The organism is Gordonia malaquae NBRC 108250, from assembly GCF_000344135.1.
GTDB lineage: Bacteria > Actinomycetota > Actinomycetes > Mycobacteriales > Mycobacteriaceae > Gordonia > Gordonia malaquae.
In genome coordinates this window covers 172241-229911 of the sequence record NZ_BAOP01000002.1, presented here as the reverse complement: position 1 = coordinate 229911, position 57671 = coordinate 172241, and the positions used below count along the sequence as shown (strand labels likewise).

Below are 57671 nucleotides of genomic sequence, written 5' to 3'. Positions count from 1 at the left end.
ACGCGGAGAGCGACGACGGGGACCGGTTCACCGACGAGGACGTCGTCAATCACATGATCTTCGTCCTGATGGCCGCTCACGACACCTCGACCATCACGATGTCGCAGATGGCGTACCACATGGCGAAGCACCCGGAATGGCAACAGCGCGCGCGGGAGGAGTCCCTCGCGCTCGGCGAACACCTCACCTACGACGACCTCGCGTCGATGGAGGCGATCGACCTGATCATGAAGGAGTCGCTGCGGATGTGTCCGCCCGTCCCGGCACAGCCGCGAATGGCGATCAAAGACACGCAGGTGCAAGGCTTCTTCATCCCGAAGGGGACGATGGTCGTGGTTCCACAGATGGCCAACCACCGTCGCCGCGACATCTTCTCGCACCCGGACATGTTCGACCCCGAACGGTTCTCCGCCGATCGCGCCGAGGACAAGGCGCATCGCATGGCGTGGATGCCCTTCGGCGGAGGCGTCCACAAGTGCATCGGCCTGTACTTCGGGCAGATGGAGATCAAGACGATCATGCATCACCTGCTCCGCGGCTACGAGTGGTCCGTTCCGGCCGACTACGTCATGCCGATGGACTACAGCGCCCTCCCGGTTCCGAAGGACAAGCTGCCCGTCACGATGCGGCGTCGTTGATGGCCCAGTCCACGCGTAAACCCCGAGTCACCGCATCGCCGTCCGTCCAAGAGGAGGCGATCCTCGAAGCAGCCGCGGCCGAGTTCACGGCGGTCGGTGTCCGCCGGGCCAACATGGACGAGGTAGCGAGGGTCGCCGGAGTCAGCCGGTCGACGCTGTACCGTCGCTTCCCCAACAAGGACAACCTGCTGCTGGCCGTCGCCAACCGCACATTCGAGAACGGCATGGCGCGGATCGAGCGAGGTGTCGCGGGTCTCGGACCGTCCGACGCCGTCATCGAGGCGTTCGCGACAGGCGCGGACATGGTCGAGAACGATCCGTTGTTGCGCCGCGTGGTTTTCGAGGACGTCGAGATCCGCAGCATCACCGCCACTGTCAGCTCGCTGTTCATCGCGATGATCACCGACCGGGTCGCGACCACACTGCGTCGAGCGGGGGCGACCATGCCCGACGACGACCTCCGCCAAGCCGTCGAACTGCACGTGCGGCTGGTGACGTCGTTCCTCGAGGTCCCAGTCGACGAGCCCGAACGCCGAACACCCGAATACGCGCGGAATCTCGCCGCGAAATTCCTCGCCCCGATGATCTACTGATCGCCTCCAGGAGCTGTTTCCTCATGTCGCTTCTCAATCGCTTCTCTCGTCGTGCCCGCGCCGACGACCGTCTCGCGCAGGTGCGCGCCGGAGTCGCCGGAAAGGTCGTCGCGATCACCGGCGGCGCTCGTGGCATCGGCTTCGAGATCGCAGGTCAGGTCCTCGCCGCCGGTGGACGCGTGGCTCTCGGAGACATCGACGTCGACGCCGTGGGCAAGGCCGCGGCCGATCTCGGAGTGGACGGCATCCCCCTCGACGTCACCGACAGTGCATCGTTCGAAGCGTTCCTCGACACCGTCGAGGAACGCCTCGGGCCGGTGGACGTGCTCATCAACAACGCGGGCATCATGCCCGTCGGTTCGTTCCTCGAATACGACGAGGCGTTGATCCGGCGCACCGTCGAGATCGACCTGATCGGTGTCATCCTCGGCACACGCGCCGCCGGCCGCCGGATGGTGGCACGCGGGCGAGGTCAGGTCCTGAACATCGCGTCCGTCGCCGGCCGCCTCGCCGCACCGGGACTGTCGGTCTACAACGGCGCGAAGTCGGGAGTCATCGAGTTCTCCGAGACCGCGGACGCCGAACTGATGGGTCGAGGCGTCCGAGTGTCGACGGTACTCCCGTCGTTCACCAACACCGGCCTCATCGACGGGCTGCAGACGAACGCGATGGTCCGGTCGGTCGACACCGACGTCGTCGCGCGAGAGGTCCTCGCGTCGATAGCTTCACCGCGCGTGCGCGTGACGGCGCCTCGCTCGCTCGGCTGGGTGGACGCGAACCCGGCCATGCCGATCGGGTTCAAGCGGCGGATGAGCCGTCTGACGAAAACCGACACCATGTTCCTGCATGCCGATCAATCCGCCCGAGCCGAATACAGCGCGCGTATCGGACAAGGCTCGTCCGACGCCGAGTGATCCGTGACGTGCGGGGGATGCGGGACGGTGTCATAGGGTGGCTAGCGTGCCAGACGACGCCCGACCGCTCACCCGACTCCGCGCCACACGGCGCGCGGTCCGCGAGGCCCGTGACGACCTGATCGACGTGGAGGCCGCGGCCGGTCGTCGCATTGGGCTCGGACGGCGCCAGATGGCCGCAATCGTGGTGATCACCGTTGTCGTGGCGGCACTGGTCGGCGTCGCGTCGTGGCGTTTCGCGACCGCATCGGTGCGCTATTCGGACGATGAGTTCGTCGCCGCGACCACCCAGCGGGTGTCCCTGCTGCTGGAGGCGGACAGTTCCGATCCCACGCGAGCCAGGCGAATCCTGTCGGGCGCGACCGGTGAGTTCCACGATTCGTTCGCCCAGTCGGCCGACGCGTACAGCCAGTACATCGAGTCCGCGCGAACTCGAGGATCTGGAGCGGTCGACGGCGTCGCGCTCGCTCGACGCGACGGTGAGTCCGCGTTGATGTTGGTCGCGGCCAGCGTTCGTATCACCACTGCGGACGGGACCGACGACGCGGCGTCCGCGTTTCGGATGCGCGTGCAGATGACTCCGGAGGACGGCGAGTTGAAGATCGCCGGAATCGAGATGCTGTCGTGAGCCTCGTCGAACGGCTGGAAGCGCCGATCACTCGGCGCACCTGGATCGCGATCCTCGCATCTGTTGTGGTGCTCGTCGCCGTGTTCGCCTGGTGCATCGTCGCGCTCGGGTCGCGGTCGGCGGAGGTCTCGACCGGCGAATCGCGCGCCGACCTCGCCGCGCAGGCGCCGACCGCGGTCGCGGCCGTGTTCACAGTTCACCGCGCGACGTGGCGCGACGATCGGGAGGCCGCTTCCGCAGCGCTTGCCGAACCGCTCGCGACAACGCTGCGACCGGCGCTCGCCGACGGTCCGCCGCGCGGAGTCGAGCGCGTCGAGTGGGTGCCCGAGACCACCGCCGTCGTCGATGTCGACGGGGACACGGGGACTGCGCTGCTGACGGTTCGAGTGACTGTGACACCGACGTCGGGCGCTGCGACGTCGGCCCTGAAGTCGGTGCACGCCGACTTCGTTCGCGTCGACGACCAGTGGCGACTGTCCGGATTGGATGACATCGTATGAGCGCGCTCGAACCACAACGCGTCCGCGCTGCACGTGAAGCCCTCGACGTCGCGGTACGCGAAGACCGTCGTGCGCGCATCGCGGCGGCGCCCGCACTGCGAGAACGGGCGCGACGGCAACGCGCAGCGCTGCGGATCGTGATGGTCGCAGCGCTGATCGTGACGCTTGTCGCCGCGAGCGTCGGATTGTGGGCGACGCTGTCGGCCTCGTCGCTCCGTGACACCGCGGTGTCCACGGACGACGCCGTCGACGCGGCATCGAAGGCCGTCGTCACGATGCTGACTCCGGATCCGGCGGATGCGACTGGCTACCTCACCGCGGTCACGGGGGACAGCGCGGGCGCGCAGCGGACCCGCTTCGACCAGAACCACGGCGCGATCGCAGAGTACGTTCGCACTCTCACCGTCCGACCGGAGGGACGAATCGTGTCGGCAGGCGTCGCCGGACGCGACGGCGACGACGTCGACGTGCTCCTCGTCGCGCAGGCCAGCGACCCGACGCTCGTCGGCGGTCAGCATGGACAGCAGCGGGTCACCCTTCGAGTGTCCATGGTCAGAATCGACGGCGACTGGCGTGTCGCAGACACGGAGCGACTGTGACTCGATGGACTGAACTCACGACGTCGGACCGGCGTCGCGTCTCCGCATGGCTCGCCGTCGTGACCGCAGGCCTGGTGGCGGCGATCGTTGTCGGAGTCCTGGGAGTCAGGGCGAACCGGGTGCCTGACGAACCTGATCGAAATGTGTCCTCGGCGGCTGCGTCGGCGGTGACGGAGCTGATGACTTTCGCTCCGACAGACACCCAGCAGCGGCGGGACGACGTCGAAGCAAGGCTCACCGGCGTCCTGGCCGCCGACTATGTGCTGCGAGGTCCCGATGTCGTGTTCCCGTCGGCTGTCGAGTCCGCGGTGACGATGACCGTGGACGTGACCGACGCGGCGACGGTCTCACAGGGCGACCGCTCGGCCCGGGTGCTCGTGTTCGCCGATCAGACGATCGTCGTCGGAAAGCGCGCGGACATCCCGTCGAAGGCGGGCGTATCGCGATGGGCGTGGATGAGGCGTGTGGGTGACCAGTGGCTTCTGGCTAAACTAGAACCTGTTACACCCCAATGATCGTCCCGGGCGGCGCAACAAGTGTGAAGGTGAATCCATGAACGAACCGATCGTGATCGTCGGCGCAGGCCTCGGCGGAATCCGGCTCGCCGAGAATCTCCGCAACGGCGGCTACGACGGCGACGTGGTGCTCCTGGGCCAGGAGTCGCACCCGCCGTACGACCGCCCACCGCTGTCGAAGACCGTCGTCACCGGCGACGACGAACGCGTGGACCTCAAGCCCAGCGAGTTCTACGCCGACAAGAACATCGACCTGCGCACCGGAACCCGCGTCGTCGCGGTTGATCCCGAAGCTCACACCGTGACGGTCGTTCACGACGGCGAGACGAGTGCCGTCTCGTACGGAACGCTCGTGCTGGCGACCGGCCTGGTCGCTCGCCGATTCCCCGGCACCGACGCCGATGTCCGCGGAATCCACGTGATCCGGACGATTGAGGACGCTCTCGCGCTGCGCGCCGACGCGGCATCGGCCACCCGCGCCGCGGTGATCGGCGCAGGCTTCATCGGCTGCGAGGTCGCTGCGAGCCTGCGGAAGCTGGAGCTCCCGGTGACACTCATCGAGCCCGCGCCGACACCGCTCGCCGTCGCCGTTGGCGCGACGATCGGCGAGATGATCACCAGACTGCATCGGGAAGCCGACGTCGACCTTCGGGTCGGAACGGGTGTCGACAATCTGGTCGTCGCCGATGGCGCGGTGTCCGGAGTGGAGCTGTCCGATGGATCGACGGTCGACGCCGACCTGGTGGTCGTCGGCATCGGCGGTTACCCCGACCTCGACTACCTCGACGGATCCGGTCTCGAGCTCGCGCCACGCGAAGCGGGCGGCGGCATCGCCTGCGACGGTGTCGGTCGCGCAGCCGACGACGTCTACGCGCTCGGCGACGCCGCGAACTGGACCGATGCGCATGGTGACCACAAGCGCGTCGAACATTGGAATCACGTCGTCGATCAGGCGGCGATCGTCGCATCCGCACTCCTCGGCCATCCGATCACTCATCAGGCCGTGCCGTACTTCTGGAGTGACCAGTACGGGCTCAAGATCCAGATGCTCGGAGCGCCGCAGAACGACGACGACGTCCACGTGGTCGACGACGACGGGCGTCGCTTCCTCGCGTACTACAGCCGCGACGGAATCCTCACGGGAGTCGTCGGAGCCGGACGGGTCGGAAAGCTCATGAAGACCCGCCCGCATCTGCTGACGCCCACACCCATCGCTGCACTGCTCGGCGAATGACCCTGGGCCCGGACGCGTCAGCTGCCGAGATCGTCTCGGCCGTCACTTCGATGGGTGACGCCGAGAAGGCGGCGTCGGCGCGACGGTTCTTCAAGACGGGGCCCGGCGAGTACGGGGAGGGCGACGAGTTCGTCGGTGTCCGTGTGCCTGACCTGCGGAAGATGTCCCGGACGTTGCGGGGCCTGCCGGCCCCGGTGATAGTCGACCTGCTCGCCTCCGGCATCCACGAGGTGCGTCATCTCGCGCTGTTCACGATGACGCACAACTTCACTGCACGCGGTTCGGACAGAGAGGCATGGGTCCAGGTCTATCGCGACGCAGTGCGGGCCGGCCGAGTGAACAACTGGGACCTTGTCGACTGCTCGGCTGCCGACATCCTGGGTGCGTGGCTGGTCGCGGCGGAGGACCACGGGGAACTGCTCGACTGGGCGGCGTCGGACGACTTGTGGCGACGCCGCGTCGGGATCATCGGAACGTACGCGTTCATCCGCGCTCGACGACCGGACGCGCTGTCAGACGTCGCGCCGCTTGTCATCGGCGACCGGCGCGACCTCGTCCAGAAGGCGTTCGGCTGGATGCTTCGTGAGACCGGCGAACGCATCGACATCGAGATCCTCACGCGATACCTGGACGTGCACGCCCCCGAGTTGGGCCGGACCGCGCTTTCGTACGCGGTCGAGAAGTTCACGCCCGAAGACCGAGCCCACTACCGTTCGCTCAAGTGACGCTGTGAAATGTGTACCTGAGCCGATGGACGCGGCTCGATAGGCCGGTGTGTGTCCGCTCACGTGCACATTTCACGCGAGCTGTGGGAGGCACTGGTCAGTCGACAGGGGCGGCCTCGACGGTGCGGTTCGGTGCGCCCCGGCGAACGAGGAGTGCAAGCACGATCAGCGGGATCTGCAGGGGGAGCCGCGCCCACGCGATCGACTTCATTAAGGCGCTCTTGTCCACCCAGAGCCGGATCATGTTGACGTTCGCCGGGAACACCGCGATGAACAACGCCGCCGCGAGACCGGCCGCGGTCCGGCGGGTACGCGGAATCAGGACAGCCGCGCCGAGGCCGACTTCGGCGACACCGGACGCGTACGTCCACATTCGCTTGTCGCCTGGCACTTCGTCGGGAACGATCTCGTCGAACGGCTTCGGCGCCAGGAAGTGAAGTACTCCGGGCACAAGCAGGATCGCTGACAGGACACGCGTGAGCCGTTCATGGATCATGCGCCCGAGTCTATGCGTTAGAACTCGACGCGGAGCCGGTCGGAGGTCGGTTTCGCCTGGCATCCGAGGATGTAGCCGTCGGCGATGTCATCGGGATCGAGCGCGCCCGAGACCTCCATCTCGACGGTGCCTTCGGTCAGGGTGCAGGCACAGGAACCGCACTCGCCCTCCTGGCAGGAGTACGGCGCGTCGAGCCCGGCCGCGAGCATGACGTCGACGAGTGTGCGCGAGCGCGGCCATGCGAGTTCGTGGGTCTCACCGTCGAGTTCCACCTCGACCTGCGCGGCGTCGGCAGCCTCCTCGGCGCTGACCTCTGCATGCTCGACATCGACGAACGGGTCGCCCGACAGTGAGTTGTACACCTCGGAATGGACGTTGTGGTGGTCGAACTTCGCCTTCGCGAGGCCTCGGTGGACTGCGTCCATGAACGGTGCCGGGCCGCACATGTACGCGGAGTGCGTCTGCGACATCGGTGCGAACAGCGTCGCGAGCTTCTTCTCCGAGGGAAGGCCTTGAACCGTCTCGAGCCAGTGGATCACGGTGAGCCGGCCTGGATGCTTGTCCTGCAGTTCACGCAGTTCAGCGGCGAAGATGACGTCGTTCTCGCTTCGGTTGGCGTAGAAGAACGTGATCGGACCGGTGCCGGTGGCGAGGGCGGTCTTGAGGATCGACATCACCGGGGTGACGCCTGATCCGGCAGCGAGCAGCAGCATCGGCGCATGGATGTTGGACGGCGTGAAGACGCCCGACGGCGGAAGCGCTTCGATCTGGACGCCTGCTGCGAGGTTGTCGCAGATCCAGTTCGACCCGTACCCGTCGACGGTGCGTTTGACGGTCACCTTCGGCAGCTGGTCGTGCTTCGGCGCGGACGACAGCGAGTAGCAACGCGCGACCGATCCGGTCTGATCAGACGGGACGCGGAGGGTGAGGAACTGGCCGGGCAGGTAGTCGGCGAACTTCTCGGCGTGCACGTCCGGGATGTCGAAGACGATGCTGCGCGCGTCGGCGGTCTCGTCGATCACTTCGGCGACGGTGAGGATCGCGCTGCGCGTGCTGTGCGGGGTCAGATCGGTCATGGTGCGCTCTCTGTGCGGAGACGTCCGACCGGCAGTCGGAACTAGAACGTGTTCTACAAAAGAGTATCAGCGGTTGAAAGTGTGTCATAGCCGTTGTTCCGGCCTGTGGGAGTGATCTGATCGGCTGTCCGGGCGGAGCCTACGAACGGAGCGGCTCGGGCGACCGGGTCGTCGTCAGTGATCCGACGCCGTCGACGAGCGCGCGGCCGCCGATCTGGAGGAGTTCGGTGAGGTCCGACGTCGGGTCGATCAGCCACTGGTCGTAGGCGGCGAGCGCTGTGCCGAGGGTCATCCAGGCGATGGTCTGGGGGAGGTGGCCGTCGGCGTCCACGTCAAGGCGGGAGGCGCAGTGCTCGGCGATCACCTGTCGCCAGTCGGCGTACATGATCATCGAGTGCGCCTGGAGGGCTGGGACGCCGAGCAGCAGCGCCATCCGACTGCGGTGCTGCTCGAGCAGGTCGTGGGGCACTTCGTTGAACTGAACGAGGGCGTTGATGAGGCTCTCGCCGAGCGGGGTGTCGACCGGGGTCGCCGCGAGGAGCGCGCGCAGGCCTTGGAGATGTTCGTCGAACTCTCCCCAGGCGAGGGAGTTCTTCGACGGGTAATAGCGGAACAGCGTTCGGCGCGCGATGCCTGCGGCCGACGCGATGTCGTCGACGCTCGTCTCGTCGAATCCGCGAGTTGTGAACAGGTCGATCGCGACAGCGCTCAGGCGTCCCCTGGTGGTCGCCGCGGGGCGACCTCCGAGCGGTCCTGGCCGTCCTGTCGTCATTCCTGAGCCTTTCGCCGGCGGTGTCGTCGCTGGTCACGATGGTACGCCGAAGAAATTCTCGGCAACCACTAGCAATTCTGCACTCAGTGCCACTACGGTGTGAAGCGAACCACACAGAACTACTTCAGGAGGTTGGTTCACATGGCCGAACAGGCAGCCCAGACTCACGACGAGCTCGTCGCCGAGTCGCTGGTGGAAGAAGTGTCCATCGACGGGATGTGCGGCGTCTACTGATGACAACCGCAACGACCACTGTTCCCGGCGGCGCTGCCGCCGGGAACGGTCCCGCCTTCGACACCGCAGCAGCCTGGACGCTCAACCCGAAGGTCGCCCTGCGACCCGAACCGTTCGGCGCCCTGCTGTATCACTTCGGAACGCGCAAGCTGTCGTTCCTCAAGAACCTGACCGTCGTCGACCTGGTCCGAAGCCTCGCCGAGCATCCCAGCGCCGACGCCGCGCTGCAGGCCGCAGGCATCGCCGACGCCGACCGTCCGCTCTACCTTCAGGCACTCTCCGCGCTCGCCGAGTCGGGAATGATCATCGAAGGCCACACCTCAGGAGTGAATCCGTGACCACAATCGAACGGCCCTCAACTCTTCCGACCACGACGCCGCCGCTGAACCTCGCGCCCGCAACGCCCAAGGTCGGACGCCTGGTCGATCAGTTCGAGAAGGGCCTCGACGCCCCGATCTGCCTGACCTGGGAGCTCACCTACGCGTGCAACCTGTCGTGTGTGCACTGCCTGTCGAGTTCGGGCAAGCGTGACCCGCGCGAGCTGAACACCGAGCAGTGCAAGGCGATCATCGACGAACTGCAGCGCATGCAGGTGTTCTACGTGAACATCGGCGGCGGCGAGCCGACGGTGCGCCCGGACTTCTGGGAGCTCGTCGACTACGCGACCAGCCACCAGGTGGGCGTGAAGTTCTCCACCAACGGACTCCGGATCGACGAGAAGGTCGCGCAGCGACTCGCCGCGTCCGACTACGTCGACGTCCAGATCTCCCTCGACGGCGCCACCGCCGAGGTCAACGACGCGGTGCGCGGCAAGGGATCGTTCGACATGGCGGTCCGGGCGCTCGAGAACCTGAAGAACGCCGGTTTCAAAGACGCGAAGATCAGCGTTGTCATGACTCGCCAGAACGTGGCGCAGCTCGATGAGTTCAAAGCGCTCGCCGACAAGTACGACGCGACGTTGCGCATCACGCGCCTGCGTCCGTCCGGTCGTGGCGCGGACGTGTGGGACGACCTGCACCCGTTGCCCGAGCAGCAGCGTGAACTGTACGACTGGCTCGTCGAGCACGGCGACCGCGTCCTCACCGGAGACTCGTTCTTCCACCTCTCGGCCTTCGCCGGTTCCGGCGGAAGCGGCCTGCCCGGACTGAACCTGTGCGGTGCCGGACGCGTCGTCTGCCTCATCGACCCGGTCGGCGACGTCTACGCGTGCCCGTTCGCGATCCACGAGAACTTCCTCGCAGGCAACATCACGACCGACGGCGGGTTCCAGGAGATCTGGCAGCGCAGTGACCTCTTCACTGAGCTCCGCGAGCCGCAGAACGCAGGCGCCTGCACCAAGTGCCAGCACTTCGACGCGTGCCGCGGTGGCTGCATGGCGGCCAAGTTCTTCACCGGACTCCCGCTCGACGGACCGGACCCGGAATGCGTGCAGGGCTACGGCGAAGAACTGCTCGCGGGCGAGCGGTCGAAGCCGACAGCCAACAAGGATCACTCGCGCGGCGTCCCGTTGACGCTGATGACGCGGCCCCCGTCGCGCGACTGCGACGAGAACCCCCTCGCCGGTTTCGCTCCGACGACAGCTACCGGCTGCTCGTCCTGCTGACCGCGCTTCACGAATAGGAACCACAAGCATGTCGAAGTTCTCCGAACTGATGGAGAAGAACCCCTGGCGTCGGAACCCCTGGTTCGAGACTGTCGGTGAGGCCCAGCGCCGCGCGCAGAAGCGTCTGCCCAAGACCGTCTACTCGTCACTGGTGGCCGGAACCCAGGCCGGTATCACCGTCAACGACAACGTCGAGGCGTTCAACGAACTCGGCTTCGCGCCGCACGTCGTCGGTGCGACTCCGGAGCGCGACCTGTCGACCACGGTGATGGGCCAGGAACTGCCGTTCCCCGTGATGATCAGCCCGACCGGTGTGCAGGCCGTCAACCCGGACGGTGAAGTGGCTGTGGCACGCGCCGCAGCAAACCGCGGCACCGCGATGGGTCTGTCGAGCTTCGCCTCCAAGCCCGTCGAGGAGGTCACCGCGGTCAACGACAAGGTGTTCTTCCAGATCTACTGGCTGGGCAGCAAGGAAGACATCCTCGCTCGCGCGAATCGCGCCCGGGAAGCCGGCTGCAAGGGTCTGATCGTCACCACCGACTGGGTGTTCAACGTCGGCCGCGACTGGGGCAGCCCGGAGATCCCCGAGCAGGTCGATCTGCGTGCGGTCGCCAAGCTGGCGCCGGAGATGGTCACCAAGCCGGCCTATGCGATGAGCTGGTTCCGCGACGGAAAGCTGATCATCCCCGACCTGTCGGCCCCGAACATCGCGCACAAGGGCGAGCCGGGCCCGACGTTCTTCGACGTCTACGGCACGTGGATGAACACGCCCCCTCCCACGTGGGAGGACCTGGAGTGGCTGCGCGAGCAGTGGGGCGGTGAATTCATGGTCAAGGGCATCACCCGTATCGACGACGCGAAGCGTGCCCGCGACATCGGCGCGACCGCGATCTCGGTCTCGAACCACGGCGGCAACAACCTCGACGGCACACCTGCGACGATCCGCGTCCTCGGGCCGATCGCCGACGAGGTGGGCGGCGACCTCGACGTCCTGCTCGACGGCGGCATCCGCCGCGGCAGCGACGTCACGAAGGCGCTCGCGTTCGGTGCGAAGGCCGTCATGATCGGTCGCGCCTATCTCTGGGGGCTCGCCGCGAACGGTCAGACCGGCGTCGAGAATGTCCTCGACCTGCTGCGGATGGGCGTCGACTCATCGCTCATGGGCCTCGGCAAGTCGGATGTCGCTGACCTCTCGCGCGACGATCTAATCATTCCGGAAGGGTTCGAGCGCACGTTCGGCGCGTAAGTCGAGCTGAATCTCAGCGAGCGGAGTCGAGAGCAATTCTCGACTCCGCTCGCTGTTCTCTACCGGTTTCCCGCGCGTGACGGCGGTTGAACCCGGACATTGTGTGCGTACCGAGTGCGCCGGTGATTCGATGGTGTTTCACGATCCTTTATCGCCGATGCGGAGAATGGGTATCCCCCAACCAGTCGATATTTGGATCTGATAACGCAGCGTTGCGCATATCTTTTATGTCTCGGCAACGACATTTGATCACCTTCGACTGCGAATCCAAAGGCGCGCTTCCCGCCCTCTTACGCTTGCGGCAGTGGCAAACACGGCTGCGACAGGAGGCGTTGGGAAGGCATGCTCAGTGCGCGCATCGGGGCCAGCTTCGCTGGTCGAGAGGTCATCAAGCTCTTGGGATCGGGTGGGATGGGGGAGGTCTACCTCGTTCGCAATGTGCATCTCAATCGATTGGAAGCGCTGAAAGTCGCACCATTTGTCGCCGGCGCAGTGTCGGCTGACCGATTCGCTGCAGAAGCCGCCGTGATGGCGGCACTCGATCACCCGAGCATCGCGACGGTGTACGAAGCCGGGATAGACGGCGGCCTCAGTTGGTTTCTCATGCAGTACCTGCCGGGGGCCGATCTCGACAAGGCCGAGCGTTTGTCGATCGTAGACCTGTGCACGGTCGCGCTCGATGTGGGGGCGGCACTCGACTACGCGCACGCACAGGGAGTGATTCACCGTGACGTCAAACCGGCGAACATTCATATCGCAACGGCGCGGGACGGTCGCATCGAAAAGGCCACGATTCTCGACTTCGGCGTAGCCAAAGTCATCTCCGCCACCGGGTTGACGGAAATCAGTTCGTTCGTGGGAACTCTCGGATACGCATCGCCCGAATCGATAGCCGGCGACGCGGCCGATTCGGTCGTCGACCAGTACTCCTTCGCGTGCACGATGTTCGAACTCCTCACCGGCGAACTCCCCTTTCCGCACGCGACATTGGCCGCACTCATCGCCGCGCACACGAATGCGCCGATCCCCCGTATTTCGGATACCTATCCTCGATACCGTGCCGCCGACCCGGTGTTCGCTCGGGCGCTGGCCAAGAATCCCAGCGACCGATACCCGTCCTGCGGTGAGTTCGCGCAGGCACTGGCCAGGGCTTTGCGACCGGCGTCCCATCGAAGATCGGGCGATTTCGCCGTCGGGGTCGACGGACATGATCAGCAGCGCCAACAGTCCCGGAATCAGCGGGAGCGCCGACCGCTTCGGCGAACCTACATTCGGCGGCGTGTTGCTGCGGGGATCGCGGTGTCCGCGGTCCTGGCTGCGGCGGGGGTCGGGTACCTCGTCGCGCATGATCCGGGGCGGAGCGTGCAGGACCGGACGACGACCGGGGACTCCTTCCGCCGCGAGATGACGTCACCGGATTCAGGGGCGGCGGAAGACACCGGCTCGACGTGGGGTCTCGCTATCGACCCTCAAGGGCGAAGCTATGCATTTCGCGACTATCGGACTGCGTCGTCGCTCGCCGCCGCAGCACAAAGCCGCTGGGGATACGACCCTCGGTCGTGGGTTCTCGTCTCGTTCACGTCCGGTTGTGCGGCGATCGCGGCACCCACGACCGCCCCCGATCCGGCGACACCGGGTTATGTCGCCGCTACGAGTTTCGACCGACCCTCAGCGCAGCAAGCGGCGATCGGGCAGTCCGAGCAACGGGCCGGGCTGCCGAGCCATTCCGTCGACACACTCTGCGTCGGCGACTACATCAAGTGAGAAGGACCCACCGCAATGACTTCGACGACGGAACTGACACCCGACGACGTGTTCGCGGGACACACGATCGTGCGAATCGTCGGACGGGGAGGCATGGGCGAGGTGTACCAGGCGCATCACCCTCGTCTACCCAGGATCGTCGCGCTCAAGGTTCTACGCCCCGAGCATGCCGACAATCGGGAGTTCCGAAGGAGATTCGAACGAGAGGCCGCTCTGGCGACGCGGTTGGAGCATCCGGCGATCGTGGGAGTCCACGATCGGGGAGAGGACCGAGGGCGACTATGGATCTCGCTGCGATACGTCGACGGTGACGATGCGCTCCGTCGGGTGCGTGAACATGGACCGTTGCGCCCGGATGCCGTCGCCCAGATCATTCAGATCGTTGCGAGTGCGCTCGACTATGCGCACGGTGAGGGCGTGATCCACCGAGATGTGAAGCCTGCCAACATCCTTCTCGGCGGTGAGGAGGGAACGATCACGTCGGTTCACATCACCGACCTCGGGATCGCCCGACCCGTCGACGACGCGACCCGGATCACCACCGTCGACTCTCTCGTCGGATCGGTCGACTACACCGCGCCTGAGCGGCTTCTGGACGGACCACTGGTGCCGGCGACCGACCAGTATTCTCTCGGCTGCACCGCTTACCACCTGCTCACAGGCGGGCCGCCGTACGACTTCGACGATCTCCCTGATGTCGTCGCCGGGCACCTTTCGCACCCGGTTCCGTCGGCGACGATGCACAACCGCGAACTGGCGCCCGTCGTCGATCAAGTGCTGCGGCGGGTGATGAGCAAGAATCCGGTCGACCGCTACTCCGACTGTCGTGCGTTCGCTGCCGACCTCGCTGCGGCACTGACGTTCACCCGTCGCCTCCGGCCGGCTGTCCTATCCCGGCCCGGCGTCCTAGAGGCGGGCCGGCCGCGTCTGAACAGCGCCGATGTGCTCAAGAAGACGCTCATCGATCCCGATGTCGCGGCCGCTGCGGTGTGTCGACCGCCGGTGCAGGCGGTCCCGCTCCCGCCGCCGAATCAGCCGCTCTCGTCGAGGGCCGCAGTCGTTGTCGGAAGTCTGGCGCTCTGCGTCCTCTTGCTCGTCCTCGTCGTGGCCGCAGGCTGATGGCGACTGATTCCCGCCGCGGTGCGATCAGAGCCAGCCGACTACGAACCTGAGTGGTGCACACCGGTGATCCGGTTCAGGCCCGAACGCGCAACTAGAACGTGTTACAGTTCGGCCATTCGTACGTGTATTCAGGAAGGCGTGAAGGCAATGGGGAATCTCGACGGTCAGGTCGTGTACATCACGGGCATCGCCCGTGGTCAGGGGCGTAACCACGCCATTCGATTCGCGAAGGAGGGCGCGTCGATCATCGGGATGGACATCGCCGATCGCGTCGCCGACCACACCACCTACCCGCCTGCAACGGCAGACGACTTCGCCGAGACCATCCGGCTCGTCGAAGAGGCCGGCGGCAAGATCCTCGCTCGCCAAGGCGACACCCGCGATCTCGAGTTCCAGCAGCAGCTCGTCGCCGACGGAGTTGAGCAGTTCGGTCGCCTCGACCACGTCGTCGCCAACGCGGGCATCCTCACCTGGGGTCTCACGTGGGAGATGACCGAGGATCAGTTCACCGACGTCGTCGACGTCAACCTCGTCGGCACGTGGAAGACGCTCAAGGCGTCGATTCCCGCGATGATCGCGGCAGGCAACGGCGGCAGCATCGTCATCGTCTCGTCGTGCGCGGGCATCAAGGCGATGCCGGCCCAGGCGTCGTACTCGGCGTCGAAGTTCGGCCTCCGCGGCCTCGCGCAGACTGCGGCCAAGGAACTCGGCGACCAGCGGATCCGGGTCAACACCGTCCATCCCTACGCGGTCCACACCCCGATGGGCCTCGAGGACCCGTCGGCGTTCGCCGTGTTCGAGAAGTGGGGCCGCCACTTCCCGTCGATGATGGACCACTACCCGGTCGCCAGCGTCGACGACCTCACCGATGCCGTCCTGTACCTGTCGACGGCGGCTGCGGTCACCGGTGCCGAGTTCCAGATCGACATGGGCGCCACGAAGGTCTGACGACTGAACCGACGACTGCGGCCCACCGGTGATCCGGTGGGCCGCAGTCGTCGTGGGTTCAGTCCTGCCAGAGGGTGGCGGGATCGGTCGCGGTGCGCTGCGGACCAGTCGGGGTGACCGTCTTGGAGCGAGAGAACCGGGGAGCGACCTGAGCCTGCATCACCCCGTCGATCTCGACGAGCGAGCCGCGGGCCGCGAGGTGCGGGTCGTTCGGGGCTTCGACGAAGTCGAGGATCGGCGACGTGCAGGCGTCGGTGCCCTCGAAGATCGCGGCCCACTCGTCGCGGGTCTTGGTCTTGAACGTCTCCTCGAAGATCGCACGCTGCTCGGGCCACTTGGAGAAGTCCATCTGGTGGGGAATTGCCTCCGGGTCGAGCCCCAGGCCCTTGATGAGCTCGGAGTAGAACTGCGGCTCGATCGCGCCGACGGCCATCCACTTGCCGTCGGAGGTCTCGTACACCTCGTAGAACGGGGCGCCGGTGTCGAGGAGATTCACGCCGCGGCGGTCCTGCCACAGTCCGGTGCCGCGGAAGGCCCACATCATCTGGCCGAGGACGGATGCGCCGTCGCACATCGCGGCGTCGATCACCTCACCCTTGCCCGAGACGCTGCGCTCGACGAGTGCTGCGAGGATGCCCATCACGAGGAACATCGAACCGCCGCCGAAGTCGCCGACGAGATTCAGCGGGGGAGTGGGCTTCTCGTCCGGGCGGCCGATCGCGTGGAGCATGCCGGTGAGCGAGATGTAGTTCATGTCGTGACCTGCGAGATTCGCCCGCGGGCCTTCCTGGCCCCACCCGGTCATGCGGCCGTAGACGAGGCTGCTGTTGACCTGCGCGAGGTCGTCCGGCCCGAACCCGAGACGTTCCATGACCCCGGGGCGGAAGCCCTCGATCACGACATCGGCCTTGGCGACGAGGTTGAGGATCGTCTCCCGGTCGGCGGGGTTCTTCAGGTTCGCCTCGACGACACGACGTCCGCGGAGCAGTGCGTCGGCGTTGCGGTTGGGGTCGGGCAGTTCACCGGGGCGTTGGACGCGGACGACGTCGGCGCCGAGATCGGCGAGAAGCATGGCGGCGTGGGGGCCGGGGCCGATGCCTGCGAACTCGATGACGCGAATGTTCGCGAGCGGGCCGGAACGGCCCGAGGGCGCGCGGTTCGTCGTAGGGGTCATGCAGTGCCTCCGATGAAGTCGGGTGAGTGCTGTGAATCACCTGGTTTCACTCAGCATTACACACGCCGCATAAGTGGACTTGTCTGGGCGTCGGTCACCGATTCGGTCGCACTCGGGTACTGACGAGACGCGTTGTGGTCGGTAGGGTTGTCCGAATGACGCCGGTGCGTGAATTGGGGTCGTCGACGTGGACTGACGTGATCGACAGGGAACTGACGATCCTCGTCCCCGTCGGGGCCGTCGAGCAGCATGGACCCCATCTCCCGATGGACACTGACGGGCGTATCGCCGTCGAGGTCGCGACCCGTGCGCTCGGTCAGACTGCGCCTCCCGTCGATGCACTGACCGCACCCTCGATCGCGTACGGGGCCTCCGGTGAGCACGAGGGATTCCCCGGGACAGTGTCGATCGGCGCCGACGTGATGGAACGACTGATCGTCGAGTACGGCCGCAGTGCGTGTCGGTGGGCCAAGCGAATCGTGTTCGTGAACGGACACGGCGGCAACGCCATGGCGTTGGCCACCGCAGTGCGTCTCCTGCGATACGAGGGACGAGACGTCGCATGGTGGCCATGCGCGTTCCGTGGTGCGGATGCGCATGCCGGTGACACCGAGACCTCGATCCTGCTCGCCGCGGACCCCGACCAGGTTCGGGTGTCCACCCTCGCGCCAGGCAACACCGAGCCGATCGCCACGTTGATGCCCGCGCTGCGGGACGGCGGGGTCGCTGCGGTGAGCCCGAACGGAGTGCTCGGTGATCCCACCGGCGCCGACGCCGCCCGCGGCGAACAGCTGCTCGATGAGAACTCGCGGGATCTCGCCGCGTCGCTGGAGTCGTGGGTCGTGGGCGACGACGGGCGGCTCGCGTGACGACGTCAGGACCGACGAGCACCGTGCTGCCGAGCGGTTTCCAGGTGCAGATCGATCCGCGGTGTGCACGTCGCGGAAACCTCCGCTACCTCGTCGGCGGGTCGCCGATGCGGGTGATGAAACTGTCCGACCCGGCCCTGGGCATGACGTCGGCGGACGGTCGGATCGCCGTCGCCGATGTCGGCACCCAGGTGTTGGCCCGCCGCCTGCTCGATGCTGGAATCGCGCATCCTCGTCCAATGTCGGGGCCCTGTGTCGCCGATGTGACCGTGGTGATCCCGGTGCGCGGCAATCAATCCGGAGTCGACCGGCTGCTCGCTGCACTGTCTGATCACGAGGTGTCGGTGGTGGTCGTCGACGACGGATCAGAGATCCCGATTCGGGTGTCGGACGGCGCACGGCTGATCCGCTTCGACGAGAACCGTGGTCCGGCGGCAGCCCGCAATGCAGGTGTCGCTGCGACGTCGACCGAGTTCATCGCTTTCCTCGACTCCGACACCGTCCCGACCGGCGACTGGCTCACGATGCTTCTCGGCCACTTCGCCGATCCGACCGTCGCGATAGTCGCGCCGCGGATCGTGGGACTGCAGACGGTGGCGGCGGGCAGCGACTCGACGTCGTTCGTCGCCGACTACGCCAACCGCTTCTCCTCGCTCGACATGGGCCCGCGTGAAGCACTGGTCGCTCCCGGCACGCCGCTCGCCTACGTGCCGAGTGCGGCAATGCTGGTGCGCCGCACCGGTTTCCTGTCGTTCGACGAGTCGCTTCGTGTCGCCGAAGACGTCGACCTCTGCTGGCGGACACATCGCGCCGGGTGGCGCATCCGCTATGACCCGATCGCCGAAGTGGCGCACGACCACCGAGAGTCGTTGTCGGGCATGCTGAACCGGCGACGCTTCTACGGAACCGGCGCCGCCGAGCTCGCACTCCGGCACGGCGAACTCGCCGCGCCCCTCGTGATGACCGCGCCGATCGCCGCGGGTGTCGTCGCACTCGCCACACGGAGTCGCATCGGCATGTTGGTCGCGGCGGTGATCGCGGCGATCGTCTGCCGCAACACGATGCGAGCCGTTGCGCATGTTCCGCAACGGGAGAAGATCGCGGCGGTCAACACGGGTCGGGCATTCGGATTCGGGCTACTTCAGCTCGCGGCAGCGGTGCTGCGGCACTACTGGCCGATCTCCTTCCTCACGTGTGCGGTGAGCCGCCGATTCCGGGTGTGGTTCGTGTGGGTCGCAGTAGTCGAGGCCTTGGTGATGTGGGTTCGGAACCAGATGGTCGATCCGGAGACACCGGTGATGAGTCCGATGCACTACTTGGTGTTCCGTCGTCTCGATGATCTGGCGTATGGGGCGGGCCTGTGGCAGGGCGTGATCGTCCGCCGCGACGTCGGTGCGCTACGCCCGGTGATCACGCGCCGATGACACCGCCCGACGTACTCGTAGTCGGTGCCGGATCGGCGGGATGTCTTGTCGCCGAGTTCCTCTCACGCGACTCGTCCCGCCGGGTGATGGTGGTGGAAGCAGGCCGGGGGGCGGTGTTCGAGTCCCGCCTGGACCGGCTTCCGATCGACCACCCGGTGCGCGCGGCGCCGATCCCCGAGCGCCGAGGACGGCCGATGGTCCGCGGCCGCGGGCTCGGCGGGTCGTCGGCGATCAACGGCGGTTACTTTCTCCGCGGTCATCGAGCCGACTACTTCAGCTGGCCGTGGCCCATCGACGAGGTCGAGGCGGCGTTCACCGAGGTCGAGCGCATCATGCGAGTCCATCGGTTCAGCGACGCGGAACTGGGCGACGTGGCCCGGGCGACCGAGACATGGGCGGGGCCACAAACGGGTGGCGAGTGGCCTCGCGTCGGTGTCAACCGGGTCCGGACCAACAGCGTGGACGGTGTCAGGTGGACGACCGCGAACGTGCTTTCGGTCGACCGCCCCAACCTCCTTGTTCGCGCTGAAACACCGGTCGCTCGTCTGTTGGTCCGAGCAGGCCGCGCGATCGGGATCGAGACAGGCGACGGGGAGGCGATCAGCGCAGGCGAGGTCGTGGTGTGCGCTGGAACGACAGGCACTGCGTCGTTGATGGCGCCGATCGTCGGACCGATGCCGTTGCACGAACACGCTGAGCGCATCGTCCGGTTCACCCCTCGTCGAGCCCTCGTGTCGACCGCGTTGCTGCAGACGGTGATCCACACCTCCTCGGGTCTGGAGATCAGACCGTACTCCGACGACTTCGCCTCGTTCACCTCGCTCGCCCAGACTGGTGTCCCGATCGGAGTGGCGGACATGGCCGGAACCCAGGGCGCGGTGGCCGACGGAGTCGTCGATCTCGGCGAACCGGACGCCGATTCAGCGGGACGACTGGAAGTCGGCGTCGAGACGGTGGTGCGGATGCTCGGTTCAGAAGAATTCGTCGACCTCGTCGAGCCCGGCTCGGTGCGGGTCGACCCCACTGTCGGGATGTCTCAACATGCGTGGGGGACGCTGCCCGCAGGCACCGCAGGCACCGCAGGCACCGCAGTCGACGCGGACGGTCGCGTCGACGGGGTGCGTGGACTCCGCGTGATCGACGGTTCGATCCTTCCCGGCCCGCTCTCCAGCGGCCCGCATGCCACGATCCTGATGCTCGCAGCCCTCATCGCGTCTCGCTGGGACTGACCGACAATGCAACTCGCCCCGGACACCTGAACGAATCGGGTGGCCGGGGCGAGAAGCTGTCGTGTCTGGAACTCAGAAGAGCGTGCTCCAGTAGTCCCAGAACTTGACTCCGATGACACACAGGACGCCGACGTACCAGACAGGCAACAGCACGGCGAGCCACTCGCGGACCGAACGTCCGAGTGCGGAGTCCGGAAGCGAACGCGACAGGCTGATCGCCCAGATGATCGGGACGATCGTCCAGACCACCATGCAGTACGGGCACAGCGCGCCGATGCGGAAAGCGCTCTGGAAGATCAGGTAGTGGACGAAGATCCACCCGAGCGACGCACCGATCGTCTGACCGATCCAGTACCAGCGCGGCAGCTTCACCCGGCCGATCGACAGGACCGCGGTGGTGATGATGACGGCGAACGCGGGCAGACCGAGGATCGGGTTGGGGAACCCGAAGAATCGTGCCTGGGCGGTCTCCATCACCGATCCGCAGGAGATGATCGGGTTGAAGTTGCACGACAGGTCGGCTTGCGGGTTGATCAGCAACTCGATGCGTTCGATCGTCAGCATTGCCGCGGCGGCGAGTCCGAGGACGCCCAGGACCAGCAGGGCCCACGCGGCGACGGTCGACACCGACAGCCGCTCGATCAACGCTCCTGACGGCTCTGTGTCGGTGTCTTCTGGCGGGGTCGCAATGGGCTCTGGCGCGACTACGACGTCGACGTTCTCCTGATCGGCCATGTCTCTGCTACTTCGCAGCTGCGTTGACCGCGGCGACGAGCTCCTCCGGCGATCCGAACTGGACGGTCTTGCCGTTCAGCTGGACCCACGGGGTTCCGCTGAACTCTTTGCCGTCGACGTCCTTGCTGCTCATGACGTCGGAACTCTGCTTTCCGACCCACTGGCCGAACTGATTGTCGGTGATGCACTTGGAGACGCCCGTGGCGCCGGCGTCCTTGGCGAGCGAGATCATCTTGTCGTTCCCGAGCCCGGCACCACCCTCCTCGGTCTGGTTCGCGAACATCGAGTCGTGGAAGCGCTTCCACGGGCCGAAGTCGCCGTCCTTACCTGTCGACTCGGCGACACACAGAGAGGCGTTCATCGCTTCCGCGGAGTAGGTATTGCCGAAGTTCTTGTCGAGGAAGGCGATCGTGCGGTAGTCGACGGCGACATTGGGGTTGTCGGCGAAACTTGCGATCGCTTCGCCCATGCCGTTCTCAAATGCCTTGCACGCAGGGCACTGGAAGTCTTCGACGATCGTCAAGACTGCCTTCGGCTTTGTGTTCTTCGGGGCCGCCGAGATCCGGATGGACCCATTGTCGGTGACGACAGACGGGACGGAAGATCCGCCGGTCGTCGAGTCTTCCTGATTACTCACAACCGCCCAGATTGCGATGCCCGCGGCAATGGCGATCAGGACGACGGCTGCGCCGATCTTGAACATCAGTGAACGGCGTCGTTCGGCCTCACGGGGATCGACGATCTTGGGGCGATTCTGGGTCACGGCAGACGGTCCTTCACGGGTCGTGTCGCGCCGGGCGTAGGCCGTCGTCCGCGACGTAGCGTTCTTCGAAGTCAGAGTACTTGCATCATCCTGAGAACTTGATGACAGGTTGCGGAGATTTCGGTGTCGACAAGGAGTCGGTCAGATCGGCCATCAACCGCGCTTGGCCTGGTCGATGGCCGACTTCAGAGCGGTGGGCGTGCCCGGCGTGTATGTGGCGCCGTTGATCTTCACTGTCGGAGTGCCCTGGAAAGTCGGGTCGTTCGTCACCGCCCTGGTCGACGAGGACACCTCCGTGGCGCGTTGCGACTCCAGGATGCAGCGAGCAGCGGACGGTACGCCCGCGGTGGTGGCGAACTGCGAGAGTTCGGTGGAGGGGAGTCCCGGACCTCCCTCGTTCGGTTGGTTCTCGAACGCGAGGCGTTGGAACTTCCGCCAGTCCTGGGCGTGCGCAGGTGTCGTCTCGGCGGAATGCCACACGCAGTGCGAGGCGTTGGCGGCACGCGACGAGTAGTTGTCGGACGACATCCGGTCGAGGAATGAGATGACCTGGTAGTCGACGGCGACGTCGGGGTCGCCGCGATAGGCGTCCAGAACCGGGCCGAACGTCGATTCGAACAGCTTGCATGCCGGACACGCGAGGTCGGCGATCACCGTCACCGTCACCTTAGGTGCTCCGGTGCCGGCGAAGATCCGGAAGACCTCGCCTGTCGTCGTTGATTCGTCGCCTCGCGGGGCATCAGTCGCCGACGTCGTCTGAACGTTCTCGACCGGCGGCTCGTTTGCCGCGCGGACCGCATTGCCGTCGATCGAGCACGCGCTGAGCAACCCGACTGCTGCGAGGGTGACGGCCATTGCTGCACGAGAGTTTCCGACCATGGGCCGAATCTTAGCCACGATCAGGCGGGCGTGACCCACGTCGTGATGTCGCAATGGACCACTTCGGTCGACTCCTTGTCGAGGATGCGGATCGACACGACGACGTCGGTTCCCTCGGCGATCGTCGAGAAGTCGACGGGTTCTGCGAACTCGGCGTGCGCGGTGAGGCGTGTGTTCGCCTTTGTCAGGTACTGCGTGTTCATCGCCTTGGGGATCCACCGGTGGGTCGTCGGGACGGATGCCTCCATCAACATGCCCATCGCTGTCTCCGCGAGATTGCAGGCTGCGATGGCGTGGAACGTGCCGATGTGATTGTGGACGCCGAACCACTTCGGTGCCGTCACCCGGCAGTATCCGGGTTCCATCTCCTCGACGAGCGGGAGGATCGTCCCGAAGTAGGGGACCCGCGCGACCATGCCGAGGGAGAACAGTGCGTCTCCGAGTCGATTGTCCGGCAGCTTGCGGCGTAGCGCATACGTCGCGCTGCCGCGATGTGTGTTACTCGACGTCTCACTCATGTTTGAAGGCTACCGCTTGCGCTCGGTGTCTCCTAGTGTCGTGTGTTGAAAGTTCCTGAATGGTTGGCGGCACCCCGCTGCACACCTGGCGGCGTTGTCGTCGGTCGTGATACCTGCCGGTATCCCTCCCTCCTCCGCCTTGCCAGCTGCACAGCGGAACACCACCAACCGTCTAGGAACTTTCAACGCACGCCACTAGAGTCTCGGTGTGACCGACGATCAGTTCGAGAAGTTCATGCACGTCCACTCCGGACTTCCTCGGGAGGCTCCGGGGTCGCAGGCGACGCTCGGGCTCCTCTTGCAGTTGGCGGGCGACCTGCCTGGACAACCCCGGATCCTCGACGTGGGCTGTGGCACCGGCCCGGCGGCGGTGCCGTTGGCCGTCGCGACCGGCGGCACGGTGACCGGAGTTGATCTGCATGAACCGTTCCTCGCCGGACTCGCAGAGCGAGCCGCGCGGGAAGGCGTCGCTGATCGAGTGACCGGCGTCGCCGCATCGATGGACGACCTCCCTGTCGAACCGGGGACCGTCGACCTGCTCTGGTCGGAGGGCTCTGCCTACATCATGGGCTTCGACGCGGCGCTCCGCGCCTGGCGTCCGCTGCTCTCCGAACGAGGCGTCCTCGTCCTGACCGAATGCGAATGGCTCACCGACACCCCGTCGGACGAGGCCCGTGACTTCTGGGCGGCGTACGAGGGCATGCGGTCGACGCCTGGCAACGTCGCCGCGGCGTGGGAGGCGGGCTATCGGGTGCTCGCGACCTACGTCCTCCCCGACACCGACTGGGACGAATACTACGAACCCCTCGCCGCGCGAATCGACTCCCTCCGCGCCGACGGCTTCGCCCCCGACGTCCTCGACGCGGCCGCGGCCGAGATCGGCGTCCGTCACCGCAACTCCTCCGACTTCGGCTACACCGCTTACGTCCTGAAGCCGAGGTAGTCGTGCGGCGGCCTGTGGACAACATGGTCGCGTGAATCTCGTCTTTGTCCGATCATGGTCGGACAAAGACGAGGGGGTCGTCATGACGATTGCACTGCTGTTGCCTCAAGACCGATTCGGACTGGTCAGGCGCGCGGCCGCGTTTGAAGCCGGATGGACCGATGCGATGCTGTCCGCGGCGGTTCGGCGGGGAGAACTCATCCGAGTCGCGATCGGCGTTTATGCGATCGCTGGGGTCGACCTCGACGGGCCCGAAGGTGCAGATCGCCTCTACCGCCTGCGCTCGATCGCAACGGTCAGCAACGCGCGGGATGGAGGTGCGACGGTGCTGAGTCATCAATCCGCAGCCGCGGTTCACGGTCTTCCTCTGTTGAAGCCGAATCGTGAGAACATCCACGTGACCTCGTTGACGCGTGGCGGCGGACTGATCCGCGGTGGGCGAAACGTTCACGGTGGACACCTGGACGAAACTCAGATCGTCGACGTCGACGGCATTCGAGTCACCGACGTCGTGCGGACTGCCGTCGACGTTGCCGAGGCCGGCTCATTTGCTCAGGCTTTGACGGTGTTCGACGCCGCATTGCGGGCGGGCGCAGACCGCGCGAGCCTCGAGTCCGAGCTCGGTCGTCGTCGTACCAAGGGTGCCCGCGAGGCGAGGACGGCGATCGTCGTCGCTGACGGCCGTTCCGCGTCGGTCGGGGAGTCGTGGAGCCGCGCACAGATGATCGAAGACGGCCTCGCGTTGCCGGATCTGCAGGTGGAACATGCTGTTGACGGCGACACCTTCGTCGTCGACTACGAGTGGCACGGCCGCTTGATGGCCGAGTACGACGGTCTTCACAAATACGGACGTCTGCTTCGCCCGGCGGAGACGACAGCTCGCGCTGTCATCCGGGAAAAGCGCAGGGAAGACCGACTGCGGAGGGCCACCGGGCTGGTGATGGTCCGATGGGTATGGGCCGACCTGGAGCGCCACAGGGTCGCCGCGATCCTGCGGGAATGGCTCGACTGACCTGCCTCATCTCGCTCCTCCCTGCTTCAACTGGACTCGCCTGCCTGAGCTCAGGCAGGTAGGACGCATTGAGGCAGGTAGGAGCGAGATGAGGCGGGTAGGTCGAAACGAACAACCCCATGAGGTGACGGAAAGGGAGCCTCGCTGCCGTCTCAGGCAACGACCACGAGACGCATCTCACTGCGCGCGACCTGCGGGAACGATTTGAGATCAGGGCCGAGGTGCTGCATACTATTCAGGTTGCCCCGGCTGGGGCGCACAAACTTCCAGGGCCGCAACTGCGGGCTGGGTTGTGTAACGCGTGCAATTTGCTGATTGACACGGTCTCGACACGCCCGACCGCGGGGTACCGGAGGCGAAGCCGACGAAAGTCGGCAGCTGGACGAAATAGTCCGGCAGCGTACAACGACAGAAGAACAGCGTCGATCCACCCGATCTCATCGGGGGTGGTCATGTGGCCCAGTTGCCGCCCGTGCATGCACGGGTGTGAGCCGCGCGGTGTTCGTCTGTCGAGAGAAACCAGACGGAAGAGGACACAGCGTGGCGGGACAGAAGATCCGCATCAGGCTCAAGGCCTACGACCACGAAGCGATCGACGCTTCGGCGCGCAAGATCGTGGAGACCGTGACCCGTACGGGTGCACGCGTCGTCGGCCCGGTGCCGTTGCCCACCGAAAAGAACGTGTACTGCGTCATCCGTTCGCCGCATAAGTACAAGGACAGCCGCGAACACTTCGAGATGCGTACACACAAGCGACTCATCGACATCCTCGACCCGACGCCCAAGACGGTTGACGCGCTGATGCGCATCGACCTGCCGGCCAGCGTCGACGTCAACATCCAGTGACGGGGGATCGGAAAAAATGAGCAAGCAGAACGCAACCAAGGGCATCCTGGGCACCAAGCTCGGCATGACCCAGGTTTTCGACGAGAACAACCGGGTCGTCCCGGTGACCGTTATCGCGACCGGCTCCAACGTCGTCACCCAGCTCCGCACTCTGGAGCGCGACGGCTACACGGCAGTCCAGCTCGCCTACGGCGCCATCGACCCCCGCAAGGTGACCAAGCCCGTCGCGGGCCAGTTCGCCAAAGCCGGCGTTACCCCCCGCCGCCACCTCACCGAGCTTCGTGTCAACGACATCTCGGAGTTCGAGGTCGGCCAGGAACTGGGCGCTGACATCTTTGCCGACGGCATCAAGGTGGACGTGACCGGAACCTCGAAGGGCAAGGGCTTCGCCGGTGTCATGAAGCGTCACGGCTTCGCCGGTCTGGGCGCCAGCCACGGTGTGCACCGCGTGCACCGTTCGCCGGGCTCCATCGGCGGCTGTGCCACCCCCGGTCGCGTGTTCAAGGGCATGCGCATGGCGGGTCGCATGGGTAGCGACAAGGTGACGACGCAGAACCTCACCGTCCACAAGGTGGACGCTGAAGCCGGTCTGCTGTTGATCAAGGGCGCGATCCCCGGCCGCAAGGGCGGCGTCGTGGTGGTCCGCGAGGCAGTGAAGGGTGGCAGCAAGTGAGCACCGAAACCGCAACCAAGTTGACGCTCGACGTCCGCGCAGCAGACGGGTCCGTCGCCGGAACCGCTGAGCTGCCCGCAGAGCTGTTCGATCAGACCGCCAACATCGCACTGATGCACCAGGTCGTCGTCGCACAGCAGGCTGCAGGCCGTCAGGGCACGCACGCGACCAAGACGCGCGCACAGGTCTCGGGCGGCGGCGCGAAGCCGTACCGCCAGAAGGGCACCGGCCGCGCACGCCAGGGCTCGACCCGTGCACCGCAGTTCGCAGGCGGTGGCATCGTCCACGGCCCGCAGCCGCGCGACTACACGCAGAAGGTCAACAAGAAGATGAAGGTCGCCGCTCTGCGTGGCGCCCTGTCGGACCGTGCTCGCAGCGAGCGCATCCACGTCATCACCGAGCTCGTCTCGGGACAGACGCCGTCGACCAAGTCGGCACGCGCCTTCCTCGAGCTGCTGAGCGAGCGACGCAAGTTCCTCGTCGTCCTGACCCGTGAGGATCAGGCCGGCTGGAAGAGCATCGCGAACCTGCCGAACGTGCTGGGCATCACTGCTGATCAGCTCAACACGTACGACGTCCTCGATTCTGACGAGGTCGTGTTCAGCGTTGAGACGCTGGAAGCGTTCGTCGACAAGAACAAGAAGGAGGCCTAGGCATGGCTACGCACGCAAACCCGCGTGACATCATCCTGGCGCCGGTGATCTCGGAGAAGGCCTACGGGCTGATCGAAGACAACGTGTACACCTTCCTGGTGCACCCGGATTCGAACAAGACCCAGATCAAGATCGCTATCCAGCAGATCTTCGACGTCAAGGTCTCCAGCGTCAACACCGCGAACCGACAGGGCAAGCGCAAGCGCACCCGCTCGGGCTTCGGCAAGCGCAAGAACACCAAGCGCGCCATCGTGACGCTGTCCGCTGACAGCAAGCCCATCGAGATCTTCGGAGGAGCGGTCAGCTGACCGCCCGAGAAGGATTAGGGACTAACACTCATGGCAATTCGTAAGTACAAGCCGACAACGCCGGGCCGTCGTGGCTCGAGTGGCGCCGACTTCTCCGAGGTCACGCGTTCGCACCCCGAGAAGTCGCTGGTGCGTCCGCTCCACAGCACCGGTGGCCGCAACGCCCACGGTCGCATCACCACCCGTCACCGCGGTGGCGGCCACAAGCGTGCCTACCGTCTGATCGACTTCCGTCGTAACGACAAGGACGGCATCAACGCCAAGGTCGCTCACATCGAGTACGACCCGAACCGCACGGCTCGGATCGCACTGCTCCACTACCTCGACGGCGAGAAGCGCTACATCATCGCCCCGAAGAACCTGAAGCAGGGCGACATCGTCGAGTCCGGCCCCAACGCCGACATCAAGCCCGGCAACAACCTGCCGCTGCGCAACATCCCCACCGGTACCCAGATCCACAACGTGGAGCTGCGTCCGGGCGGTGGCGCCAAGATGGCACGTTCGGCCGGTGCGTCGATCCAGCTCCTCGGCAAGGAAGGCCCCTACGCCACGCTGCGTATGCCGTCCGGTGAAATCCGTCGTGTCGACGTGCGCTGCCGCGCAACCGTCGGCGAGGTGGGCAACGCCGAGCAGAGCAACATCAACTGGGGCAAGGCCGGCCGTATGCGCTGGAAGGGCAAGCGTCCCACCGTCCGTGGTGTCGTGATGAACCCGGTCGACCACCCGCATGGTGGTGGCGAGGGCAAGACCTCCGGTGGTCGCCACCCGGTCAGCCCGTGGGGCAAGCCGGAAGGCCGTACCCGCAAGAACAAGGCCAGCGACAAGCTGATCGTCCGCCGCCGCCGTACCGGCAAGAACAAGCGATAATAGGAGGAGGTAAAAAATGCCACGCAGCCTCAAGAAGGGCCCGTTCGTCGACGACCACCTCCTGAAGAAGGTGGATGCACAGAACGAGAAGGGCACGAAGCAGGTCATCAAGACCTGGTCGCGCCGCTCGACCATCATCCCCGACTTCATCGGTCACACCTTTGCGGTCCACGACGGTCGCAAGCATGTGCCCGTGTTCGTGTCGGACTCGATGGTCGGTCACAAGCTGGGCGAGTTCGCCCCCACCCGTACCTTCAAGGGTCACATCAAGGATGACCGGAAAGCGAAGCGCCGGTAATCATGACTACTGAAACCGATAACGCAGTGCAGACCGCTCGCGCGACAGCGAAGTTCGTTCGCGTCACGCCGATGAAGGCTCGTCGAGTCATCGACCTCGTCCGCGGCAAGAACGTCGACGAGGCTCTGGACATCCTGCGGTTCGCACCGCAGGCTGCCAGCGAGCCCGTGTACAAGGTGCTCGCCAGTGCGATCGCCAACGCGGAGAACAACCAGGGCCAGGATCGTCGCACCCTGATCGTCTCGGAGGCATTCGCCGACGAGGGCCCGACCCTGAAGCGGTTCCAGCCGCGCGCCCAGGGCCGTGCGTTCCGCATCCGCAAGCGCACCAGCCACATCACCGTGGTCGTGTCCGCAGCGGAGAACGGCGGACGTGCTCGTTCGCGCCAGCAGAAGAAGAAGGGAGCCTAAACCGTGGGCCAGAAGATCAACCCGCACGGCTTCCGGCTGGGCATCACCACCGACTGGAGCTCGCGTTGGTACGCCGACAAGCAGTACGCGGATTACGTCAAGGAAGACGTCGCGATCCGCAAGCTGCTGAGCACCGGCCTCGAGCGCGCAGGCATCTCGAAGGTTGAGATCGAGCGCACCCGTGACCGCGTCCGCGTCGACATCCACACCGCCCGTCCGGGCATCGTCATCGGTCGCCGCGGCGCCGAGGCCGATCGCATCCGTGGCGACCTGGAGAAGCTCACCGGCAAGCAGGTTCAGCTGAACATCCTCGAGGTCAAGAACCCCGAGGCCGACGCACAGCTCGTGGCGCAGGGCGTCGCCGAGCAGCTCAGCAACCGCGTGGCGTTCCGCCGCGCGATGCGCAAGGCCATTCAGTCGGCCATGCGCCAGCCGGGCGTCAAGGGCATCCGTGTCCAGTGCTCGGGCCGCCTCGGCGGAGCTGAGATGAGCCGCAAGGAGTTCTACCGCGAGGGACGCGTGCCGCTGCATACGCTGCGCGCCGACATCGACTACGGACTCTACGAGGCCAAGACCACCTTCGGCCGTATCGGCGTGAAGGTGTGGATCTACAAGGGTGACGTCGTCGGTGGTCGTCGTGAGCTGGCTGCGGCCGCTCCGGCAGAGGACCGTCGTCCGCGTCGTCCCAGCCGCCCGCGTCGCAGCGGTGCCTCGGGCACCACGGCGACCGGCACCGAGGCCGGCCGCACCGCGGCCGCCGAGGCTTCGGCTGCCGACGCGCCTGCGCCTGCGCAGGCAGAGAACCAGGAGGGCTAGCCCATGTTGATCCCTCGTCGGGTCAAGCACCGCAAGCAGCACCACCCCAGCCTGAAGGGTCAGGCGTCGGGCGGAACCAAGGTCACCTTCGGTGACTACGGCATCCAGGCGCTCGAAGGTGCATACATCACCAACCGTCAGATCGAGTCCGCTCGTATCGCGATCAACCGCCACATCAAGCGTGGCGGCAAGGTCTGGATCAACATCTTCCCGGACCGCCCGATCACGAAGAAGCCTGCCGAGACCCGCATGGGTTCCGGTAAGGGTTCGCCCGAGTGGTGGGTGGCACCGGTCAAGCCGGGCCGCGTGCTGTTCGAGATGACCTACCCCAATGAGGAGACCGCTCGCGAGGCCCTGCGCCGCGCACAGCACAAGCTCCCCATGAAGACCCGGATCGTGACCAGAGAGGAGCAGTTCTGATGGCACTCGGAATCGCTGCTGCCGAGCTCCGCGAGCTCAGTGACACCGATCTGGTCGATCGCCTGAAGGAGTCGAAGGAAGAGCTCTTCAACCTTCGCTTCCAGATGGCAACCGGCCAGCTCGACAACAATCGACGTCTGCGCACCGTGCGTCGCGAGATCGCACGTGTGTACACCGTCATGCGCGAGCGTGAACTGGGCTTGGCGTCCGGACCGGAAGGTGAAGACGCATGAGTGAGGACCAGAACGTGAACGTCGAAGAGCGTGCCAGCCGCAAAGAGCGGATCGGCTACGTCGTCAGTGACAAGATGACCAAGACCATCACGGTCGAGCTGGAGGATCGCAAGAGCCACAAGCTCTACGGCAAGATCATCCGCACGACCAGCAAGGTCAAGGCGCATGACGAGAACGAGACCGCCGGCGTCGGCGACCGCGTTCGCATCATGGAGACCCGCCCGCTGTCGGCCACCAAGCGCTGGCGTCTGGTCGAGGTCCTGGAGAAGGCCAAGTAGCCCTCTCTCATCCTCTGCGATGACATGAAGAATCGCCCTTTCCCGAATTCGGGGAAGGGCGATTTTCATGTTTCGGACAATCGGTCGCCGTGAATTGGATCCATGTTCTCCAATGCGGTGTCAATGCGGACGATCACGCGAACCCCGTTAGTCCACACGATAGGATCGGCGTGTTGCGTCTCGCGCGTGTCGCGTAGGCGAATGTGTTTGTGCTGCAATGAATTTGCTTGAATCTGGAGTTCGTGGCAGGGGTTGGGGTGCAGTTTCGCCCTGTGGAGCCACGAAACGCTGGCGTGGTCGTCGGCGATAGTCATAGGGATCTTTACTAGGGTCATAAGAACTAAGAATCTTCTTCAGGAGGGGATCACTCGATGTCAGACGCAGGCGGCCGTCCGGCCGGGAGGGCCGATCGCTCGGCAGCGCCGCGTCCGGAATCGGGTCCTCTCGAGCAGACGATGCCGTGGGTGCCCGAGGACGATCCGATCCTGCGGCAACTGCGTGCCTGGCGGGACGACCTCGCGACCCGTGAGCCTGACGCGTCGGAATCGAGTCCGGCCGAGCACAGCGGTGACTCCACGGAATCGGCTCCCCGGACAGATGCTCCGAACCTCGCCTACTCCGCGGTCTCCGCGCCCGCGGACTACACGCCGCCGACACCGGTCGTCCCCGTCACGCCGCCGGCTCAGGCGCGCCCTCGGCGCGCACGACACGCCGCATGGAACGTCATGTCCGCGGCGCCGCCGGCACCGATCGAGTCGGCAGCCGAGCTTCGGCTGGCGAACGAGCGGACAGTCGCGTTCCCGTCCATCGACCCGACCGCACTCGACGTCGCTCGCGACGTGCCGAACGCGATCGTCGCCACGAATCTGAAGAAGACCTTCGGCGACTTCACCGCGGTCCATGACGTGAGCTTCGAGGTGCCCAAGGGCACGATCGTGGCGATCCTCGGTCCGAACGGTGCGGGCAAGACCACCACGGTCAACATGCTGTGCACCCTTCTGGCTCCGGACGGCGGCAGCGCGACCGTCGCGGGGCACGACGTGGTGGACGACCCGTCGGGTGTCCGCTCCTCGATCATGCTCACCGGGCAGTTCGCCGCACTCGACGAGTCGTTGACCGGCCGGGAGAACTTGATCCTGTTCGGCAGGCTGCTCGGACTGCCGAAGAAGAAGGCGCAGGTTCGTGCCGACGAACTGCTCGAAGAGTTCTCCCTGACCGAGGCGTCCGGCCGCCGCGTGGGCCAGTACTCCGGCGGCATGCGCCGTCGCATCGACATCGCGTGTGGTCTCGTCACCGCCCCCGAAGTGGTGTTCCTCGACGAGCCGACCACCGGACTCGACCCGCGGAGCAGGCAGGACGTGTGGACGCTCGTCGAGCAACTCCGGGACAGCGGCGTCACGATCCTGCTGACCACTCAGTACCTCGAAGAGGCCGACATGCTGTCGGACAACATCGTCGTCATCGACAAGGGGCGAGTGATCGCCGAGGGCACGTCCGATGAATTGAAGGCCGAGACCGGAGCCGCGTACTGCGAAGTGACACCGGCTCACCCCGCGTACCTCCCGCGCCTGCGCGCACGCCTGCGGGACCTCATCGGCCCCACGGACGTAGACGACTCCGACCTCGACGAGCGGACCGTGTCGGTGCCTGCACCCAACGGCCCGGAGACGCTCGCCGAAGTGATGCGACGGACCGAGGCCGCGAAGATCCCGCTCGCCGACATCGCATTGCGCCGACCTTCGCTCGACGAGGTGTTCCTCGCGTTGACCGCCAAGTCGGGAGACGACGAACGGTGACGGCCCAGATGGACGCCCCCGCGTCGGCCGGAGCACTCGCCTCCGAGGCCGCACTGGCGGGCGGGGCCGGTACGCGTGCGCTCCGCCAGACATGGACGCTGACGGCGCGAGGACTGCTCAAGGTCCTCCGCAACGGCGAGTTCGTGTATGCCTTCATCGCGCCCGCATTCCTCGCACTCTGCTTCTACCTGCCGCTGCGCAAGGTCATGGACTCGACGCCGGGCATGGACTACGGCACGTTCCTCATGCCGATCATCATCTTTCAGTCGATCAGCTTCGCCGCGACCTCTGCGGCGATGCGATCGGCGTTCGATTCGAGTCAGGGCATCAACGCCCGCTTCCGCGTGATGCCGGTCCCGTCGTGGGCGCCGCTCGTCGCCCGGATGGTCACCAACGCTGTACTGCTGACAGTGTCGATCTGCTGCGGTGCCATCGCCTGCCTCCTCATCGGCTGGCGGCCCGGCGGGGGTGTCGTGGGCACGATCGGCCTGTTCGCCTTCGGCCTTCTGATCGGCCTCGTGCTGGCGACCCTGTGCGACGGTTTCGGAATGCTCGCGGGTTCGCCGGAGGCCACCAGCCAGTTGATGGGCTTTCCGGTGATGATCCTGGGCATGGTGTCGACGGGATTCGTTCCCGAAGAGCGCTTCCCCGAGTGGATCCGAGGATTCGCGCGCAACCAGCCGATCTCGCAGTTCGTGGAGACGATGCGCACCATGGACTCATCGGACACGCTCACGTTGGCGAACTCGACCGGCACAGTCATCTGTCTGGTCGTGCTGGCAGTGATCGCCGTCGTGGTGCTCGTCGCCGGTCTGCGAAAGGCTCACCGATGAGCGTCATGGCAAGTGCACAGCCGACCGTCGTGCCCGCGGAGGGTTCGATCCGGGCGTGGGCGAGCAACACCGCGGTGCTCTCGTGGCGTCAGATCCTCGTGTACGTGCGCGACGTGCCGACCCTGCTGCAGTCGATCATCATCCCGGGCATCTCGCTGGTGTTGATGAAGGTGGTGCTCGGAGACGCGATCGGCCAGGCGACGGGCAAGAACAGCCTGTACGGCACCGTGCCGCTGATCATCCTCGTCGGCGCGATGGGCGGATCGATGGTGTCGGCGGTGCGCCTCAATAAGGAGCGCTCGACCGGACTGCTCGCTCGGCTGTATGTTCTGCCGATCAATCGTGCTGCGGACCTGACGTCGCGGGTTGTGTCGGAGATCGCTCGCATCATCGCTGCGACGGCTGTCCTCCTTGCAGTCGGAATGGCGATCGGTTTCCGGTTCACGAATGGTCCGCTCGCCGCGGCCGGGATGGTCGTGACCGCTGTTGTCTTCGGCGCGTCGTTCGCAGTGCTGATGCTGGCGCTCGCGGTCAACGCGCCACCCGGAGCTCCCATCGTCCAGTACCTCGGCCTGTTGATCAGCGTCCTGATGTTCTTCAACTCGGGATTCTCACCGCTCGAGGCGTACCCGGGGTGGTTGCAGCCGTTCGTCGAGTATCAACCGATGAGTCCGGCAATCGAGCTGATGAGGTCGCTCGCATCAGGTGGGCCGATCGTCGAACCGCTTGTCACAGTCGCCGTCTGGGCGGCGATCTTCGTGGCAGCCGCGATCTATCCGGCGCTGACCGGGTATCGGAAGGCGGCGACGGCGAGATGATTCCGAGGTTTTCATATGATCAAACGACGATGATGACGGGAAGAGATCCGACAGGCAGACACTGACAATAGGTTCGTAGGTGAGTGATGGCAGGGGTGGAAACCCCTACGGGCGGGGTCCGAGGGGACACGCCAGGCGGTGCAGATGCGCACGAGGCGAAAGGCGACAGCGATGAGTGAGCAGTACGACGACCCGGATGTCGGGCTGCTGCCGCTGAGCGCTGCGCAGCGAGGGATGTGGTTCGCCGAGAAATTGTCCGACGGGTATTCGGTCAACACAGCTCAATACTTCGAGCTCCGCCACGAGCCGGGCGGTCTGGACATCGACCTGTTCATGGCCTGCTGCGTCCACGTCGGCAAGACCATGGAGACCCCGTACGCGCGTCTGGTCGAGATCGACGGAATCCCGATGCAGCGAGTCGATCTCGAGTTCGACCAGCACATGCAGCTCGTCGACTTCCGCGACTCCGACGACCCTCGCGGCCTCGCCATGGAGTGGATGCTCGCCGAGTACCGCAGGCCGCTCGACCTCGTGAACGACGAGCTCATCGCATCCGCGGTGCTCCGCATCGACGACACGTGCACCCTCTGGTACACGCGCGCACACCACATCATCCTCGACGGGTACGCCGCGATGGCGATGTCACAACAGGCTTTCACCAGGTACAACGCTTTGCGTCGTGGGGAGGTCCCCGCCGACAAGCCGTCCGCGTCGCTGGAGGAGATCGTCGCCTACGAGGACGCGTACCAGCACAGCAGCAGGAAACAGACCGACCGCGAGCACTGGGCCGGTCGGGTGGCGGACCTTCCCGAACGCGCGACGTTGGCCCACGGCGCGGTGCCTGCACCGCTGTCGTTCCAGAACGTCCTGGTGAGCAACGAACTCCCCGCCGCGCAGCAGGCTCGACTCGCGGAGTTGGCCCGCGAGACCAACAGTTCGATCGCAGTCCTCCTCACGGCGGCGTTCGGCGCGTTCCTGGCGCGGATGAACGGCGCCGACGACGTCGTCCTCACTCTCCCGGTCGCCGCGCGCACCACAGCGAAGATCAAGCGTTCCGGCGGGATGGTGTCGAACGCGGTGCCGATCCGACTCCGGCGCGTGTTGCACGGCACGGTGCGTGATGTGGTCGACGCAGCTCTTCTCGAGCTGACCGGCGCACTCCGTCACCAGCGGTATCGCTCGGAGGACATCCACCGGGACGCCGGTCTCGCAGGCGGGTCCACGACATTCGGGCCGAGCATCAACATGGTGTTCTTCGATGACCAGATCCACGTCGACGGAGCGGAGATCTCGTACCGCATCCTGTCGTCCGGCATCCTCGAAGACCTGCTGATCAACCTGTACCAGGCGAGCGCCTCGTCGCCGGTCGTCGTCGACCTGCACGGGAATCCGCACGCCTACAAGCGCGAAGAGCTGACCCTGCACCATCGGCGCTTCATTCAGTTCGTCAGTCGATTCATCGACGACCTCGACGCCGCCGTGTCGGATGTGGACCTGTTCCTGCCGGGCGAACGCGACGTCGTCGACGCGCAGTCGGGCGTCGACGAGGTGGTGACGGCGACCGTCAACGCGGGATCGTCGCTTGTCGACCTGTTCGCGCGGAGTGTCGCCGAACACGCAGACAACACTGCGGTCTCCGACGGCACACGGACCATCGACTACGCCTCGCTCGACGCGCGGTCGGACGCGGTGGCGGCCGGCCTGGCAGCCTCGGGGGTCCTGCCCGGAGACCTCGTCGCGGTAGCCACGGACAGATCGGTCGACTTGGTCACCTCGATTCTGGGAGTGATGAAGGCCGGCGCGGCCTATCTGCCGCTCGACACCACGAACCCGGCCGACCGCCTCCAGTTCATCGTCGCCGACGCCATGCCGTCGGCGGCTATCGTCGACGACACGACGCGGCAGCTGGACCTGTGGCTGTCGGTGCCACCACAAGTGGGCGTCCACACCGTCGCCGATCTCGCCGACCGCGGTGCGGGGATCGACTTCTCGCATGTCGACACGCCTGCCGATGGCCGGGCATACGTGATCTACACGTCCGGTTCGACGGGCCGCCCGAAGGGCGTCGAGGTGACGCACCGAGACGTCGTCACCCTGATGGACACGGCCGCGAACGACTTCGAGTTCCGGTCGGACGACGTGTGGACGATGTTCCACTCGTACGCGTTCGACTTCTCGGTGTGGGAGCTGTGGGGCCCGCTGCTCACCGGCGGCAGGCTTCATGTGGTCGACCGCCTCCTCGCGCGCGACCCGTCGAGTTTTGTCCGACTGTGCGCCGACGAAGGCGTCACCGTCCTGTCACAGACCCCGTCGGCGTTCTACCAGTTCGCCGAGGCGCGGCGCCACGACTGCGATGTGCGACTGGCGCTCCGGTACATCGTGTTCGGCGGCGAGGAACTCAACTTCGAGTACGTGCGTCGCTGGTTCGACGACTTCCCGGCCGGCACCCCGAGTCGGGAAGGCCAGGGGCCGGTCCTGGTCAACATGTACGGGATCACCGAGACCACCGTGCACGTCACGTTCCGCGAGCTCGATCCTGCGTCGGTGCGAGCCGACGACGCCAGCTTCGTCGGACGGCCGCTCGCGAGCCTCGGCCTGCTGATCCTCGATTCGCGCCTGCGCCCGGTGCCTGCGGGTGTTGTCGGGGAGATGTACGTGACCGGCGGTCAGCTCGCGCAGGGCTACCTGAACCGCCCCGGCCTGTCGTCGGAGCGGTTCGTCGCGAACCCGTTCGGCCCGTCCGGGTCACGCATGTACCGCACCGGTGACCTCGCGCGTCGAACCGGTGACGACATCGCCTACCTGGGACGACGCGATTCGCAGGTTCAGTTGCGCGGTTATCGGATCGAATACGGCGAGATCGAGGCCGCACTGCTGAGTCTGGACGGCGTGGCGGGTGCTGCGGCGTCCGTCGTCGACCTGGCGACGCGCGGCGAGCAACTCGTTGGGTACGTCGTGCTCGAATCGGACGCCGAACTCGACGTTCAGGCGGCCCGGAGTGTCGTCGGACGGGCCGTGCCCGGCTACATGGTCCCCGACCTCGTGGTCGCCGTCGACGAACTCCCTTTGACGGCGAACGGCAAACTGGACCGCAAGGCTCTTCCCGCGCCGGAGCTCGGCGACGTCCAGGACGAGTACGTGGAACCCGCCGACGACCACGAGGCCGCCGTCGCGGCCGTGTTCGCGGACGTTCTCGGTCTCGACCGAGTCGGCGTGACCACGGGCTTCTTCGACCTGGGAGGCAACTCTCTCTCGGCGACCCGCCTCGCGTCGCGGGTGTCCGCCGTTCTCGACTCCGCGGTCTCGGTGCGCGACGTGTTCGAAGCGCCCACCGTGCGCGCACTCGTCGCGGCGACGGCGGGCAACGGACCGGCGGTCCCGCCGGTGACCGCGGTGACTCCGCGTCCCGACATCATCCCGCTCTCGTATCCCCAGACACGCCTGTGGATCCTGAACCGCATCGATCCCGGCACCGCCGCCTACAACATCCCGGGGGCCGCGCACCTGCCCGCCGACACCGACGTCGACGCCATGCGGGGAGCCATCGGCGACGTCGTTCGCCGCCACGAAGCCCTCCGCACCGTGTTCCCGCTGCGCGACGAAGAGCCGATCCAGGACGTCCGGTCGGTCGAGGAGGCCGTCGAGTCCGGTGTCGTCCAGGTGATCGACGTCGCCGAGGACGCGCTCACCGAAGCCGTCACCCGGATCAGTTCGGCCGGATTCGATCTCGAGCACGAGCTGCCCGCCCGCTTCCAACTGCTGCGTGTGCGGGACGACAACGAGCAGGTCACGTCGTTCGTCCTGGTCGCAGTCGTGCACCACATCGCAGGCGACGGGGCGTCCATCGCGCCGCTGATCCGCGATGTGATGTACGCCTACGGGGCCAATGTCCGAGGCACTGAACCCGAGTGGAGCGTGCTCCCGGTGCAGTACGCCGACTTCACGCTGTGGCAGCGCGACGTGCTCGGCGATCCGTCCGACCCGGCGTCGTTGATCCGCAGGCAGATCGATTTCTGGAGCGCTGAACTCGACGGCCTGCCAGAACTCGCGGCCCTGCCGATCGACCGCCCGCGCCCGTCCCAGCAGTCGGGCGTCGGAGACCGGTTCGACGTCTGGCTCGACGCGGACACCTCCGAAGCGTTGCGCACGATCGCCGCCAGTCAGGGCGTGACCCTGTTCACCGTGTTCCAAGCGATCACGGCGACCGTCATCGCCCGGCTCACCGACTCGACCGACGTCGCGCTTGGCACCGCAGTGCTCGGCAGGGACGACCCGCGACTCGCCGATCTGGTCGGCATGTTCGTCAACACCGTCGTCCTTCGTCACCGTATCGACGAGACCACCGACTTCGGAACGCTCCTCAACGATGCGCACCGCATCCGCGCCCGGGCGCTCGGCAACGCCGACGTCTCATTCGAACAGGTCGTCGACGCGCTCGACGTCCCGCGGTCCACGGACCACTCGCCGCTGTTCCAGGTCGAGCTGGCGATGCAGCAGGACGAGGTCACGTCACTTGTCACCGGTGGCGACGACGTCGGCCTCATCGACGCTCGCACCTCCGCGGTCAAATACGACCTGTCGCTCGCCGTGACCGAGTTCGGTCCGGACGGGGTGCGGCCCCACGCGGTGTCCGTCGAGTTCGCCTACGCCACCGACCTGTTCGACGAGGCGACGGTGGTCCGGATCGCGGACTACTTCCTCCGCATCGTCGGCGACGTCGTCGACGGCGGCGCGGCGACCTCGATGTCGACGCTCCTTCAGTTCACCGACGCCGAGCTCGTACAGGTGTCCGAGTATGCGCTCGGAGAGACCGTCGACGTCCCCGAGTCGACTCTCGCCGATGAGATCGCGCGGCAGATCGCCGCGACCCCGAACGCGGTCGCACTCGAGTCGATCGATGCGCGGCTCACCTACGCAGAGTTCGGCGCTCGCGTGAACACGCTTGCACGGCGGCTCATTGCGCGCGGGGTGGGGCCGGACGTCGCAGTCGGGGTCGCAGTGCCTCGGTCGATCGACATGTACGTCGCGATTCACGCGGTCGTCGCCGCGGGCGGACAGTACGTCCCATTGGACGCGGGCGCACCCGCCGACCGGATCGCGTACATGGTGGAGACCTCGGGCGCTCGCCTGGTCCTCGTCGGCGCGGAGGCGGTGTCACTGCCGTCCGCCGGTGTCGACACGATCACTGTGACGGCCGAGAGTCTCGCCGACGTCACCGTCGCAGACGCGCAGAGCACACCGATCACCGACGCCGATCGGCTCGCCGCGCTCCACCCCTCCGGCGCCGCGTACACGTTGTTCACGTCCGGTTCGACGGGCCGACCCAAGGGTGTGACGGTGGCCCATTCGGCGATCGTCAATCGTCTCGCGTGGGCGCAGTCCGAGCACCGGTTCACCGCAGACGACGTCGTTCTGCACAAGACTCCGATCACGTTCGACGTCTCGGTCTGGGAGCTGTTCTGGCCGTTGATGACCGGTGCCAGCGTCACGATCGCCGACCCGGGCCGCCACGGTGATCCGCAATACCTGTCGAACCTGATCGACGATGGGGACGTGACGGTCGCGCACTTCGTGCCGTCGATGCTCGCCGCATTCGCCGATGTGCTGGGTGATGCCGGGCTCGCCGCGCTGAGTTCGATGAGGTTGATCGTGACGTCTGGAGAGGCACTCACTCCGGCGGTCGCTCAACGGGTGGTCCGGGTGCTCCCCGGCGTCGAACTCGCGAACCTCTACGGGCCGACGGAAGCCGCTGTCGACGTCACCTGGCATCCGGTGGCGCGAGGCGAGGCCGTCGTCCCGATCGGTCGGCCGGTGTGGAACACCCAGACCAGGGTGCTCGACGAGAACCTTCGCCCGGTGCCCCAGGGCGTGCCCGGCGAGTTGTACCTCGGCGGAGTACAGCTGGCTCGCGGGTACGCGGCGCGAGGCGCGCTCACCGCGGAACGGTTCATCGCCGACCCGTTCTCCGACTCCGGCGGCCGCCTGTATCGGACCGGCGACATGGCGCGCTGGAACAACAGCGGCGAGCTCGAGTACATGGGCCGTAACGACTTCCAGGTGAAACTCCGCGGCCAGCGGCTCGAACTCGGCGAGATCGAAGCCGTTCTGGCATCCACTCCGGGCGTGGTGCACGCGGTCGCCACGGTCGCGACGATCGGCGGCGGAGATCACCTCGTCGGCTACTACGCGCCCGACACCGTCCCGACGGACGAACTCAGAGCGGTCGCCGAGAAGGCGTTGCCCGACTACATGAGACCGACCGTCTGGATGCCGCTCGCGGCGATGCCGCTGGGCAGTGCAGGCAAAGCCGACCGCAAGGCGCTGCCTGCGCCTGCACTGGTCAGTCATGGTCACGTCGACGCCCGCACCGACACCGAGAAGATCCTGGCCGAGGTGTTCGCAGACGTCCTCGGCGTCGAACCGGTCAGCGTCGTCGAATCGTTCTTCGATCTCGGAGGAAACTCCCTGTCGGCGACCAAGGTGGCCGCACGCGCATCGGGCCGACTCGGTCGGAAGATCCCCGTCGCAGTCGTGTTCGAGTCGCCCTCCGTGGCAGCGCTCGCCGTCGCAGTCGACGGTCTGCCCGACGCCGAGCTTCGCCCGGCGTTGTCCGGTCGTCCACACGGCGGACGAGGACCGCTGTCGGCGACACAGCGCGGAATGTGGTTGGTCAATCGGGCGGATCCCGACTCGGCCGTCGCCAACGTCGCGATGGCTCTCGACGTCCAAGGTGAGCTCGACGTGCCTGCGATGCGTGCCGCCGTCCGTGATCTGCTCGACCGTCACGAGTCGTTGCGCACCCGCTACCCGTTCGTCGACGGCGACGCGCGCCAGGAGGTTCTCGCGACGGCGGAGGCATACAGCACTCTCGAGTTCGTCGAGCAGACGATCGACGGTGACGTCGACCAAGCGATCGGACGCATCACCGGTCGAGGATTCGACGTGAGCGCCGCACCCCCGGTTCGGTTCACCATCCTCGAATCCGGCCCGACGTCACACGTGCTGGTCGTGGTGGTGCACCACGTGGCGATCGACGGAGCGTCCCTGCTGCCGCTGGCACGAGATGTGATGGTGGCCTACGACGCCCGCGCCCGCGGAACACGACCCGATTGGGCGCCCCCGGCAGTGCAGTACCTCGACTACGCGACGTGGCAGAACGACTGGCTGGCGTCGGTGCACGGCGGTCGCAGCCAAGAACAGATCCAGCTCGACTACTGGGCGGAGCGGCTCTCGGGTGCGCCCGCGGAACTGTTCCTGCCGACCGACCGGCCCAGACCGAAGTCGCCGAGCTTCCACGGCGCCGACGTGCGATTCGAACTGGCCGCCGACGTCGTCGAACGCATCGAGTCGGTCGCGCGTGCACACCACGCGACACCGTTCATGGTGCTGCAGTCGGCGTTCGCCGTGCTGCTGTCGCGTCTCACCACCCAGCGCGACGTCGTCATCGGCACACCCGTCGCCGGGCGCGGCGACCGCGCACTCGACGACGTGATCGGAATGTTCGTCAACACCCTCGCCCTGCGCACCCAGGTGAACGACGAGGAGAAGTTCTCCGAGATGCTGTCGCGTGTGCGGACCGAAGACCTCGCGGACATGGGTCGCTCCGACGTGCCGTTCGACGCAGTCGCAAGCCGGGTGGTCCCCACACCGTCGGCGTCGTACAACCCGGTCTACCAGGTGCTGTTCGCTTATCAGAACTTCTACTTCCCGACGCTCGAACTCGCCGGACTCACAGTGAGCCCGGTGTCCGAGCAGGTTCTGCCCGCAAAGGCCGACTTGCAGCTGACCCTGTTCCCGTCGCCTCCGGGCAGTGAGTCAGGCGTTCCGATGGGCGGCCAGTTCCTCTATGCGACGGACCTGTTCGACGAGGCGACGGTTCAGACGTTCGCCGAACGATTCGTCGCCGTTGTCGAGCAGATCGCCGACAACGCTCAGATCCGCGTGGCGGACATCTCGATCCTGACCGAGTCGGAGAACCAGCCGGTCGAGGACGAACCCGCGGTGCAAGAGGCATTGCCCGACTTGGTGGAGAGGGCGTCGGCTGCGGCGCCCTCGGCGGAGGCGGTGACTCACGACGGGATATCGGTCACGTTCGAATCGCTCGCCGCGATGACCGCGGTGATGGCCGCGGCCCTGCCGGATCGCGATTCGGCGCTCACCACCGCATTGATGAGCCTGCTGCCGACAGTCGCGCCCGCGGGGCCCGAGGTGTTCGGAACAGTGCTGGAGAATCTACGTAGGAACGCCGAATCGGTGACGGAATCGATCACCGTCGGCACGAGGGAACGGAGCGATCACACGTGACCGAGGGCGGTAAGGGAATGGAAGTCCTGTCTCGAACCTGGGGCGGACGACCTTCGACACCGGACTTGGTCGCGGCGGCCGCTCACCTGGCGCCCGCGGCCGTGGCGTTCGAGGGGGCGGGCGGTCCCGTTCTCTTCGCGACCCTGAACGCACAGGTCTCCGTGACCGCGGGTGTGCTCGCAGCGCAGGGCATCGACACGGAGGCCGCCGTCGGCGGCGCAGTGACCCCGCACCTCGGCATCGCCGGACTCGCCCCGACCGAGATCGCGGATGCGATGGCGACGGCGGTCGCGACGATCCGTTCCGCTGCTCTGGCGCTCGTCGGGACTGACGATCTCGCGACTCTGCCCGGGCTCTTCGCGTCGGCTGCTCACAGGTTCGGCTCGCGGCCCGCGGTCACTGACGGCACCGGTCGCACCCTCACGTACACCGAACTCGATGCGGCGTCCGACGCCGTCGCGCGCTCGCTCGTCGCCGCGGGCGCCGTCCCGGGAAGCGTCGTCGGACTCGCCACCGCGCGCACGGCTGATGTCGCGGTCGCGATCCTGGGAGTCCTCAAGGCCGGTGCCGCGTACCTGCCGATCGACGTGTCCCACCCGGCCGACCGCCTCGGATACGTGGTCGGGGAGGCTCGACCTCTCCTGATCGTCGCCGACGCCGACCAACACGAGGCGCTCGATTTCCTCGACACTCGCCTGGCCACTGTCGCCGACCTCAGTGCACCGGTCGACGCCGAACTGCCGACCATCGATCCGGCGTCCGCCGCCTACATGATCTTCACCTCGGGCTCCACCGGTCGACCCAAGGGTGTCGTCGTCGAGCACCGCAATGTGGTGGCGCTGATGTCGTCGGCGCAGCTCGGGTTCGACTTCGACGAGAACGACGTGTGGACGATGTTCCACTCGTACGCCTTCGACTTCTCCGTCTGGGAGTTGTGGGGACCGCTTCTGTCTGGCGGCAGGCTCGTCATAGTCGACCGCGACGTGGCGCGCGCGCCTGCCGAGTTCGTCCAGCTCTGCGCAACCGAAGGCGTCACGGTTCTGTCGTTGACGCCGTCGGCGTTCTATCAGTTCGCCGACGCCCGGCGTCGCGCACCCGACCTGGACTTCGCACTCCGATACCTGGTGTTCGGCGGCGAGGCGCTCGGGTTCGAATACGTCCGACGCTGGTACGAGGACTTCCCGAGCTCGCCCGGCCCCGTGCTGGTCAACATGTACGGCATCACCGAGACGACGGTGCACACAACGATCCGCGTCCTCGACCCGGAGATCGCGGCGGCCGCGCGAGGTTCCGATGTCGGCGGGGGACTGCCCGGCCTCACTGTTCGCCTCCTCGACGCGCGCCTTCAGCCGGTGCCCGACGGGGTGCCGGGTGAGATCTATGTGAGCGGCCCACAGGTGACGCGCGGCTATCTCGGCCGTCCAGACCTGACGTTCTCGCGATTCGTCGCCGATCCGCTCGGCGTTCCGGGCGAACGCATGTACCGCAGTGGTGACGTCGGCATCTATCGCGACGGAATCCTCGAGTACGTCGGCCGCTCCGACGACCAGGTGCAGCTCCGCGGCTTCCGTGTTGAACTCGGAGAGGTCGAGTCCGCGCTCTTGGCCGTCGACGGCGTCGACGGCGCCGCCGCCACCGTCAAATCGGGCGGCGAAGGACTGGAGATGCTGGTCGGGTACGTCGTGCCCGCTGCAGGCGTCACACTCGATCCGGCACAGGTCCGTTCCGCGGCCGGTGCGACAGTTCCCGGCTACATGGTCCCCGACTCGATCGTCGTGATGGAGGCGCTGCCGCTGACGGTCAACGGCAAGCTCGATCGCGCGGCGCTGCCCGAACCCGACCGTGACTTCGCAGCCGAGTACGTCGCCCCGGAGACAGCCGACGAGGTGCTGCTGGCAGGCATCTTCGCAGACGTGCTCGGCGTCGACGAGGTCGGCGTCACCACCTCGGTGTTCGATCTCGGCGGCAACTCGCTCGCTGCCGCGCGCATCGTCGGACAGGCGTCGGAGGAGCTCGGCGTCGACGTGACGGTCCGCGACCTGTTCGAGGCCCCGGCAGTCCGTGAACTCGCGGTGATCGCCCGCGGAAAGACTGAGGGTCTCCCGCGGATCGACGCCGTCGCCGTCCGCCCTGACGTGATCCCGCTGTCACTCGCGCAGCAGCGTATGTGGTTCATCAACCGCTTCGACCCCGAGTCCGCGGCCTACAACATCCCGCTGGTCCTCCGGATCCGGGGCGGCCTCGACGTCGACGCGTTGCGCACCGCAGTCGGCGACGTGCTCGGCCGACACGAGGTGCTGCGCACCACCTACACGACTGTCGACGGCAGTGGCGTGCAGGTGATCGCCCCGCCCGCGGACGCGCTCGACCGACTCGACTGGGTGACGACCGACGAAGCCGGACTGTACTCGGCCGCGTCGACCGGATTCGACCTCGCGACGTCGTTCCCGATCCGCGTCCGACTCCACTCGACCGCCGACGAGACCGTCGTGGTGCTCGTGCTTCATCACATCGCGTTCGACGGCGAATCGTTCGCACCGCTGGTCACCGACCTCACCGAGGCGTACCGCGCCAGGTCGACGGGTGGACAGGCGCGTTCGGAGATCGCGGCGCTGTTGGAACCGCTGCCCGTCCAGATCGCCGACTACGCGCTGTGGCAGCGCGGTGTGCTCGGCGCCGCCGACGACCCCGAGTCGATGATCGGCTCACAGCTCGACTACTGGTCGGGGCAGCTCGACGGTCTTGCAGGTGTGCCGACGCTCCCGACCGACAAATCCCGTCCCGCGCACCCGTCGTACCGCGGCGGCCGCCTGGACTTCGACGTCGACGAATCGATCTCGGGTCGGGTCGCCGAGCTGGCACGCACCACCAACTCGACACCGTTCATGGTCGCGCACGCGGCACTCACCGTTCTGTTGGCTCAATTGTCGGCCGACGCCGACGTGGCGGTCGGCACGCCGATCGCGGGCCGCGGCCAGTCGGTCCTCGACCCGATGATCGGCATGTTCGTGAACACGCTGGTCCTGCGCACCTCTGTCGATCCCGACCAGAGCTTCCTCGATCTGATCGGGCGAGTCCGCAGCACGGATCTCGGGGCGTTCGCGAACGCCGACGTCCCGTTCGAGTCGGTCGTCGACAGGGTCGACCCGGTGCGGTCGGAGGCCTTCGCTCCGCTCGCGCAGGTCTGGCTGTCCTTCGACCAGACGTCCGTTCCGGGACTCGCGGGCGGAGGGCTCGGCACCGTCGACATCGACGGTCTGCAGATCACCGTCGCCGAGCCCGACAAGGTCACAGCGCGAGTCGACCTCACCGTCGGCATCACCGACCACGGCGACGGCTGGCGCGGGCATCTCCTGTACGCCACCGACCTGTACGAACAGTCCGGCGCCGCGCTCTTCGCCGACCGCTTCGTCCGCGTCCTCGACGCCCTGACCGCGGATCCGAGCGCTGCGGTCGGCGGTGTGTCCGCGACAGGCTCCGACGAGCGAGCCGAACTCGACTCCTGGTCGGCCGGTCCGGCGCAGGACCGCGTGGAGCACACCGTCGACACGCTGCTCACCGCAGCGGTCGGGCAGAGTCCAGCCGCGATCGCGGTGCTCACCGAGCACTCGACGCTCACCTACGCCGAGTTCGGTGCTCGCGTCAACACGCTGGCTCGTGAACTGATCGGCGCCGGGGTGGGTCCGGACACCGCCGTCGGTGTTGTCATCGGCCGGTCGGCCGAACAGCTGATCGCCGTCCACGCGGTGATCGCGGCAGGCGGCCAGTACATCCCGATCGATCCGGACACTCCCGCCGCGCGTGTCGCAGACATGGTCGACGTCGCCGGTGTCACGACAGCTCTCGTCGGACCGGACGCGGCACAGCTTCCGTCGCACGTCAGCACCCGCCGAGTCGACGCGTCAGGTGACGCGCCGGCAGATCCGGGCCCGGTGACCGACGACGACCGCACGGCGCCGCTGCGCCCCGAGCATGCCGCGTACACCCTGTTCACGTCGGGATCAACGGGCGTGCCGAAGGGCGTCACCGTCTCCCATCGCGCGCTGGGGACACTCCTCACCTGGTTCGGCGGCACTCTCGGCGACCCCGCCGACGAGCGAGTCCTCGTCAAGACGCCGTTCACGTTCGACGCGTCCGTGTGGGAACTGTTCTGGCCGCTCACCTCCGGCGCGACCGCAGTGGTCGCCGGACCAGAGGGCCATCGCGACCCCGGCTACCTGCGGTGCCTCGTCGAGCAGACGTCCGCCACAACGGTCCAATTCGTCCCGTCGGTCCTCGCCGTGTTCCTCGAGGACGGCAGTGGAGACGTCTCCTCCCTGCGAACCGTGTTCACCGGCGGTGAGAGCCTCACCCCAGCTCTGCTCGACCGCGCACTGGCAAATCTGCCCGGCGCGTCGGTCGTCAACCAATACGGTCTCACCGAGGCCGCGGTCGACTCGACGACACGCACGTACCGCGAAGCCGCGGACGTCGTCACGATCGGTGCGCCCGCTCCCGGCTCCGGTGTGCTCATCCTCGATGCGCGTCTGCGCCCGGCGCTGCCCGGCGTCCGCGGCGAGCTGTACGTGACCGGTGATCAGCTCGCGCGCGGATACGCGTCCGCAGCGGAACTGACCGCGGCCCGATTCGTGGCGGACCCGTTCACCCCTGGGGCCCGGATGTACCGCACCGGCGACCTCGCGCGCTGGACGGCGTCCGGGGAGATCGAGTACCTCGGCCGCACCGACTTCCAAGTGAAACTCAACGGTCAGCGACTCGAACTCGAAGACGTCGAAGCCACGATCGCCGGTGCGCCGGGCGTGGCTCAGTGCGCGGCAGCCGTCGTCGGCGGCCCGGCGGGGGACCACCTCGTCGCGTATCTGACCGGTGTCGACGCCACCGGTCTGTCGTCGGTCAAGGAGTTCGCCGCCGACCGATTGCCCGTGTACATGCGCCCGACCGTGTGGACGCTCCTCGACGCTCTGCCGTTGGGCGCCTCCGGCAAGGTCGACCGATCCGCACTGCCCGCGCCCGAGGTGTCAGCAGCGGAGAGCGTCGCCGCCGACGGCGCGCAGGAAGAGGCAGTCGCCGCGGTCTTCGCCGAACTCCTCGGCGTCGCGACGGTGTCCGTCACCGAGTCGTTCTTCGACCTCGGCGGCAACTCGCTCGCCGCGATGCGGTTGGCGTCGCGCGTCTCGGAAGCACTCGGGGCACAAGTGTCGGTCCGGGACGTCTTCGACGCTCCGAGCGTTCGCGACCTCGTCGCGGTCGCCGCGTCGGCGTCCAAGGCACTGCCCGCGGTGACGGCCGTCGATCCGCGTCCCGCGATGATCCCGCTGTCGTTCCAGCAGCAGCGCATGTGGTTCATCAACCAGTTCGATCCGACGTCGCCCGCGTACAACATGCCGATCCCGCTGCGGGTGACCGGTGGACTCGACCTCGTCGCACTGCGTCGTGCCTTCGCGGACGTGATCGAGCGGCACGAGGTGCTGCGAACCGTATTCACCACCGTCGACGGGGCGCCCGTCCAACAGATCGGCGATGCGACCACCGCATTCGATGAACTCGACTTCGCGCTCGTCGACACCGCTGATCAACTCGCCGCAGCCGCGTCCACCGGCTTCGACGTGTCCGTCGACCGCCCGATCCGCGTCCGCGTACAGCGGGTGACCGACGATGAGCACGTCATCCTCACGGTCCTCCACCACATCGCGGCCGACGGCGAGTCGATGCGCCCGTTGGTGATCGATCTGTTCGCCGCATACGCGGCGCGCGTCGAAGGCGCCGTCCCCGAGCTCGGGTCGCTGCCGGTACAGGTGGCCGACGCCGCGCTGTGGCAGCACAGGGTTCTCGGTGATCCGTCAGATCAGGGCTCGGTGCTGCACCGTCAACTCGACTATTGGCGGACCGCCCTCGCCGACCTCCCCGACGTCCTCGATCTGCCGTCCGACCGGCCGCGACCCCAGGTGGCGTCCCAGCGGGGCGGGCAGATCGACTACACGATCCCCGCCGCGCTCGGCGACCGGATCCGTGAGGTCGCGCATCAGTCCGGCGTCACGCCGTTCATCGTGCTCCACGCGGGCCTCTCGGTGCTGCTTGCGAGGTTGTCGGCCACCGACGACATCGCGATCGGAGTGCCCGTCGCGGGCCGCGGCGACGCCGCGCTCGACGACGTGATCGGCATGTTCGTCAACACTCTCGTCCTTCGCGCGCAGATCGATCCGGCGACGCCGTTCGCCGACCTCCTCGGGGAACTGCGGACCGTCGACCTCACCGCGTTCGACAACGCAGATGTGCCCTTCGAAGTCCTCGTCGAGCACCTGGACCCGATCCGCTCGCAGGCGTTCGCGCCGCTCGCCCAGGTGTGGTTGTCGGTCAACGAGTCGAATGCCGCCGCGCGCCTCGACGGACACGAGGTCGCCGGCCTCGTCGTCGAACCGCTGGAAGCCGCTCCCGAACCCGCCAAGGTCGACCTGCTGTTCGGCGTCGATCTCGCGCCGACCGACCACGACTGGCACGGCTGGATCGCGTTCGCCGAAGACCTCTTCGACGGGCTCACGGTCCGAGTCTTCGCCGAACGCCTGGTCGACCTGCTCGACGGTCTGCTGACCGACGTGAATCGTCCCGTCGGTGATGCGGTGATCCTCACCGACGACGACGCCGCCGTCATCAACGAGATGTCGCAGGGATACGTGGTGGATCTGACCGATCCGCAACTCGCCGATCGACGCGTGGACGGAACACTCGCAGACCTGCTGCCCGGCGCAGTCGAACGCTTCGGCGACGAGATCGCCGTGGTCGGCGACGGCCGCGACCTCACGTACACCGAGCTGTTCGACCGAGTGAACGTGTTGGCCCGCGAGCTGATCGCAGCCGGAGTCGGCCCGGACGTCGCGGTCGGCATCGCCACGCCGCGGTCGCTCGAGATGGTGCTCGCGATCTATGCGGTGACCACCGCGGGCGGTCAGTACGTCCCCATCGCCGTCGATGCTCCCGCCGACCGGATCCGGTACATGCTCGACGTCTCCGGCGCCGCGGTGCTGCTGACCGCCGACCACACGCCGATCCCGGCGGCGCACGACGCCGCGGACGCCGCCGGACTGACGCGCATCGCGATCAGCGCGACGGCGCCCCTGAGTGCGGCCCGAGGAGCGATCACCGACACCGACCGCCTCGCGCCGCTGCGCCTCGACAATGCGGCGTACACGCTGTTCACATCGGGGTCCACCGGACTGCCTAAGGGCGTCACGGTGTCGCACCGATCGGTGATGTCACAGCTGACGTTCGACCAGGACTTCTATTCGTTCGAGAACTCGGACGTGTACCTGCAGGTCCTCGACTACACCTTCGACCCGTCCGTCCTCGAGTTCTTCCGCCTGGCCTTCGACGGCGGTCGGATGATCATGATGAAGCCCGGCGAGCACCGCGACCCATGGGCACTGCAGCAGTACATCGTCGATCACCGGGTCACCTCGATCGTCCTCGTCCCGTCGATGCTCGCGTCGATGGTCCGAGAGCTCGGTGCGGGCGACTGGATGTCGAGTGTTCGCTACGTGCACACCGGTGGCGAGGCCCTCAGCCCCGCCGGAGCCGAAGCAGTCTTCGCGAACTGGCCTCACCTGCAGTTGTTCAACCAGTACGGGCCGACTGAGGCCACGATCTATGCGACGATCGCGAACATCCGCCAGGGCGAGGCGACGGTGCCGATCGGTGTGCCCGCGTGGCACACCACCGGCCACATCCTCGATTCCCGTCTCCAACCGGTTCCCGTCGGTGTGCAGGGCGAGCTGTATCTCGGTGGCGATCACGTGGCGCGCGGATATGCACGACGTCCCGAATTGACGGCCGAGAGGTTCGTCGCCGATCCGTTCGGCGAACCGGGTGAGCGCCTGTACCGCACCGGCGACCAGGCGATGTGGAACCCGAACGGCGAGATCGAATACCTCGGCCGCAACGACTTCCAGGTGAAACTGCGTGGTCAGCGCATCGAGCCGGGTGAGATCGAGGCGGTCCTCGCCGCAGCACCGGGCGTGCTGCACGCGGCGGTCACCGTCGCCGCCACTCCCACCGGCGGTGACGTCCTCGTCGCGTACATCGCAGGCGACACCGACCGACCAGCGCTCGAGGCGTACGCCGCAGAGAAACTGATGGCGTACATGCAGCCGTCGCTGTGGATGATCGTCGACGAGATGCCGCTGAGCACGGCGGGCAAGGTGGACCGCAAGGCACTGCCCGCGCCCGACTTCGCGGGCATGCAGCAGGGATACGTCGAACCGGTCGGCGACGCGGAGCGGACGCTCGCGGCGATCGTCGCGGGTCTGCTGGGGCTCGACCGGGTCAGCGTCACCGAGAGTTTCTTCGCACTCGGCGGCGACTCGATCATGTCGATCCAGCTCGCATCCGGCGCCCGTGCGGCCGGGCTGGACCTGTCGCCCAGGGAGATCTTCGAACTCCGCACAGTCCGGGCGATGGCCGAGGCAGTCGCCGACGGCACCGGACTCGAACCCCTCGACGAGCCGCTCGGCGGCGGCCGTGGACTCCTTCCGCTGCCGGTCGGCGCCGCGTGGATGATCGAACACGCCGACACCGCATCCGACTTCGCGGACTTCTCGCAGTCGATGGTGCTGCGGGCTCCTGCGGGCATCACCGTCGACGAGGTCGCCGTCCTGCTGGACGCCGTCGTCGCCGCACACCCGATGCTGTCGTCGACGCTGCACACCGACGCGCTCGGCGACTGGGTGCTCAAGGCCGGAGGCGGATTCGATCCGGCCGCCGCCGTCACCGCCCATCCCACCGACGCCGCCGTCGGCACTTCTGCGTTCGGTGACGCGCTCACCGCGGCGTTCACACAGGCGAGCGCCGACCTCGACCCGGAGACCGGTCGGCTCGTCCGCGCCGCGCTCGTCTCTGACCCCTCCGGCGCGGGCCGCCTGGTCGTCGTGATCCATCACCTCGGCGTGGACGCCGTCTCGTGGCGCGCGATCATCGAAGACCTCGTCACCGCACGCGCGCAGCAGGCCGACGGCCGCCCGATCGATCTGCGCGCGCAGGCCACATCCGCGCGGGCCTGGACGACGGCCCTCGTCGACCGCGCCGACCGCCATCACACTGAGCTGGACTTCTGGCTGGACCGCTCGCCCGAGCAGACCACCGACTTCGGGACTCCTCTCGACCGTGCACGCGACCGTGTCGCGACCACCGCGTCGCAGGTCCACACGGTGCCGTCGGCTGTCACCGAGGCGCTGCTCACCACCGTTCCCGAAGCGTTCCACACCGGTGTCGACGACGCCCTGCTCGCCGCGCTCGGCCGCGCTGTCCGCGACTGGCAGTCCGCGCGCGACATCACCGACGATGCGCCCGTCACCGTCCTCGTCGAAGGACACGGCCGATACGAGGAGACCGTCGAGCGCGGCGCCGACCCGCGACGCGCGGATCTCTCAAGGACCGTCGGTTGGTTCACCAGCATCGCGCCCGTCCGTCTGCCGGACGCCGACGACGCGGTTCACGCGGTGAAGGCGGTCAAGGAGGAGCTGCGTGCCCGCCCCGAGCACGGGATCGGGTACGGCGTGCTCCGCTATCGGCACCACACCGAGTTGGCGAAGCGCCCGCTTCCGGCCGTGTCGTTCAATTACCTCGGCAATGTCGCCGGCGAGACGGCGGGGGACAGCGCAGTCGATCTGCTGCCCGACACCGCCGCACCACGACTGCCTGCCACGGTCTCCGGAGGCATGGCGACGTCGTCGGTCCTCAACATCACGGTCGGAACCGGCGCAGGCACCGCCGGTCGCGAGTTCTCCATCGAGATCGCCCACCCGACCGCGGTGCTCGACGAGGCGGCCGTCGCCGACCTCGCCGACCGGTGGATCGCCGAGCTGACCACGATCACCGAGGCGGTCGCCGACGGCGACGTCGGCCTCTCGCCGTCCGACGTCCCCGGCGCCGCGCTCACGCAGGCCGACCTCGACCATGTCGCGCAACGTCATCCGGGGGCGACGATCTGGCCGCTGACTGCGCTGCAACACGGCCTTCACTTCCAGGCCGAGCTCGCCGAAGCAGGCCGCGATGAGGGCGCCGTCGACGTGTACGTCGCGCAGTCCGTCATCACGCTCGGCGGCGACGTCGACGTGCAACGGCTGCAGGACGCCTCGCGCGGACTGCTCGCGCGCCACGCGGTGCTGCGATCGTCGTACCTCCGGACTCCGAGCGGCGCCGTCGCAGCGGTGGTCCCCGAGACCGTCGACGTGCCGTGGACCGTGGTCGACGGTGGCCCCGAGAGCGTCGAGGCGCTGGCCGCCGCCGAGCGGGTGAAACCGTTCGACCTGTCGCATGCGCCGCTCATCCGCTTCGTGCTGGTGAACGGTGCCGACAGCCGGCACCTCATCGTCACCAACCACCACATCGTGCTCGACGGCTGGTCGGGACCGTTGGTGCTCGCCGACATGCTTGCGCTCTACGCCACCGGTGGCACGTTCACCGAGACCACCGGCGTCACTGCCGACTTCGGCGACTACCTGGCCTATCTCGCGACGGCCGACAAGGCAGACGGCCTCGCGGCCTGGGCGCCAGTGCTCGCGGGAGCGACCAACCCGACTATCGTCGCTCCCGGCAGGCAGGCCACCGCGGCTGACCTCCCGCGGGATCGGTCCGTCCTGCTCGACGAGAAGCTCACCGCCGAGATCGGCGAGTTCGCACGCCGGCGCGGCGTCACCACGTCGACGGTCCTGCAGTTCGCGTGGGGAGTGCTGCTGTCGCGAATCACCGGCACGCAGACCGTCGCGTTCGGTGAGACCGTGTCCGGACGCCCCGCCGACCTTTCCGGCGTCGAATCGATCGTCGGCCTGTTCATCAACACGCTTCCGGTCGTCGTCGACGTAGACCCGACCGCCTCCATCGCCGACGTGATCAGCCGTCTGCAGGCGGCGAAGGTCTCGGTGCTCGACCACCAGCACCTCGGTCTGCCTGAACTGCTGTCGCTGACCGGTGGCGGACAGTTGTTCGACACGCTCGCCGTCCACGAGTCGTACCCGGTCAACACCGAGTCGCTCACCGGACGAGACCTCGGCGGGCTGACCGTCGACGGTGTCGACGTGGTCGACGCGACCCACTACCCGCTGACTCTGGTCACCGGCGAGGCGGGCGCATCCATCGAGGTGAAGCTGAAGTATCTGCCGTCGGCATTCGACGACGCGCAGGCGGAGGTCTTCGTGGAGGCGTTGCGTCGGATCCTGGCAGCTGTGGTGGCCGATCCTGATGTACCCGTCGTGTCGATTGGTCTTGCCGATCAGTCGGGTTATGTCGATTCGTTGGTCGCGCCGGTGGTGGCGACGGTGAATGCTGGTCGGAGTCTGGTGGATCTGTTCGCCGACTCGGTTGTCGCGTTCGGTGCGAATCGTGCGGTGTCGGACGGGTCTGTGTCGGTGGATTACGCGGAGTTGGATGCGCGGTCGTCGGCGATCGCTGCGTCGTTGCGGGCCACGGGTGTGCTTCCGGGGGATCTGGTGGCGGTGGCGACGGGTCGTGGTGTCGACCTCGCGGCGTCGATCCTGGGTGTCCTCAAGGTGGGTGCGGCGTACCTGCCGTTGGACACGACGAACCCGGAGGATCGTCTGCGGTTCATCGTGGAGGATGCATTGCCGTCGGCGGTGATCGTCGACGGTGAGACCGCTGGACTGGATCTGTGGCTGTCCCTTCCGCCGCAGGTGGTTGTCGTTTCGGTCGACGATCTGATGTCGCAGGGGACAGGTGTCTCGTTCGCCGCGGCACCGATCTCGGCGGATGCGCGTGCCTACGTGATCTACACGTCCGGTTCGACGGGGCGCCCCAAGGGTGTGGAGGTGACTCACCGAGACGTCGTGACGTTGATGGACTCGGCGGCCGGCGACTTCGATTTCCGGTCGTCTGACGTGTGGACGATGTTCCATTCGTACGCGTTCGATTTCTCGGTGTGGGAGCTGTGGGGGCCGCTGCTGTCCGGTGGCGCCCTGGTGATCGTGGATCGTCTGCTGGCGCGGGATCCGGTGGCGTTCCTGCGGTTGTGCGCGGACGAGGGTGTGACGGTGTTGTCGCAGACTCCGTCGGCGTTCTACCAGTTCGCGCAGGCTCGTCGGGAGGCCGGCGGGCTGGAGATGGCGTTGCGGTACGTCGTGTTCGGCGGCGAGGAGCTCAACTTCGAGTACGTCCGCCGTTGGTTCGACGATTTCCCCGCCGACCCGGCGGTCCTGGTGAACATGTACGGCATCACCGAGACGACGGTGCATGTGACGTTCCGTGAGCTCGATCCGGCGACTGTTCGTGCTGACGACGCGTCGTTCGTGGGTCGTCCGTTGGCGTCGCTTGGACTGCACATCTTGGATTCACGGTTGCGGCCGGTGCCTGCCGGTGTTGTCGGTGAGATGTATGTGACCGGTGGTCAGCTGGCGCAGGGGTATCTGAATCGGCCGGGTCTGTCGGCGGAGCGGTTCGTGGCGAATCCGTTCGGCCCGGGCGGGTCGCGGATGTACCGGACCGGTGACCTCGCGAAGCGCGTCGGCGACGATGTCGTGTATCTGGGGCGCGGCGATTCGCAGGTGCAGTTGCGCGGCTATCGCATCGAGTACGGCGAGATCGAGGCCGCGATGCTGACCGCGGACGGTGTGACCGGTGCCGCGGCATCGGTGGTGGAGATGACGGGCCGCGGGGAGCAGCTCGTCGGGTACGTGGTGCTCGGTGAGGGTGCGGAACTGGATTCGTCGGCCGTTCGGGCGAGTGTGGGGCGTGCTGTCCCGGCCTATATGGTTCCGGACCTGGTTGTCGCCGTCGACGGATTGCCGTTGACGGGGAACGGCAAGCTCGATCGTGGGGCGTTGCCGGTGCCTGATGCCGGTGACGTGCACGAGGAGTTCGTCGCGCCTGCTGATTCTCGTGAGGCCGCGGTCGCCGCTGTCTTCGCGGAGGTGTTGGGCCTCGAGCAGGTCGGTGTGACGACGAGCTTCTTCGATCTGGGTGGCAATTCGTTGTCCGCGACGCGTCTTGCGGCGCGGTCGGCGGATGTGCTGGGCTCTGCGGTGTCGGTGCGTGATGTGTTCGCGGCTCCGACGGTGCGGGATCTGGTCGTCGCGACGGCGGGCAATGCCGCTGCGTTGCCGCCGGTGACCGCTGTGGTTCCGCGTCCCGACGTGATCCCGCTATCGTTCGCGCAGACGCGCATGTGGTTCATCAACCAGCTCGAACCCGGCACCGCGACGTACAACATCCCGGCTCTGCTGGCGATCACCGGCGACCTGGACGTCGACGCGTTGCGCGCTGCGCTCGCCGACGTCGTCGCACGCCACGAGACCCTTCGCACCACGTATCCGTCGCATCGCGGTGAACCGCGCCAGCAGGTCCACGACGTCGCCGAGATCTCTGCGAGACTCGACTTCGCCGTCGTCGATCGGGGCGGCGTGGAGCAGGCGGTCACGTCCGGCTTCGACGTGACGACCGACTGGCCGATGCGAGTCCGGTGGTCACCTGCGGACGGCGTCCTCGCCGTCGTCGTGCACCACATCGCGACCGACGGCGAATCGATGCCGCCGCTCGTCGCCGACGTGCTCGCGGCCTACGTGGCACGGGCGCAGGGCGTCGCGCCGGCATTCTCGCCGCTCCCGGTGCAGATGGCCGACGTCGCGATCTGGCAGCACGACGTGCTCGGCTCCGCCACCGATCCCTCTTCGGTGGTCTCCGACCAGCTCGGATTCTGGCGAGAGCAGCTCGACGGCCTTCCCGACGTGCTCGAACTGCCCGCGGACCGGCACCGTCCGGCCGTCGCGTCCGGTGTCGGGTCCGTGGTCGACTTCGCGATCGACGAGGCCCTCGCGAAACAGATCACCGACGTCGCCGCGCAGCACGGCGCGACCCCGTTCATGGTCCTGCACGCTGCGCTCGCCGTGCTCCTGGCCCGACTGTCGGCCACCGACGACATCGCTGTGGCGACACCGGTCGCCGGCCGCGGTCAGGCCGAGTTGGACGGCTTGGTCGGCATGTTCGTGAACACGCTGATCCTCCGCACCTCGGTCGACACGGCGAGGGGCTTCGCCGACCTGCTCGACCAGGTCCGCGCCGCCGACCTCGACGCGCTCGCGAACGCCGACGTGCCGTTCGAGGCCGTCGTCGAAGCGGTGAACCCGACCCGATCGCAGGCGTTCGCGCCGCTCGCCCAGGTCTTGCTCACCTTCGAACAAGGTGCATCGGGAGCATCGGGCGCCACGTCGCTTCCCGGCCTCACCGTGGAGCCGGTGATGCTGACCGACCTACCCGCCCAGCGCGACCTGACGATCACCGTCAGCGACCGCGGCGTCGGCGACTGGCATGGCCAGATCGTCTACGCGCGCGACCTGTTCGACCCGGCGACCGTTGAACTGTTCGTGGCCCGCCTCACCACGATCCTCCGCGAATCACTCCGAGATGTGAACGGACCCGTCGGCGACGTCGACCTCGTGACCGACGCCGAGCTCTGGACGCTGTCCGGCGCGTCCGAGGGACACGTCGTGGACGTGCAGCGCATCGTCGAATCCGAGCCCGACGTCGCCAGCCTGCTCACCGCGGACGGCCGAGCGACCGTCGCCGAGGCAGTCGAGGCGGGACTCGCCGTCGACGCCGCGCGTCCCGCGGTCGTCTTCGGCGACCGTGAGGTCTCGTCCGCAGAGTTCCGCGCCCGCGTCAATGTGCTCGCGCGCCGCCTCATCGGCGAAGGCGTCGGTCCCGACGTCGCGGTCGGCGTGTGCATCGACCGCAGTGTCGAGATGCTTACCGCCATCCACGCGATCGTGGTGGCAGGCGGACAGTACGTGCCCATCGACACGAACGCACCGGCCGAACGCGCGCGCTACATGCTCGAGACGGCGGGCGCCACGACCCTCCTGGTGAGCGACCCCGCAGCGGTCTCCGATGTGATCGTCGGTGCCGCCGAGGCAGGCGCACGTCTGATCCGCGTGGAGCAGACCACCGACGTCGACCTGGACACTCCGCT

Annotated in this window: 45 protein-coding genes (2 of these 45 running past the window's edge); 37 read left to right on the top strand and 8 right to left on the bottom strand. The window is 66.9% G+C overall.

Annotated features, from left to right (window positions below; all coding sequences use genetic code 11):
* The 9 genes in view from GM1_RS01680 to GM1_RS01640 are tightly spaced (at most 46 nt apart) and all read left to right on the top strand, a layout consistent with a single transcriptional unit that may run on beyond the window.
* On the top strand, positions 1–638 hold the end of the coding sequence (locus tag GM1_RS01680) for a cytochrome P450 (protein WP_008376068.1). It extends 703 nt beyond the left edge of the window; 638 of the gene's 1341 nt are visible here — the last part of the coding sequence; its start codon lies off the left edge, out of view; the stop codon is at positions 636–638.
* Entirely contained in the window at positions 638–1231 is a 594-nt protein-coding gene (locus tag GM1_RS01675) for a TetR/AcrR family transcriptional regulator (protein WP_008376066.1), read from the top strand. The genes GM1_RS01680 and GM1_RS01675 overlap by 1 nt, the downstream gene beginning before the upstream one ends.
* Before the next feature lie 23 nt (positions 1232–1254).
* Positions 1255–2145 (top strand): SDR family oxidoreductase, encoded by an 891-nt coding sequence (locus GM1_RS01670; RefSeq protein ID WP_008376064.1) that lies wholly within the window; start codon positions 1255–1257, stop codon positions 2143–2145.
* Between the two features lie 46 nt (positions 2146–2191).
* Entirely contained in the window at positions 2192–2773 is a 582-nt protein-coding gene (locus tag GM1_RS01665) for an Rv1363c family protein (RefSeq protein WP_040519241.1), read from the top strand.
* On the top strand, positions 2770–3273 hold the full coding sequence (locus tag GM1_RS01660) for a nuclear transport factor 2 family protein (RefSeq protein WP_008376061.1): 504 nt from the start codon (positions 2770–2772) through the stop codon (positions 3271–3273). The genes GM1_RS01665 and GM1_RS01660 overlap by 4 nt, the downstream gene beginning before the upstream one ends.
* Entirely contained in the window at positions 3270–3872 is a 603-nt protein-coding gene (locus tag GM1_RS01655) for a hypothetical protein (RefSeq protein WP_008376060.1), read from the top strand. The genes GM1_RS01660 and GM1_RS01655 overlap by 4 nt, the downstream gene beginning before the upstream one ends.
* Positions 3869–4387: a hypothetical protein gene (locus GM1_RS01650; protein WP_008376059.1), complete on the top strand. Its 519-nt coding sequence runs from the start codon at positions 3869–3871 to the stop codon at positions 4385–4387. The genes GM1_RS01655 and GM1_RS01650 overlap by 4 nt, the downstream gene beginning before the upstream one ends.
* Positions 4388–4424: 37 nt before the next feature.
* The gene (locus GM1_RS01645; RefSeq protein WP_008376058.1) at positions 4425–5621 is read left to right on the top strand and encodes an NAD(P)/FAD-dependent oxidoreductase; all 1197 of its coding nucleotides are present in this window, start codon (positions 4425–4427) and stop codon (positions 5619–5621) included.
* Positions 5618–6346: a DNA alkylation repair protein gene (locus GM1_RS01640; RefSeq protein ID WP_008376057.1), complete on the top strand. Its 729-nt coding sequence runs from the start codon at positions 5618–5620 to the stop codon at positions 6344–6346. The genes GM1_RS01645 and GM1_RS01640 overlap by 4 nt, the downstream gene beginning before the upstream one ends.
* Positions 6347–6443: 97 nt before the next feature.
* Here the strand turns inward: GM1_RS01640 and GM1_RS01635 are convergent, their stop codons facing one another.
* The 3 genes from GM1_RS01635 to mftR form a co-directional block, all read right to left on the bottom strand.
* Positions 6444–6842, bottom strand: coding sequence for a DoxX family protein (locus GM1_RS01635; RefSeq protein ID WP_008376056.1), 399 nt, complete (start codon positions 6840–6842; stop codon positions 6444–6446).
* 17 nt (positions 6843–6859) lie between these two features.
* Complete coding sequence (locus GM1_RS01630) at positions 6860–7918, bottom strand: ferredoxin--NADP reductase (protein ID WP_008376055.1); 1059 nt, start codon at positions 7916–7918, stop codon at positions 6860–6862.
* A 139-nt stretch (positions 7919–8057) separates the two neighbouring features.
* On the bottom strand, positions 8058–8690 hold the full coding sequence (mftR, locus tag GM1_RS01625; RefSeq protein WP_008376053.1) for a mycofactocin system transcriptional regulator MftR: 633 nt from the start codon (positions 8688–8690) through the stop codon (positions 8058–8060).
* Between the two features lie 141 nt (positions 8691–8831).
* On the opposite strand from mftR, the gene mftA reads away from it, so the two are divergent.
* The 7 genes from mftA to GM1_RS01590 all read left to right on the top strand — a co-directional run bounded on the left by mftA (position 8832) and on the right by GM1_RS01590 (position 15607).
* A complete protein-coding gene (mftA, locus tag GM1_RS01620; RefSeq protein WP_132992091.1) occupies positions 8832–8924 on the top strand; it encodes a mycofactocin precursor MftA in 93 nt (30 codons plus the stop codon).
* Positions 8924–9262: a mycofactocin biosynthesis chaperone MftB gene (gene mftB, locus GM1_RS01615; protein WP_008376051.1), complete on the top strand. Its 339-nt coding sequence runs from the start codon at positions 8924–8926 to the stop codon at positions 9260–9262. The genes mftA and mftB overlap by 1 nt, the downstream gene beginning before the upstream one ends.
* Positions 9259–10527 (top strand): mycofactocin radical SAM maturase, encoded by a 1269-nt coding sequence (gene mftC, locus GM1_RS01610; RefSeq protein WP_008376049.1) that lies wholly within the window; start codon positions 9259–9261, stop codon positions 10525–10527. Before mftB ends, mftC begins: the two co-directional genes overlap by 4 nt.
* A 28-nt stretch (positions 10528–10555) precedes the next feature.
* Positions 10556–11773: a pre-mycofactocin synthase MftD gene (gene mftD / locus GM1_RS01605; RefSeq protein ID WP_008376046.1), complete on the top strand. Its 1218-nt coding sequence runs from the start codon at positions 10556–10558 to the stop codon at positions 11771–11773.
* Between the two features lie 342 nt (positions 11774–12115).
* Complete coding sequence (locus GM1_RS01600; protein WP_008376044.1) at positions 12116–13537, top strand: serine/threonine-protein kinase; 1422 nt, start codon at positions 12116–12118, stop codon at positions 13535–13537.
* 15 nt (positions 13538–13552) lie between these two features.
* Positions 13553–14656 (top strand): serine/threonine-protein kinase, encoded by a 1104-nt coding sequence (locus GM1_RS01595; RefSeq protein WP_008376043.1) that lies wholly within the window; start codon positions 13553–13555, stop codon positions 14654–14656.
* A gap of 150 nt (positions 14657–14806) precedes the next feature.
* Complete coding sequence (locus GM1_RS01590; RefSeq protein WP_008376040.1) at positions 14807–15607, top strand: mycofactocin-coupled SDR family oxidoreductase; 801 nt, start codon at positions 14807–14809, stop codon at positions 15605–15607.
* Positions 15608–15665: 58 nt separating this feature from the next.
* On the opposite strand, the gene GM1_RS01585 is transcribed toward GM1_RS01590, so the two are convergent.
* Positions 15666–16781, bottom strand: a complete 1116-nt coding sequence (locus GM1_RS01585; protein WP_008376039.1) for a CaiB/BaiF CoA transferase family protein — start codon at positions 16779–16781, stop codon at positions 15666–15668.
* Positions 16782–16936: 155 nt separating this feature from the next.
* Here GM1_RS01585 and mftE point away from each other — a divergent pair, with 155 nt between their 5' ends.
* Genes mftE through mftG form a run of 3 tightly spaced genes read left to right on the top strand, consistent with a single transcriptional unit; the run spans position 16937 to position 20303 of the window.
* On the top strand, positions 16937–17650 hold the full coding sequence (mftE, locus tag GM1_RS01580) for a mycofactocin biosynthesis peptidyl-dipeptidase MftE (RefSeq protein ID WP_008376038.1): 714 nt from the start codon (positions 16937–16939) through the stop codon (positions 17648–17650).
* Complete coding sequence (gene mftF / locus GM1_RS01575; RefSeq protein ID WP_040519237.1) at positions 17647–19074, top strand: mycofactocin biosynthesis glycosyltransferase MftF; 1428 nt, start codon at positions 17647–17649, stop codon at positions 19072–19074. Before mftE ends, mftF begins: the two co-directional genes overlap by 4 nt.
* The gene (gene mftG / locus GM1_RS01570) at positions 19071–20303 is read left to right on the top strand and encodes a mycofactocin system GMC family oxidoreductase MftG (protein WP_008376035.1); all 1233 of its coding nucleotides are present in this window, start codon (positions 19071–19073) and stop codon (positions 20301–20303) included. Before mftF ends, mftG begins: the two co-directional genes overlap by 4 nt.
* A gap of 72 nt (positions 20304–20375) precedes the next feature.
* Here the strand turns inward: mftG and GM1_RS01565 are convergent, their stop codons facing one another.
* From GM1_RS01565 to GM1_RS01550, 4 genes are all read right to left on the bottom strand, one after another.
* Positions 20376–21038, bottom strand: a complete 663-nt coding sequence (locus GM1_RS01565; protein ID WP_008376034.1) for a vitamin K epoxide reductase family protein — start codon at positions 21036–21038, stop codon at positions 20376–20378.
* A gap of 7 nt (positions 21039–21045) precedes the next feature.
* On the bottom strand, positions 21046–21801 hold the full coding sequence (locus tag GM1_RS01560; protein ID WP_008376032.1) for a DsbA family protein: 756 nt from the start codon (positions 21799–21801) through the stop codon (positions 21046–21048).
* 153 nt (positions 21802–21954) lie between these two features.
* Positions 21955–22680 (bottom strand): DsbA family protein, encoded by a 726-nt coding sequence (locus GM1_RS01555; protein WP_008376031.1) that lies wholly within the window; start codon positions 22678–22680, stop codon positions 21955–21957.
* A 20-nt stretch (positions 22681–22700) separates the two neighbouring features.
* Positions 22701–23198, bottom strand: a complete 498-nt coding sequence (locus GM1_RS01550) for a hotdog fold domain-containing protein (RefSeq protein ID WP_008376030.1) — start codon at positions 23196–23198, stop codon at positions 22701–22703.
* 208 nt (positions 23199–23406) lie between these two features.
* Between GM1_RS01550 and GM1_RS01545 the strand changes: the two genes are divergently transcribed.
* The 18 genes from GM1_RS01545 to GM1_RS01455 form a co-directional block, all read left to right on the top strand.
* The gene (locus GM1_RS01545; protein WP_008376029.1) at positions 23407–24141 is read left to right on the top strand and encodes an SAM-dependent methyltransferase; all 735 of its coding nucleotides are present in this window, start codon (positions 23407–23409) and stop codon (positions 24139–24141) included.
* An 82-nt stretch (positions 24142–24223) separates the two neighbouring features.
* Positions 24224–25153, top strand: coding sequence for a type IV toxin-antitoxin system AbiEi family antitoxin domain-containing protein (locus GM1_RS01540; protein ID WP_008376028.1), 930 nt, complete (start codon positions 24224–24226; stop codon positions 25151–25153).
* Positions 25154–25693: 540 nt separating this feature from the next.
* Complete coding sequence (rpsJ, locus tag GM1_RS01535) at positions 25694–25999, top strand: 30S ribosomal protein S10 (RefSeq protein ID WP_003938093.1); 306 nt, start codon at positions 25694–25696, stop codon at positions 25997–25999.
* 16 nt (positions 26000–26015) lie between these two features.
* On the top strand, positions 26016–26672 hold the full coding sequence (gene rplC, locus GM1_RS01530; RefSeq protein ID WP_008376021.1) for a 50S ribosomal protein L3: 657 nt from the start codon (positions 26016–26018) through the stop codon (positions 26670–26672).
* Positions 26669–27325 (top strand): 50S ribosomal protein L4, encoded by a 657-nt coding sequence (gene rplD, locus GM1_RS01525; RefSeq protein WP_008376019.1) that lies wholly within the window; start codon positions 26669–26671, stop codon positions 27323–27325. Before rplC ends, rplD begins: the two co-directional genes overlap by 4 nt.
* A 2-nt stretch (positions 27326–27327) precedes the next feature.
* Positions 27328–27633 (top strand): 50S ribosomal protein L23, encoded by a 306-nt coding sequence (gene rplW, locus GM1_RS01520; protein ID WP_008376018.1) that lies wholly within the window; start codon positions 27328–27330, stop codon positions 27631–27633.
* Positions 27634–27663: 30 nt separating this feature from the next.
* Positions 27664–28500, top strand: a complete 837-nt coding sequence (gene rplB, locus GM1_RS01515; RefSeq protein WP_008376017.1) for a 50S ribosomal protein L2 — start codon at positions 27664–27666, stop codon at positions 28498–28500.
* 16 nt (positions 28501–28516) lie between these two features.
* Positions 28517–28798 (top strand): 30S ribosomal protein S19, encoded by a 282-nt coding sequence (gene rpsS, locus GM1_RS01510; protein ID WP_006895647.1) that lies wholly within the window; start codon positions 28517–28519, stop codon positions 28796–28798.
* Between the two features lie 2 nt (positions 28799–28800).
* Positions 28801–29208, top strand: a complete 408-nt coding sequence (rplV, locus tag GM1_RS01505) for a 50S ribosomal protein L22 (RefSeq protein WP_008376016.1) — start codon at positions 28801–28803, stop codon at positions 29206–29208.
* 3 nt (positions 29209–29211) lie between these two features.
* Positions 29212–30024 carry a 30S ribosomal protein S3 gene (rpsC, locus tag GM1_RS01500; RefSeq protein ID WP_008376015.1) on the top strand — a complete coding sequence of 271 codons (813 nt, stop codon included), beginning with the start codon at positions 29212–29214 and terminating at the stop codon, positions 30022–30024.
* A gap of 3 nt (positions 30025–30027) precedes the next feature.
* Entirely contained in the window at positions 30028–30444 is a 417-nt protein-coding gene (rplP, locus tag GM1_RS01495) for a 50S ribosomal protein L16 (protein ID WP_008376013.1), read from the top strand.
* Positions 30444–30677 carry a 50S ribosomal protein L29 gene (gene rpmC, locus GM1_RS01490; RefSeq protein WP_008376012.1) on the top strand — a complete coding sequence of 78 codons (234 nt, stop codon included), beginning with the start codon at positions 30444–30446 and terminating at the stop codon, positions 30675–30677. Before rplP ends, rpmC begins: the two co-directional genes overlap by 1 nt.
* The gene (gene rpsQ, locus GM1_RS01485) at positions 30674–30955 is read left to right on the top strand and encodes a 30S ribosomal protein S17 (RefSeq protein WP_008376011.1); all 282 of its coding nucleotides are present in this window, start codon (positions 30674–30676) and stop codon (positions 30953–30955) included. Before rpmC ends, rpsQ begins: the two co-directional genes overlap by 4 nt.
* Before the next feature lie 371 nt (positions 30956–31326).
* Positions 31327–32751, top strand: a complete 1425-nt coding sequence (locus tag GM1_RS01475) for a daunorubicin resistance protein DrrA family ABC transporter ATP-binding protein (RefSeq protein ID WP_008376009.1) — start codon at positions 31327–31329, stop codon at positions 32749–32751.
* Entirely contained in the window at positions 32748–33584 is an 837-nt protein-coding gene (locus tag GM1_RS01470; protein ID WP_008376008.1) for an ABC transporter permease, read from the top strand. The genes GM1_RS01475 and GM1_RS01470 overlap by 4 nt, the downstream gene beginning before the upstream one ends.
* On the top strand, positions 33581–34402 hold the full coding sequence (locus GM1_RS01465; protein WP_008376007.1) for an ABC transporter permease: 822 nt from the start codon (positions 33581–33583) through the stop codon (positions 34400–34402). Before GM1_RS01470 ends, GM1_RS01465 begins: the two co-directional genes overlap by 4 nt.
* Before the next feature lie 171 nt (positions 34403–34573).
* Positions 34574–42706 carry a non-ribosomal peptide synthetase gene (locus GM1_RS01460; RefSeq protein ID WP_008376006.1) on the top strand — a complete coding sequence of 2711 codons (8133 nt, stop codon included), beginning with the start codon at positions 34574–34576 and terminating at the stop codon, positions 42704–42706.
* Positions 42703–57671: the start of a non-ribosomal peptide synthase/polyketide synthase gene (locus GM1_RS01455; protein ID WP_040519235.1), read on the top strand. Its footprint extends 24910 nt past the window's final position; 14969 of the gene's 39879 nt are visible here — the first part of the coding sequence; the start codon lies at positions 42703–42705; its stop codon lies off the right edge, out of view. Before GM1_RS01460 ends, GM1_RS01455 begins: the two co-directional genes overlap by 4 nt.

What these genes read in the sequence shown, in the direction of transcription:
- GM1_RS01585 (WP_008376039.1), bottom strand. Translation starts at nt 16,781, where the DNA reads ATGACCCCTACGACGAACCGCGCGCCCTCGGGCCGTTCCGGCCCGCTC.
- GM1_RS01635 (WP_008376056.1), bottom strand. Translation starts at nt 6,842, where the DNA reads ATGATCCATGAACGGCTCACGCGTGTCCTGTCAGCGATCCTGCTTGTG.
- GM1_RS01465 (WP_008376007.1), top strand. Translation starts at nt 33,581, where the DNA reads ATGAGCGTCATGGCAAGTGCACAGCCGACCGTCGTGCCCGCGGAGGGT.
- GM1_RS01655 (WP_008376060.1), top strand. Translation starts at nt 3,270, where the DNA reads ATGAGCGCGCTCGAACCACAACGCGTCCGCGCTGCACGTGAAGCCCTC.
- GM1_RS01540 (WP_008376028.1), top strand. Translation starts at nt 24,224, where the DNA reads ATGACGATTGCACTGCTGTTGCCTCAAGACCGATTCGGACTGGTCAGG.
- mftR (WP_008376053.1), bottom strand. Translation starts at nt 8,690, where the DNA reads ATGACGACAGGACGGCCAGGACCGCTCGGAGGTCGCCCCGCGGCGACC.
- GM1_RS01555 (WP_008376031.1), bottom strand. Translation starts at nt 22,680, where the DNA reads ATGGTCGGAAACTCTCGTGCAGCAATGGCCGTCACCCTCGCAGCAGTC.
- GM1_RS01670 (WP_008376064.1), top strand. Translation starts at nt 1,255, where the DNA reads ATGTCGCTTCTCAATCGCTTCTCTCGTCGTGCCCGCGCCGACGACCGT.
- GM1_RS01460 (WP_008376006.1), top strand. Translation starts at nt 34,574, where the DNA reads ATGAGTGAGCAGTACGACGACCCGGATGTCGGGCTGCTGCCGCTGAGC.
- GM1_RS01645 (WP_008376058.1), top strand. Translation starts at nt 4,425, where the DNA reads ATGAACGAACCGATCGTGATCGTCGGCGCAGGCCTCGGCGGAATCCGG.
- rplW (WP_008376018.1), top strand. Translation starts at nt 27,328, where the DNA reads ATGGCTACGCACGCAAACCCGCGTGACATCATCCTGGCGCCGGTGATC.
- mftB (WP_008376051.1), top strand. Translation starts at nt 8,924, where the DNA reads ATGACAACCGCAACGACCACTGTTCCCGGCGGCGCTGCCGCCGGGAAC.
- rpsS (WP_006895647.1), top strand. Translation starts at nt 28,517, where the DNA reads ATGCCACGCAGCCTCAAGAAGGGCCCGTTCGTCGACGACCACCTCCTG.
- GM1_RS01630 (WP_008376055.1), bottom strand. Translation starts at nt 7,918, where the DNA reads ATGACCGATCTGACCCCGCACAGCACGCGCAGCGCGATCCTCACCGTC.
- GM1_RS01565 (WP_008376034.1), bottom strand. Translation starts at nt 21,038, where the DNA reads ATGGCCGATCAGGAGAACGTCGACGTCGTAGTCGCGCCAGAGCCCATT.
- rplC (WP_008376021.1), top strand. Translation starts at nt 26,016, where the DNA reads ATGAGCAAGCAGAACGCAACCAAGGGCATCCTGGGCACCAAGCTCGGC.
- rpsQ (WP_008376011.1), top strand. Translation starts at nt 30,674, where the DNA reads ATGAGTGAGGACCAGAACGTGAACGTCGAAGAGCGTGCCAGCCGCAAA.
- GM1_RS01550 (WP_008376030.1), bottom strand. Translation starts at nt 23,198, where the DNA reads ATGAGTGAGACGTCGAGTAACACACATCGCGGCAGCGCGACGTATGCG.
- GM1_RS01675 (WP_008376066.1), top strand. Translation starts at nt 638, where the DNA reads ATGGCCCAGTCCACGCGTAAACCCCGAGTCACCGCATCGCCGTCCGTC.
- GM1_RS01590 (WP_008376040.1), top strand. Translation starts at nt 14,807, where the DNA reads ATGGGGAATCTCGACGGTCAGGTCGTGTACATCACGGGCATCGCCCGT.
- mftE (WP_008376038.1), top strand. Translation starts at nt 16,937, where the DNA reads ATGACGCCGGTGCGTGAATTGGGGTCGTCGACGTGGACTGACGTGATC.
- GM1_RS01640 (WP_008376057.1), top strand. Translation starts at nt 5,618, where the DNA reads ATGACCCTGGGCCCGGACGCGTCAGCTGCCGAGATCGTCTCGGCCGTC.
- GM1_RS01475 (WP_008376009.1), top strand. Translation starts at nt 31,327, where the DNA reads ATGTCAGACGCAGGCGGCCGTCCGGCCGGGAGGGCCGATCGCTCGGCA.
- rplB (WP_008376017.1), top strand. Translation starts at nt 27,664, where the DNA reads ATGGCAATTCGTAAGTACAAGCCGACAACGCCGGGCCGTCGTGGCTCG.
- GM1_RS01600 (WP_008376044.1), top strand. Translation starts at nt 12,116, where the DNA reads ATGCTCAGTGCGCGCATCGGGGCCAGCTTCGCTGGTCGAGAGGTCATC.
- rpmC (WP_008376012.1), top strand. Translation starts at nt 30,444, where the DNA reads ATGGCACTCGGAATCGCTGCTGCCGAGCTCCGCGAGCTCAGTGACACC.
- mftD (WP_008376046.1), top strand. Translation starts at nt 10,556, where the DNA reads ATGTCGAAGTTCTCCGAACTGATGGAGAAGAACCCCTGGCGTCGGAAC.
- mftG (WP_008376035.1), top strand. Translation starts at nt 19,071, where the DNA reads ATGACACCGCCCGACGTACTCGTAGTCGGTGCCGGATCGGCGGGATGT.
- mftA (WP_132992091.1), top strand. Translation starts at nt 8,832, where the DNA reads ATGGCCGAACAGGCAGCCCAGACTCACGACGAGCTCGTCGCCGAGTCG.
- rplV (WP_008376016.1), top strand. Translation starts at nt 28,801, where the DNA reads ATGACTACTGAAACCGATAACGCAGTGCAGACCGCTCGCGCGACAGCG.
- rplP (WP_008376013.1), top strand. Translation starts at nt 30,028, where the DNA reads ATGTTGATCCCTCGTCGGGTCAAGCACCGCAAGCAGCACCACCCCAGC.
- GM1_RS01595 (WP_008376043.1), top strand. Translation starts at nt 13,553, where the DNA reads ATGACTTCGACGACGGAACTGACACCCGACGACGTGTTCGCGGGACAC.